Annotated in this window: 41 protein-coding genes and 1 pseudogene; 25 read left to right on the forward strand and 17 right to left on the reverse strand. The window is 73.8% G+C overall.

Features of this window, described 5'->3' with window-relative positions; translation table 11 throughout:
- The 4 genes from AB0F11_RS29325 to AB0F11_RS29340 form a co-directional block, all read right to left on the reverse strand.
- Positions 1-1164, reverse strand: a 1164-nt coding sequence (locus AB0F11_RS29325) for a sensor domain-containing protein (RefSeq protein ID WP_362179954.1), incomplete at its 3' end; no start/stop codon positions are given.
- 1 nt (position 1165) lies between these two features.
- Entirely contained in the window at positions 1166-1927 is a 762-nt protein-coding gene (locus AB0F11_RS29330) for a CPBP family intramembrane glutamic endopeptidase (protein WP_362179957.1), read from the reverse strand.
- Positions 1928-2199: 272 nt separating this feature from the next.
- On the reverse strand, positions 2200-2730 hold the full coding sequence (locus AB0F11_RS29335; RefSeq protein ID WP_362179959.1) for a GNAT family N-acetyltransferase: 531 nt from the start codon (positions 2728-2730) through the stop codon (positions 2200-2202).
- An 89-nt stretch (positions 2731-2819) separates the two neighbouring features.
- A complete protein-coding gene (locus AB0F11_RS29340) occupies positions 2820-3533 on the reverse strand; it encodes a hypothetical protein (protein ID WP_362179962.1) in 714 nt (237 codons plus the stop codon).
- Between the two features lie 358 nt (positions 3534-3891).
- On the opposite strand from AB0F11_RS29340, the pseudogene AB0F11_RS29345 reads away from it, so the two are divergent.
- Positions 3892-4013 (forward strand): annotated as a pseudogene (locus tag AB0F11_RS29345) (zinc-binding dehydrogenase); the annotation flags it as partial.
- Between the two features lie 65 nt (positions 4014-4078).
- Here AB0F11_RS29345 and AB0F11_RS29350 read toward each other — a convergent pair.
- Entirely contained in the window at positions 4079-6631 is a 2553-nt protein-coding gene (locus tag AB0F11_RS29350; RefSeq protein ID WP_362179963.1) for a discoidin domain-containing protein, read from the reverse strand.
- 122 nt (positions 6632-6753) lie between these two features.
- Positions 6754-7641, reverse strand: coding sequence for a DUF2268 domain-containing putative Zn-dependent protease (locus AB0F11_RS29355; RefSeq protein WP_362179966.1), 888 nt, complete (start codon positions 7639-7641; stop codon positions 6754-6756).
- Positions 7642-7948: 307 nt separating this feature from the next.
- Here AB0F11_RS29355 and AB0F11_RS29360 point away from each other — a divergent pair, with 307 nt between their 5' ends.
- Positions 7949-8233 (forward strand): hypothetical protein, encoded by a 285-nt coding sequence (locus AB0F11_RS29360; RefSeq protein WP_362179967.1) that lies wholly within the window; start codon positions 7949-7951, stop codon positions 8231-8233.
- A gap of 113 nt (positions 8234-8346) precedes the next feature.
- Here the strand turns inward: AB0F11_RS29360 and AB0F11_RS29365 are convergent, their stop codons facing one another.
- The 4 genes from AB0F11_RS29365 to AB0F11_RS29380 form a co-directional block, all read right to left on the reverse strand.
- On the reverse strand, positions 8347-10065 hold the full coding sequence (locus tag AB0F11_RS29365) for an acyl-CoA dehydrogenase family protein (protein WP_362179970.1): 1719 nt from the start codon (positions 10063-10065) through the stop codon (positions 8347-8349).
- A gap of 141 nt (positions 10066-10206) precedes the next feature.
- Positions 10207-10782 (reverse strand): PadR family transcriptional regulator, encoded by a 576-nt coding sequence (locus tag AB0F11_RS29370; RefSeq protein ID WP_362179972.1) that lies wholly within the window; start codon positions 10780-10782, stop codon positions 10207-10209.
- Positions 10783-10905: 123 nt separating this feature from the next.
- Positions 10906-11499 carry a DUF4232 domain-containing protein gene (locus AB0F11_RS29375; RefSeq protein ID WP_362179975.1) on the reverse strand — a complete coding sequence of 198 codons (594 nt, stop codon included), beginning with the start codon at positions 11497-11499 and terminating at the stop codon, positions 10906-10908.
- A gap of 152 nt (positions 11500-11651) precedes the next feature.
- Complete coding sequence (locus AB0F11_RS29380; RefSeq protein WP_362179977.1) at positions 11652-12077, reverse strand: subtilase-type protease inhibitor; 426 nt, start codon at positions 12075-12077, stop codon at positions 11652-11654.
- Between the two features lie 414 nt (positions 12078-12491).
- On the opposite strand from AB0F11_RS29380, the gene AB0F11_RS29385 reads away from it, so the two are divergent.
- The 4 genes from AB0F11_RS29385 to AB0F11_RS29400 all read left to right on the forward strand — a co-directional run bounded on the left by AB0F11_RS29385 (position 12492) and on the right by AB0F11_RS29400 (position 15415).
- Positions 12492-12986 (forward strand): hypothetical protein, encoded by a 495-nt coding sequence (locus tag AB0F11_RS29385; RefSeq protein ID WP_362179980.1) that lies wholly within the window; start codon positions 12492-12494, stop codon positions 12984-12986.
- 76 nt (positions 12987-13062) lie between these two features.
- Complete coding sequence (locus AB0F11_RS29390; protein WP_362179982.1) at positions 13063-13587, forward strand: metallophosphoesterase; 525 nt, start codon at positions 13063-13065, stop codon at positions 13585-13587.
- Positions 13588-13718: 131 nt separating this feature from the next.
- On the forward strand, positions 13719-14921 hold the full coding sequence (locus AB0F11_RS29395; RefSeq protein ID WP_362179984.1) for a cytochrome P450: 1203 nt from the start codon (positions 13719-13721) through the stop codon (positions 14919-14921).
- Between the two features lie 218 nt (positions 14922-15139).
- A complete protein-coding gene (locus AB0F11_RS29400; RefSeq protein WP_362179987.1) occupies positions 15140-15415 on the forward strand; it encodes a hypothetical protein in 276 nt (91 codons plus the stop codon).
- An 11-nt stretch (positions 15416-15426) separates the two neighbouring features.
- On the opposite strand, the gene AB0F11_RS29405 is transcribed toward AB0F11_RS29400, so the two are convergent.
- From AB0F11_RS29405 to AB0F11_RS29420, 4 genes are all read right to left on the reverse strand, one after another.
- Positions 15427-17256, reverse strand: coding sequence for a glycoside hydrolase family 15 protein (locus tag AB0F11_RS29405; RefSeq protein ID WP_362179990.1), 1830 nt, complete (start codon positions 17254-17256; stop codon positions 15427-15429).
- A 133-nt stretch (positions 17257-17389) separates the two neighbouring features.
- Complete coding sequence (locus AB0F11_RS29410) at positions 17390-18424, reverse strand: serine hydrolase domain-containing protein (protein ID WP_362179992.1); 1035 nt, start codon at positions 18422-18424, stop codon at positions 17390-17392.
- 94 nt (positions 18425-18518) lie between these two features.
- Positions 18519-19121 (reverse strand): hypothetical protein, encoded by a 603-nt coding sequence (locus tag AB0F11_RS29415; protein WP_362179995.1) that lies wholly within the window; start codon positions 19119-19121, stop codon positions 18519-18521.
- Positions 19122-19215: 94 nt separating this feature from the next.
- Complete coding sequence (locus AB0F11_RS29420; protein WP_362179998.1) at positions 19216-20301, reverse strand: ArsR family transcriptional regulator; 1086 nt, start codon at positions 20299-20301, stop codon at positions 19216-19218.
- Positions 20302-20356: 55 nt separating this feature from the next.
- Between AB0F11_RS29420 and AB0F11_RS29425 the strand changes: the two genes are divergently transcribed.
- From AB0F11_RS29425 to AB0F11_RS29435, 3 genes are all read left to right on the forward strand, one after another.
- Positions 20357-21649 carry an MFS transporter gene (locus AB0F11_RS29425; protein WP_362180001.1) on the forward strand — a complete coding sequence of 431 codons (1293 nt, stop codon included), beginning with the start codon at positions 20357-20359 and terminating at the stop codon, positions 21647-21649.
- The gene (gene legP, locus AB0F11_RS29430; RefSeq protein ID WP_362180004.1) at positions 21646-22833 is read left to right on the forward strand and encodes a Dot/Icm T4SS effector Zinc-dependent metalloprotease LegP; all 1188 of its coding nucleotides are present in this window, start codon (positions 21646-21648) and stop codon (positions 22831-22833) included. The genes AB0F11_RS29425 and legP overlap by 4 nt, the downstream gene beginning before the upstream one ends.
- Before the next feature lie 64 nt (positions 22834-22897).
- Entirely contained in the window at positions 22898-23242 is a 345-nt protein-coding gene (locus AB0F11_RS29435; protein WP_362180007.1) for a YbaY family lipoprotein, read from the forward strand.
- Between the two features lie 23 nt (positions 23243-23265).
- Here the strand turns inward: AB0F11_RS29435 and AB0F11_RS29440 are convergent, their stop codons facing one another.
- The 3 genes from AB0F11_RS29440 to AB0F11_RS29450 all read right to left on the reverse strand — a co-directional run bounded on the left by AB0F11_RS29440 (position 23266) and on the right by AB0F11_RS29450 (position 26819).
- Positions 23266-24276, reverse strand: coding sequence for a zinc-binding alcohol dehydrogenase family protein (locus tag AB0F11_RS29440; RefSeq protein WP_362180010.1), 1011 nt, complete (start codon positions 24274-24276; stop codon positions 23266-23268).
- Positions 24277-24441: 165 nt separating this feature from the next.
- Entirely contained in the window at positions 24442-25464 is a 1023-nt protein-coding gene (locus tag AB0F11_RS29445; RefSeq protein ID WP_362180013.1) for a hypothetical protein, read from the reverse strand.
- Positions 25461-26819 (reverse strand): FAD-dependent monooxygenase, encoded by a 1359-nt coding sequence (locus tag AB0F11_RS29450; RefSeq protein ID WP_362180016.1) that lies wholly within the window; start codon positions 26817-26819, stop codon positions 25461-25463. The genes AB0F11_RS29445 and AB0F11_RS29450 overlap by 4 nt, the downstream gene beginning before the upstream one ends.
- Positions 26820-27258: 439 nt before the next feature.
- On the opposite strand from AB0F11_RS29450, the gene AB0F11_RS29455 reads away from it, so the two are divergent.
- From AB0F11_RS29455 to AB0F11_RS29530, 16 genes are all read left to right on the forward strand, one after another.
- Entirely contained in the window at positions 27259-27792 is a 534-nt protein-coding gene (locus AB0F11_RS29455) for a hypothetical protein (protein ID WP_362180019.1), read from the forward strand.
- Positions 27793-27943: 151 nt separating this feature from the next.
- On the forward strand, positions 27944-28252 hold the full coding sequence (locus AB0F11_RS29460; protein ID WP_362180058.1) for a DUF6400 family protein: 309 nt from the start codon (positions 27944-27946) through the stop codon (positions 28250-28252).
- On the forward strand, positions 28239-28496 hold the full coding sequence (locus AB0F11_RS29465) for a hypothetical protein (protein WP_362180022.1): 258 nt from the start codon (positions 28239-28241) through the stop codon (positions 28494-28496). Before AB0F11_RS29460 ends, AB0F11_RS29465 begins: the two co-directional genes overlap by 14 nt.
- A 91-nt stretch (positions 28497-28587) precedes the next feature.
- Positions 28588-29223 carry a hypothetical protein gene (locus AB0F11_RS29470; protein ID WP_362180024.1) on the forward strand — a complete coding sequence of 212 codons (636 nt, stop codon included), beginning with the start codon at positions 28588-28590 and terminating at the stop codon, positions 29221-29223.
- Positions 29224-29534: 311 nt separating this feature from the next.
- Positions 29535-29741, forward strand: a complete 207-nt coding sequence (locus tag AB0F11_RS29475; protein ID WP_361908986.1) for a ferredoxin — start codon at positions 29535-29537, stop codon at positions 29739-29741.
- Positions 29734-31125 carry an FAD-dependent oxidoreductase gene (locus AB0F11_RS29480; protein WP_362180027.1) on the forward strand — a complete coding sequence of 464 codons (1392 nt, stop codon included), beginning with the start codon at positions 29734-29736 and terminating at the stop codon, positions 31123-31125. The genes AB0F11_RS29475 and AB0F11_RS29480 overlap by 8 nt, the downstream gene beginning before the upstream one ends.
- Before the next feature lie 34 nt (positions 31126-31159).
- Positions 31160-32416, forward strand: a complete 1257-nt coding sequence (locus tag AB0F11_RS29485; RefSeq protein ID WP_362180030.1) for a cytochrome P450 — start codon at positions 31160-31162, stop codon at positions 32414-32416.
- Positions 32417-32593: 177 nt separating this feature from the next.
- Positions 32594-33193: an acyltransferase gene (locus tag AB0F11_RS29490; RefSeq protein ID WP_362180033.1), complete on the forward strand. Its 600-nt coding sequence runs from the start codon at positions 32594-32596 to the stop codon at positions 33191-33193.
- A 470-nt stretch (positions 33194-33663) separates the two neighbouring features.
- Positions 33664-34839: a hypothetical protein gene (locus AB0F11_RS29495; protein WP_362180036.1), complete on the forward strand. Its 1176-nt coding sequence runs from the start codon at positions 33664-33666 to the stop codon at positions 34837-34839.
- An 8-nt stretch (positions 34840-34847) separates the two neighbouring features.
- On the forward strand, positions 34848-35606 hold the full coding sequence (locus AB0F11_RS29500; RefSeq protein ID WP_362180039.1) for a WecB/TagA/CpsF family glycosyltransferase: 759 nt from the start codon (positions 34848-34850) through the stop codon (positions 35604-35606).
- Entirely contained in the window at positions 35606-36862 is a 1257-nt protein-coding gene (locus AB0F11_RS29505; protein WP_362180042.1) for a nucleotide sugar dehydrogenase, read from the forward strand. The genes AB0F11_RS29500 and AB0F11_RS29505 overlap by 1 nt, the downstream gene beginning before the upstream one ends.
- A 4-nt stretch (positions 36863-36866) precedes the next feature.
- Positions 36867-37976 (forward strand): UDP-N-acetylglucosamine 2-epimerase (non-hydrolyzing), encoded by a 1110-nt coding sequence (wecB, locus tag AB0F11_RS29510; protein WP_362180045.1) that lies wholly within the window; start codon positions 36867-36869, stop codon positions 37974-37976.
- Positions 37977-38132: 156 nt separating this feature from the next.
- Positions 38133-38870 carry a chain length determinant protein gene (locus AB0F11_RS29515; RefSeq protein ID WP_362180047.1) on the forward strand — a complete coding sequence of 246 codons (738 nt, stop codon included), beginning with the start codon at positions 38133-38135 and terminating at the stop codon, positions 38868-38870.
- Entirely contained in the window at positions 38867-40393 is a 1527-nt protein-coding gene (locus AB0F11_RS29520; RefSeq protein ID WP_362180049.1) for an oligosaccharide flippase family protein, read from the forward strand. The genes AB0F11_RS29515 and AB0F11_RS29520 overlap by 4 nt, the downstream gene beginning before the upstream one ends.
- A 5-nt stretch (positions 40394-40398) precedes the next feature.
- Positions 40399-41514 (forward strand): hypothetical protein, encoded by a 1116-nt coding sequence (locus AB0F11_RS29525; RefSeq protein ID WP_362180052.1) that lies wholly within the window; start codon positions 40399-40401, stop codon positions 41512-41514.
- A gap of 16 nt (positions 41515-41530) precedes the next feature.
- Positions 41531-42337, forward strand: coding sequence for a glycosyltransferase (locus AB0F11_RS29530; protein ID WP_362180055.1), 807 nt, complete (start codon positions 41531-41533; stop codon positions 42335-42337).
- The last annotated feature ends 63 nt before the right edge of the window (positions 42338-42400 follow it).

The following is a 42400-nucleotide window of genomic DNA, read 5'->3' on the forward strand; positions in this document are numbered from 1 at the left end:
CGCCAGGCGGATGCGGACCTCGCGGGCGCCGGAGTGCTTGGCGGCGTTGGCGAGCAGTTCCGCGACGGCGAAGTAGCCCGCGGACTCCACGGGGGCGGGCAGGCGGTGGGGCAGCTCGGCCTCGACGTGCACGTCGAGGTGGCTGTCCAGGGCCAACGACCGTACGGCGTCGCCGAGTCCGCGGTCGGCCAGGATCGGCGGCAGGACCCCGTGCACCAGGTCGCGCAGGTCCTGCAGGGCCCGCTGCGCGGTGGCGCGCACCTCCTCCAGCCGCGCCCGCGCCGCCCGCGGGTCGGAGTCGAGGAGGCGGGTCGCCTCGTCCAGGGTCATGCCGAGGGCCACCAGCCGCGCCTGCGCCCCGTCGTGCAGGTCCCGCTCGATGCGTCGCAGTTCGGCGGCCTGTACGTCGAGGGCGTCGGCCCGGGTCTCGGCCAAGTGCTCGATGCGGCGTACGAGTTCGACCGTGTACGGCTCCGCGAGGAGGCGCCGGCTCCAGCGGGCGTGCAGCCGCAGCACCACGGGCGCGAGGCGCAGTCCGGCCGCCACGAAGCAGAGGCCGAGGAGGAGCGCGGCGAGCATGCGGGCGCGGGAGTCGACCGGAATGAAGGCGTACCAGTTGCCGTCGCCGACGAGCCGCCAGATGAACGGCTGCACGGCCGCGCCGAAGACCCCGTACTCGACGAGGGCCAGCGGCACCGCCACCAGCAGGCCGCCGATCCAGGGCTCCGCCCACGCCCAGCGCAGGTCGCGCCAGAAGCCCTCGTCGCCGAGTACGGCGGTGGCGCGCCTGCGCCGGTTTGCCGTGGCGTCGAGGGCGAGCGGGTCGGGCGGGTCGGGCGCGGTGATGTGGGTGCCCGTCCAGTGCTCGGCCCAGGTGCGGTAGCGGTCGGACAGGCGGCGCAGGACGGTTGCGGCGGCCGGCAGCAGCGGGAAGCCCGCCCCGACGGGCAGCAGGAGCAGTACGCCCACGACGAGCGCGCCGGCGGCGGAGACCGCGAAGGCGGTCAGCGAGAGCACCTGGCAGCGTCCGACGTCGGCCAGGGCTCGCCTGAGACCGAGCAGCCCGGCCCTGATGCCCGGCAGCCAGCCCCCGATCCCCGGCAGCCTGCCCCTGAGGCCCGGTCGCCCGCCCCGCCGTGCCATGACCACCCGTCGTTCCGCCACGTCAGCGCGCCCCGTGCGCCGCCACCGACGTGATCCTAACGGCGGCCCGGATCCAGGGGATCGACACGGCCAGGCAGGCACCGGCGAACAGCACCATGGGCAGCACGGCCCCGGTCTCCTCGTCCATGAACAGCAGCATCCCGAGGTTGACCAGGGTGTGGAAGCCACCCGCGAGCAGCAGCCGGTTCGTCCGTACGCGCTCCAGGGCGAGGCCGAGGACGACGGACATGGCGACCGTGGCCGTCAGGAACGCGGCCGCGTACGCCGGGGCCCGGACGAAGACCTGCACGTGCCACACCCCCCAGACCACGCCCACCAGCGCGGACGCGGTGAGCGGGCCGAAGCGGGTGCGCAGCAGGGGCTGCAGCAGGCAACGCCAGCCGATCTCCTCGCCGCAGGCGCCGACGAGTTGTGCCACGACGACCAGGAGGAACGGGTACGGCAGGGTCCGCGGATCGGTGACGGGGACGGAGCCCGCCACCACCGCGTACGCGCCCGCGCCCATCGCGGTGATCAGTACGGCGGTGAGCAGCAGCAGCGGCCCCCGGCCGGTGTCGGCCCGCTCCCCCGCCGCAGCCGCGCCCGCACCCGGCAGGGCTCCCGCGAGCCGGCGCCGGATCCGGCCGGGCCACAGGAGGGCCACCGCCGCGACGGCCGCGGCGGGCCCGAACTGGGTCAACTGCACCACCTCCGGCGGAATCCCGGTCGCGGGCTGCACGGCGCCGCACGCCCCCGCCGCCACGAACGCGACGGCCAGGAACACGCCCGCCTCCGCCTTCCACGCCCTCGACGCCGCCCTGGGCCCGCCCCGCCCGTCCCGTGCGTCTTGCCCGTCCCACGCGTCCCGCGCGTCGCGTTCCTTCAACTCCATCGGCTCCGGCATTCCGCCCGGCCCCCTGCCCGTCGATCGGTCCCGGCGCGTCCGTCGCGCCGCACCTCCGACTCTGCCGCCCGGCGCCCGCGCTGCACCTGCACGTAGCTGCCGGACGGGGTGTACCCAGGTACACCCCGTCGTCGCGGCCGCAGCCGCAGCCGCTACCGCTGCTCCCTGCCGAGCCGCCAGATGCGGAGTTCGCCGGAATCGGCCGAACGGCGCGGCTGTTCGGTGAAGCCGAGGCGGGCCGGGACGGCGCCGCTGGCGTGGTTGGCCGGGTCGTGGACGATCTCGACGTGGTCGACGCCGGGCAGGCGGAAGGCCTCGTCGACCAGGGCGCGGGCGGCCCGGGTCACCACCCCGCGGCCCGTGGCGGCGGGGTGCAGCCAGTAGCCGATCTCGATGCAGTCCGCAGGCGTGTCCTCGTGCCGGACCAGCGCGCAGGAGCCGACGATCGCCCCGTCCAGCACGATCGCGTAGCTGTACTCCTCGCCGCTCGCCCAGCGTTCGGGCCGGCCGGCCAGGAACTCGCGGGTCCTGGCCGGGCTGTGCTCGACGGCCCAGGGCATCCAGGGGCGCAGGTGCTCCAGCGACTCCTGGACGACGCGGAGGAACTCCGGCAGGTCCGCCTCGGCGTCGAAGGTGCGCAGCGTCAGGTCGTCCAGGTCTATGACCTGCTGGGGAAGGCTCATAGGGGGAGGATCGTATGCGGCCGCCACCGCAGGCAACCAGGATTCCGCGCGCACCCGACACCGGGCCGCAGGACGTCCCGGGCGGTGACTCAGGAGATGCCGTACCACTGGCTGGCCCAGCCGGTGTTGATGGTGCCGGTGGACTGCTCGGCGAGGTTCACGGTGGCCGGCAGGGAGGTCTGGCCGGTCAGGACGGTGCTGTAGCGCAGGTTCGGCGGGGTCAGGCCGGCGTTGACCGAGATGCCGGCGCCGGTGGCCTTGAGGGTGAGGGCGTTGGTGGCCCAGTTGCCGTTGAGGAGGAGGGCGATGAAGTAGGTGCCGGGGGCGGCGGTGAACGGCTTGGCGAGCGGGAGCGGCTTGGCGACGGCGTCGGTCATCAGCTGCGGTGAGATGTCCGCGGTGGACGCGCGCAGGGTGCCGCCGGCGTCGTACACGCCGAGGTAGCAGTCGGAGAGCTGGGCGTTGGGGTCGAGGCCGGCGAGCCCGAGCCAGATGTTGGACCAGGTGATCTGCTCGCGCAGCACGATCCGCACCAGGGTGACCCGGCCGCCGACTCCGGCCGCGGACTGGGCGGTCACGTGGCCCGCGTCGTTGGGGTCGCCGGTCCAGGCCAGGAGGTTCTGGTCCTGCGGGCGGGGGCCCTCGTACGCGGAGCCGCCTGCCGGTACGGGGGCGGGGGCGGCGGCCGTGCTGCCCGCGGCCGGTCGCGGGCTGCTGTCGGAGGCGGTGCAGCCGGTCAGGAGCAGCAGGGCCGTGAGCGCGGCGGCGAGGCCGGTGGAGACGGTGGTGGTACGGGTGCGCATGGTCCCCCCATGACGTGCGGATGTGCGAGGAGGCCATGGTCACACGCCGCGGCCGCTGCCCGGCGCGGGGCATCGGCCGGCCGGCCGATGCCCGGCCCGCGAACAACGCGAAGGCCCCGGCCTCCACAGGGAGGCCGGGGCCTTGATCGAGCGCTGGGCAGGCCTTGCACCTGCATCCCCCCACAGGAAGTGGGGTGCCTTTCCTTGGACCACCAACGCCGGGCCGGCTACCGCTTGTCGCGGCCGCGAGCTCGAGATTGATCTTAGCGCACGAACCGGCCCGCTGCACACCCACCGCGCTGGCCGGATCCTGACGGCCTGTGGCCGGACGGCGCGCACCGGGAGCCGGGCCGCCTCGGACGAGCCCGTCGACTACCGCACCCAGGACGTCGCCGAGACGGTCCGCGACGTCGACGTCGTCCTGGATGCGATCGGGGGTGCCAACGCGGCCCGCTCCCTGCGCACCTGCGCCCGGGCGGGCGATACGCCTCGGCGTCCGCCCCCGGCGGAAGAGCCGGTCGGGGACGGACGCCGAGGGCGTGCGTTCAGGAGACGGTGATGAACCGGGCGGTGCTCGGCACCCCTTGGGCGTCGAGGGCGAAGAGCATGTAGGTGCCCGGCAGGACCACGCCCTTGTCGGCCGGGAGGGACACGGTGTAGGTGCCGGTCCCGGTGGCCGTGGAGACCAGCGGGACCCGCCGCTGGTCGTTGTCGGTGGAGTGGGTCGCGGCCGCGGCCCGCATCAGGACGAAGGAGGCCACCGGCCCCTCGGTGGCGACGGTGAGCGTCGTACCGGCGGCGGCCCGGGGCGGTACTCCGCCGGTGATGACCGGGCGGGCCTTGGGCGAGCCGTCCGCGTTCAGCAGGTACGGCGGCGTGAACACGGCCCCGTCGGCATGGTTGGTGGCGCAGTCGCCGCACAGCCCGCCGCCGCCGGAGAAGATCCGCCCGTCGGGCAGCAGGTTCGCCACGCTGTGGTAGTTGCGCGGGATGGCCATGGTGGCGAGCGGGGTGAAGCTGCCGGTGGCCGGGTCCCAGAGCTCGGGGGTCAGCACGGACGTGGCGTCGCTGAAGGGCACAGGGTAGGCCTGCCCGCCGAACACGGCGACCTTGCCGTCGGGCAGGACGACGCTGTTGCCGAAGGCGCGGGCGTAGCCCATGTCGCCCGTGCGGGCGGCCTGGACCTGGCTCCCGTCGATGTTCACGGTGTACGCGCGCCGGGTGGCCGGCGTCTTCTCGTACGCGGGCGCGCCGCCCAGGGTGAGCAGCTTGCCGATGTCGTAGGCGACGGCGTTGCCGGTCATGGCGTCCTGGCTGTCGGCCCGGGTGCCGGCGGAGGTGATGCTGCCGTTCCCCCCGGTCGTGATCCAGTTCATCTGCTTGCTCGGGCCGAGCTGGAGCACCTTGCCGCCCGAGGTCGCGTGCAGCCACATGTGGTTGTCGGCGCGGTAGGCGCCGGCCGGGTCGGCCGTCAGGGCCGGGGCGGCGGGGACGCCGGGGAGCTTGCGCCAGGTGCGGGTGTCCGGGGACCAGACCTCGCCGGCCTTGTCGCCGGTGGCCCCGCTCCAGGATCCGCCGAGGACGAAGGCCTCGCCGGTGGAGAGCAGGGTCATCGCCTGGTAACCGCGGGCGATGTTCATGCTGGCGGTCGCGGACCAGGTGTCGGCGGCCGGGTCGTAGATGCTCGCCTTCTCGGCGTTGCTGCCGCCGGTGACGAGCACGCGGCCGTCGGCGAGCATCGCTATGCCCGGGCAGAACATGTCGTGGCCGGTGTTGTCGATGCGGCGCTGGGTGACCTTGCCGGTCTTCAGGTCGAGGATCGCGGTCTGCGTGTAGCCGTTGCTGCCGCCGAAGCGGTCGACCGCGTACGCCGACCAGGCCAGCAGCTTGTCGCCCGGCAGGACGGCGGTGGCCACCGGAACCAGCGGGAAGCCGGTGATCCGGTCCCAGGAGCCGTGGGCGGCGGGGTTGGCCGGTCCGCTCAGGCGTATCTCCGCGGCGGAGGTCCAGGGCCCGCGGTTGCCGGCCTCGCCGGTCACGGTCAGGCGTACGTAGCGGGCGTTCTCGGTGCGGGTGAAGGTGGCGGTCTTGACGGTGTCGTCGTCGCGCCAGGTGCCCGCTGCCACGGGTGCGCCGAAGGTGGTGCCGTCGGTGCTGGTGGTGATGGTGTACGCGCCTGCGCGCCCGTTGGGGCCGTCGTTGCGGGGCTGGTAGACGAGGGCGGAGACGGCCGCCGTGCGGTGCATGTCGATGGTGATGCTGTGCGGCAGCGGGGCCGGGGTCCCGGACCACCTGCTGTGCCAGATGGTGGCGGCGTCGCCGTCGAGGACGTTGGCGGCGCGGCCGTTCTCCCCGGTGGTCTCCTCGTCGCTCGCCGCGGCCGTCCATCCGGTCCGGGGCAGGTCGACGGTGGCGGCCGGGGTGCCGGGGTCGCCGAGCAGGTTGAGCTCCGCGGCGGAGGTCCACGGGCCGCGGTTGCCGGCCTCGGTGAGGGCGGTGAGCCGGACGAACCGGGCGCCCTGCGGGGCGAATCCGAGCGTCTTGGCGCTCGCGTCGTCCGCGAGGGTGCCGGTGGCGACCGGACTGCCCCAGTTCTGGCCGTCGGCGCTCACGCTGATGCTGTACTCCCCGACGCGTCCGTTCGGCCCGTCGGTGCGGGGCTGGTAGACGAGCGCGGAGACCACGGCCGTGCGGTGCATGTCGACGGTGATGCTGTGCGGCAGCGGGGCGGCCGTGGCGGTCCACTTGCTGTGCCAGATGGTGGCCGTGTTGCCGTCGAGGACGTTGGCCGCGCGGCCGTTCTCACCGGTGGTCTCCTCGTCGCTCGCCGTGGCGGTCCATCCGGTCCGGTCGAGGACGGGGGCCGACGGCTCCATGGCGTTCGCCGGGGCGACGCCGTGGTGCGGCGACTGCTTCGCCGTCTGCTGGTCGAAGGGCACCGGGGCGGGCCGGGGAGTCGGGCCGCGGCCGCCCGGCCCCGGGCTCGCCACACCGAGCCAGGGGGTGACCCCGACGAGCAGCGAGCCGAGGGCGAAGGCGATGAGCAGATGCGAACGGCGTAACGCTCGGGCAAGCGCGCGGATACCTCTGGGCTGCAATCGGACCTCCTGGGGCGAACCATGGACCGTGAACCGACACGGGCCCCTAGAACATAGGTCAGTGCAGCTCAACCAAGCTGTGCGAATAGCCGAGTTGGCGGGAATCCGCGCGCCGCTCCATCTCACGCCGTCGTCGGTACGCCCGCGTTGGCGAGGACCTCGCGCGCGGGCAGCGCCACGCTCTGGGCGGCGGTCAGGCCGGAGGCCGCCAGGTGCGCGTCCGCGATCCGCAGCCCGGCCGCATATCCGGCGAAGTCGGGCAGTCCCACGGGCTGCTGCCCCATGCGCTGCGCGGTGGCGTCTCCGTACACGTACGCGGGCAGGTTCTGCATCCCGGCCACGTCGATCGCGGCGACGATCCTCTCGTAGGCGGCGTCCGCGTCCGGGCCGGTCAGCGTGGTCGCCCAGGGGCCGATCGCCTGCTCGCCGGCCAGCTCGCGGACGAACGCCTCGGCCAGCCCTTCGGCCACGACCTGCTCGCCGACGGTGACGGCCGCCGGGTCCCAGACCACGTTGGCGTAGCGGACGTTGTGGTGGAGCTCGTGGGCGGCCGCGTAGCCGATCTTCGCCAGGCTGGTCGGGGTGGGCCACATCGTCAGCTGGATCGCCCCCGGGAAGCCGCCCATGCCGAGGTAGCCGGCGTTGCGGACCGTCAGCAGCTCGTCGTCGGGGTTGCCGAGGACCAGGACGACGTGCACGGTCTCGGCGCTCCCGACGCCGGGTGCCGCTTCGCGCAGCCGCTGCGCCGCCGCGGCGAGGCAGGTCTCGATGCGGTCCCACACCCGCGCCTCCTGCATCTGCCGCAGGGCCGCCCGATAGCGGGGGTCCTCCTGGTCGATCCGGAAGCCACTGCCCATCCGGTGCATCAGGACGGCGTCAACGCCGGCAACCGGGGACATCACGTTCTGCAGAGGGGCGAGCATCTCGCGCAGGGCGTCGGGCCGCTCCGCCATCGGGCGCTGGAGGAGGTCGAGCATGGCGGACGCCGTGTCATGAACAACGATCTTCATGCCCCGGACGCTAAGACCTCACGTTGCGGGAGGAGCAACCCCGGCATGCGGAGCAGTCCCCTCCGCGGGTTCCGGCGGTGGCGCGCCCCCTCCCTTCGAGTGGTGTCGCCCACATCCGCCATGTGCTGTTTCCAAGGCACCACGGCCGGGCGACACTTCGATCCCCAGGACGAAACGGGATACCGGCCTTGCGCCCTCAAGTCGGGGCGCTCCACGTGGAGTTGCCGGGCCCGAAATACGCGGGGCCGTTGTCGGAGGGGGGTGGCACCATCTGGGCCGGTGGTCCCATCAGCTACAGGGGGTAGGCATGGAGAGCACGCGTACGTACGCATGGCCGCGCGGGGCGGAGGCGGCGGACGGCGAGGCGCTGGAGCGCTGGCTGGCCGGCCACGGCTGGGAGGTCGACCCGACGGTGTTCATGGCCGGCGCGCTGGGTCTGGCGGTCCAGGTCCGGCGGATCGGGTCCGGGCCGGACGGCGAGGCCGGGCTGCTGATCCTGCCGGGCGAGACCGTGGAGTTCGCCGGGGACCGGATGCGGATCGCTCCCCGCACCCTGGCGGGCGCGTGCCCGGCAGCCCGGGCCTGCGCTTAGGGCCTGTCCGGCCCTGATCCGCCGGACAGGCCCTGGCTGACCCGGCCGGCCGGGAAGGCACGCACGGCCCGCCCCCGGTCGCACGACGGGGGCGGGCCGCTCGGCGGCTGCGGTTACTGCGCCATCTCGTACGCCCCGGCCAGGGCCTCGACCCGCTCCCAGACGCGCGCCGACCGCGCCTCGTCGACGACGGGGCGGCGGACCGCGTCGAGGGCCCAGCGCTGCTGCTCCTCGGTGGCGGAGTCCTTGCCGTGCAGTTCGACGGCGTGGCCGGAGAAGTCCCGTACGAGGACGGAGAAGAGCTCGTCGAGCACGGAGGCGTCCAGGTCCGTCAGGCGGGCCTGCTCCAGGATGAGCTGGCCGTGCACCACCAGCGCGAACAGCTGGCCGACGGAGAGGAGGAAGTCGAGGTCGCGGCTCTGCTCCTCGTCGGGGGCCATGGTGGCGACGAACTCGCAGAGGGCGTCGGCCTGCTCGCGGAACCGGGCCACGTTCGGGATCTCGGCGTAGGCGTCGAAGGCGGGGCGCCAGTCGTGGAAGCGCACGGAGCCCAGGCCGCGGGCCGGTCCCTGCCGGAAGAGGAAGTCGTCGTCCGCCGCGTCGAGGCGGGTCGGCACGGCGGGGTACTCGACCGGCTCCAGGAGGTGGTTGCGCATGAACTTGAGGATCAGCGCGAGGTTGACGTGGACCGTGCCCTCCAGCTTGGGCAGGCCCCGGATCTCGACGGCGGCCTGGGCGAAGTAGTTGTCCTTCTCGAAGCCCTTGGCTGCGATGACGTCCCACATCAGGTCGATGACCTTCTCGCCCTCCGTGGTCACCTTCATCTTCGTCATCGGGTTGAAGAGCAGGTAGCGGCGGTCCTCGGGGCCGGCCGAGCGGAAGTAGTCCACGGCGCGGTCGCTGAACAGCTTCATGCCGACGAGGCGGACGTAGGCGTCGGCGAGCTCGCGGCGCACGTGCGGGAAGGCGGTGACGGGGCGGCCGTAGAGGACGCGGCCCCGGGCGTGGGTGACGGCCTCGTACATCGCGTGCTCGCAGATGCCGATCGAGGCCGTGCAGAGGTTGAACTTGCCCACGTTGACGGTGTTGAGGGCGGCGTCGAAGGCGGCGCGGCCGGTGTGCAGGACGTCCTCCCCGGAGACCGGGTAGTTCTCCAGGCGGAACTCGCTGACGAACTTGGAGGACGGGACGACGTTCTTGACCAGGTGGTAGTCGGGGTGGCGGCTGTCGGCGGCGAAGAAGACGTACCCGTCCGGGCCCTCGACGTCGGTGCGGCGGCCGAAGACGGAGACGAGTCCGGCGGCATTGCCGTTGCCGATGTAGTACTTGGAGCCGGTGGCGCGGAAGCCGCCGTTGCCGTCGGGCTCCAGCAGCATGTCGGTGGAGTAGATGTCGGCGCCGTGCGTCTTCTCGGAGAGCCCGAACGCCATGACCTCGCCCTGGGTGAGGAGTTCGGCGGCGCGGGCGCGGGCGGCGGCGTTGTCGCTCTGCCAGACCGGGCCGAGGCCGAGGATGGTCACCTGCCAGGCGTACCAGTAGTCGAGGCCGTAGAACCCGAGGATCTCGTTGAGCGCGGCGATGCGGGCGGTGTCCCAGCGCTGGTCCGGCTGCCCGGCGGCGGAGGCCGGGGTGAGGAAGGTGGCGAACAGCCCTTCCTTGGCGGCGAAGGCGAGGAAGTCCGCCAGCCAGGCGCGGGAGTGGTAGTCCTCGATCAGCCGGCGCTTGCCGCGCTCCTCGAACCAGTCGACGGTGGCGCGCAGCAGCCTGCGGGTCTCGGGGTCGAAGTGCGCCGGGTCGTAGGTGTGCGGGTTGAACAGCAGGGCGTCGGCCATCGAGGGTCGCCTTCCGGGGTCGGGAGTTGAGGGGTGCGGAAGCGGATGCGGTGCGGTGGAGCGGGGGGTGCGGTGCGCTGGGCGCTCCGGCGGTGCGGCGGCGCTCCGGCGGTGCGGCGGCGCTCGGCGGTGCGGCGGCGTTCAGGCGGACGGCGGTGTCGCCCGGCCGCCGCCGAGCCGGTGGAGGGTGGCGAGGACGTCGTCGAGCCAGGCGATCGTCATCCGCTCGTACGCGATGCCGCCGCGCAGCACCACGTGCTGGAGCTCTTGGCCCGCGTCCAGCGGCGCCGGGGCGTCGGGGCCGGTGAAGTCGCGCAGCTCGCCGGCGAGGTAGTGCGCCAGCCGGTCGCTGTGCACCCGGTGGTGGCGTTCCACCTCGCGGACCAGGGCGGCCGGGTCGTCGAAGGCCGCGCCGCGGATCTTCACGGCGAGGTCGTGGCGCATGCTCTCGGGCTCGATCGGCTCGTGCAGCCACCGGGAGAGGACGGCGCGCCCGGGGTCGGCGACGGAGTACTCCTTCTTGTCCGGCCGGCCCTGCTGTGGCACCTCGCGCACGGCGAGGAGGCCTTCGTTCTCCATGCGCTTGAGCACGCGGTAGATCTGCTGGTGCGTGGCGGTCCAGAAGTAGCCGATGGACCGCTCGAAACGCCGGGCCAGCTCATAGCCGGAACCCGGCTTCTCCAGCAGGGAGACGAGGATCGCGTGGTCGAGCGCCATGCTCCGATCCTTCTATGCAACGAGTTGCATAGGCAAGGGCGGGCGGCCGGGTGAGACGCGGCTCACGCCCGCGGGGCCGGGAGGCCGGGACGCCGCGAGGCCGGGACGCCGGGAGGCCGGCGGTCAGGAGGAGGCGCTGAAGGCGGTGGCGCGCACGGTGTTCCCGCAGAGCGCGAAATCGCCGCCGTCGTCGGGGGCGAGCTGGAACCGGCCGCCTGCGATGCCCACGACCAGCGAGGGCGCGACGGTCGGGTGGGCGCCCGAGGCGCAGTACCCGTCGGCCTCGCCGAGGACCGGGATGAAGGAGACGCGGGTCTCGGCAGCGCCGCCGACCCGCAACTGGACCGGCCGTGCGGTGCCCTGGCGGTTGACAGTGAGGGCCTTGCTCCGGCCGGGCGCGCCCAGACCGGCGACGGCGAGGGTCGGGTGGCCGGTGAGGACGCACGGCCTCGGGCCCTCGTTGATGACGGTGATCCGCAGCTGGGTCGAGCCGAGCCGGGCGGCACTGTTCGCCACCAGCTGGGTGCCGCGGCATGCGGCTACGGGGGCGGCTGCACGTGCGGCGGCGGACACCGGCGTGCTGCCCGCGGGTGCGGCCGCGGCCGTGGCGGCAGTCGGCCCTGCGCCGGTGGCGAGCGCGCCGAACAAGGCGGCCGCTGCGAGGAGACCGCGGCACCGGCCACGGGCCGCGCCGCCGCCCTTTCCTGCCTGGGTCATGGCTGTTCTCCCTGAGGTGGCGGTTGGGGAGAGGGCGGGAGCGCCGGCCGTACGCGCCGCCCCCTCCCAGCCTGGCACCGTCCCGGTCGCCATGCCCGCCGGCCGGGCCGCCGCGGCAGGGCGGCGACCCCGGGGGGAGGGAGGGGGAGGGATCAGAACGCGAAGACGGCGTTGCCGTTCAGAGTGGCGTTCATGGCGCACGCGTTGCCGAAGGTGTGCTTCCAGGAGACGCGGCTGCCCTGCCAGATGCCGTCCGCGGTCACGGTGACGGGGTCGTAGTGCATCGGACAGGCCCGGTCCGGGCTCGGGGCGGCCAGCAGGCGGTCGAAGGCGCCGTCCGTGGAATTCAGGGCGGCGCAGGCGGCCTTGGGGTCGGGGTGCGTCCCCTGGGCGGTCGGCATGCAGCTGAGGGTGGACGCCCGGACCACGGTGGCCGTGGCGGCGTCGCCACCCTTGGCCACGGCGAAGACCATGGCGGACGGGGCGTACAGGCTGGCGGGCTTGGCCTCCGCCATCCCCGTGGCGCCCGCGAGGCAGAGGAGAGCGGCGGCGGAGACAGCAGCGAAGCGGTGGCGCACGACAAAACCAACTTTCGATTCAAAGGTTGAATGCGGAATTTACTTGCATTACCGCGATCTGGCGCTGCCGATTCTGTCGGATGCGAAGGACGGTCGCATATCGACGGCCGATTTACGGACACAGTGTTCGTATATCGGAGATCGATGAGGTGTTCGGGCAGGTCACGCCGGGTGCGAGCAGCCCGTGGTCGTGCGCGAACAGCATGTGACGGCGAGCGCGACGTGCTGCGTTGGGGCCGCTGACCTGCTCCGCGCCGATTCCGGTTCACCCAACGGACACTCAGCTTGGCCGGATCGGTGCGATGCCGGGGTCCCGGCGGCCTGCGGGTGCGGGGCTGACCCCGATAGGGGAAGCTGTCGGTAGCCGCAGCCCGCCCGTCGGCAGCGGCGGTAAGCGAGCACAAGGAGGGGCCCGTGGAAGCATCGAGAGGCCGTCTCGGCGCCGACGCCACCACCGCCACCACCACCGGCGCCCTGGTGGCCCGGGCGCGGGCCGCGGCCCTGGTCTTCCTGGCGGTGACGTTCGCCGCGGCGCCGGTCCCGGCCTCGGCGGCCCCCGCGCGGGACCCGTCGGTGGTCGTGGTCGTCGACTGCTTCGGTGGCGCGCACGTGCGGCCCGGCGAGTACCTCATCGCCTGCGGCGACGGCAACAGCCGCCTCGTGGGCCTCGACTGGAAGAGCTGGGGCACGCGGACCGCCACGGCGACCGGCACCAACCTGGTCAACGACTGCCAACCCTATTGCGCGGCCGGCAAGTTCCGCCCGTACCCGGTGCAGGTGACCCTCAGCCGCCCGGCGACGTGGCCGGCCCGCCCCGGCACCGACCGCTACACCTCGCTCCGCCTGGTGTACCCGGACACGGCGCCGCCCCCGCTGGCGCACGACGTCACCTACAAGCTGGTGTACTGACTGCACCCCACGGGAAGACCCGGCCCCGTGTCGCCGACAGAGCGGCGCGGGGCCGTGACGCGCTAGCGTCGGAGGGGTGGAGCTTCTGCTCATGTCCGACACGCACCTGCCGGTGCGCGCCAAGGCCCTGCCCGCCGAGCTGCTTGCGGCGGTGCCGCGTGCCGATGTCGTGGTGCACGCCGGGGACTGGGTCGACACGGCCACGCTGGACCTGCTGGAGGCCCGTGCGCGCCGGCTGGTCGGTGTGTTCGGCAACAACGACGGGCCCGCCCTGCGGGCGCGGCTGCCGGAAGTGGCGTACGCGGAGCTCGGCGGCCTGCGCTTCGGCGTCGTGCACGAGACCGGCCCCGTGCAGGGCCGCGAGCGGCGGTGCGCCGAGCGCTTCCCCGACCTGGACGTACTGGTCTTCGGCCACAGCCACATCCCCTGGGACTCCGTGGCCGACGGTCGGCTGCGGCTGCTCAATCCGGGTTCGCCGACCGACCGGCGGCGCCAGCCGTACTGCACGTACATGACGGTGCGGGTGGCGCAGGGGCGCCTCGCGGAGGTGCAGCTGCACCGGCTGCCCCTGCGGCCGGCCCGGGGGCGCCCGGGCGCCTGACGCGGGCCTGCGCGGACCGGCCCTGGGCGCTCTTCCGGGTCGCCGGGCCATCGGGCAGCATGGCCCGGCGCACCCGCAGCACCCCGACGGCGATCCGGAGGCCCGTGGTGGCATGGCAGCACGATCAGGCAGTGCGGGACGAGCTGTACCGCGACCCCTACGACCTGTACGCCCGGGCCCGCCGGGCCGAGGGGCTGCTGTACGTGCCGGAGCTCGATGCGTGGCTGGTGGCCCGCGACCGGGACGTACGGGAGGTGCTGCGGCGGGCGGAGGACTTCTCCTCCGCCAACGCCCTGCTGCCGGACATACCCCTGTCGGAGGCGGCGTTCGGCGTGCTGGCGGGCGGCTTCGGGCCGCGGCCCACGGTGCTCACCACCGACGGGGCCGCCCACCGCCGCCACCGCGCCCCGCTGAACCGGGGCCTGTCGGCCACGCGGACGGCCGAGCTCGTGCCGTACGCCCGCCGGTGTGCGCGCACGCTGGTGGAGGGCTTCGCCGGCGACGGCTGCGCAGAGCTGGTGGAGGCGTACGCCCGGCAGCTGCCCGGGCAGGTGGTGGGGCGGCTGATCGGCCTCGACCCGGCGGACGTGCCGGTGGCGGTGGCCGGCGGGTACCGGGCCGAGGAGCTGTTCTTCCGGCCGCTCTCCCCGCAGGAGCAGGTGGCCGCCGCCGAGGAGGTGGTGGCCCTCCAGCATCTGCTGGACGGTTACGTGCGCGAGCGGCGCGCCGAGCCCCGGGACGACCTGTGCTCGGACCTGGTGGCCGCCCTCGCCCCCGGGGAGGGGGAGCTGACCCTCGAACAGCGCCACGAGCTGGTGTCGAACCTGCAGAACCTGCTGATCGCCGGCTTCCTCACGACGAGCGCCCTCATCGCCACCACCCTGCTCCACCTGCTGGCCCACCCCGCGCAGTGGCGGGCGCTGTGCGCCGATCCCGGGCTGGTCCCGGCCGCGGTGGAGGAGGGTGCGCGCTTCGACACGGCCGTCCAGGCCTTCCGGCGGACCGTGACGCGGCCGCTGGAGCTCGCCGGGACGAAGCTGGCGGCCGGCGACGCGGTGCTCGTGGCCTACGCCTCCGCCAACCGCGACGAGCAGCGGTACGCGCGGGCCGGGGAGTTCGACATCCGGCGCGCCGGCAACGGGCACCACCTCGCCTTCGGCCACGGCCCCCACGCCTGCCCCGGCGCCCGGCTGGCCCGGCAGCAACTGCGCCTGACGCTGGAGCTGTTCACCCGTACCCTGCCGGACCTCCGCCTGGACGAGTCACGGCCCCGACCGCGGATGCGCCCCACCCTGATCGACCGCTCGCCCGCTGCCCTGCACGTGACGTGGTGACGGCCGGAAAACCGGACCGCTCGTCGTGCTGTAGAGTGGATCTCGAGCTCGCCGCCGTGGATCGTGGTGGCAGGCCCGGCGTTGGTGGTCCAAGGAAAGGCACCCCACTTCCTGTGGGGGGATGCAGGTGCAAGGCCTGCCCAGCGCTCGATCAAGGCCCCGGATTCCTCGTGGAGTCCGGGGCCTTCGTGCTGCCGTCCAGGGGAGGGATCCGCTCCATGGTGTGGAGTGAAGACGAGTACATGGAGAATCTGCTGGGCGAGCGCCGCTCCTATGCGTGGGTCATGCAGCGGTACGGGGGGATGGGCGCGGCCGAGGCCGAGCGGGCGGCCGTGGAGTGCTACCCGTACGAGCCGGCGGACGATGAGTACCGCGGTCTGGTCTTCCACGACGAGGCCTGGCACTGGGCGATGAAGGCGCTCTACGGCCACAACTACGTCAACGAGCGCCCCGAGCTCGTCTGGCCGCCGCCGGAGTACCGCGCGCTCCCGTGATCGGGTGAGTGTCAGGACTCGGCCCGGTCCAGTTCCTCGTCCAGGGCCATGGCCGCCGAGATCAGGGCCAGGTGGGTGAAGGCCTGGGGGAAGTTGCCCAGTTGTTCGCCCGTCGGGGCGATCTCCTCGGCGAACAGGCCGACGTGGTTGGCGTACGTGAGCATCTTGTCGAACGCGTAGCGGGCCATGTCGAGGCGGCCGGCGCGGGCGAGGGCGCTGACGTACAGGAAGGTGCACAGGGAGAAGGTGCCCTCGTCGCCGCCGAGGCCGTCCGGGGAGGCCTTCGGGTCGTAGCGGTGGACCAGGCTGTCGGAGACGAGGTCGGCCTCGATGGCGTCGAGGGTCGACAGCCAGCGGCGGTCCTTCGGGGAGAGGAAGCCGACGGTCGGCATCAGCAGCAGGGAGGCGTCGATGACGTCGCCGTCGAAGTGCTGGACGAAGGCCTTGCGGCGGTCGCTGTACCCGCGCTCCATGACCTGGTGGAAGACGGCGTCCCGGGCCGCGGTCCAGCTGGCCACATCCGCGGGACGGGCCAGTTCGGCGGCGAGCCGGATACCCCGGTCGAAGGCGGCCCAGCACATCAGGCGGCTGTAGGTGAAGTCGCGGCGGCCGCCGCGGGTCTCCCAGATGCCCTCGTCGGGCCGGTCCCATGAGCGGGCCAGCCAGTCGAGGAGGTCGCTGAGGCTCTTCCAGCCGTCGTACCCGGCCAGTTGGGCGAGGTCGGAGGTGTGGCTGAGGGCGAAGACGGCCTCGCCGTAGATGTCGAGCTGGAGCTGCCCGGCGGCGCCGTTGCCGAGCCGCACGGGTGCCGAGCCGCGGTATCCCTCCAGGTGGCCGAGGACCTCCTCGTCGAGGTGCGGGTCGCCGTCGACCCGGTACATGATCTGCAGCGGCTCCCCGGTCACGGTCCTGCTCTTGCCGACGCGCGCCCCGAGCCAGCGCCGGAACGCCTCCGCCTCGTCGCCCATTCCGAGGTCGAGCAGGGCCTTGACCGAGAGGGAGGCGTCGCGCACCCAGGTGTAGCGGTAGTCCCAGTTCCGCTCGCCGCCGATCCGTTCCGGCAGGCCCATGGTGACCGCGGCGACGGGGGCGCCCGTCGGCGCGTACGTCATCAGCTTCAGCGTGATCGCCGAGCGGTTGACCATCTGCTGCCACCGGCCCCGGTACCGGCTGCGGCGCAGCCAGCGGTGCCAGTAGTCGTACGTGGACAGGAACGCGCGGCGGACGTCCGGCGCGGCGAGCGGCTCCGGGGCCGCTGCGGCGGGGTCGTGGCAGACCGTCAGGACGGCCGCCGCCATGTCGCCCTGCGCCAGCTCCGCCTCGCCCTCCACGCCGGGGCCGTCCGCCTCCGCCAGCCGTACCGCGGGGCCCACCTGGAGGAAGGCCGTGAGCTCCGGGCCGGTGAAGCGGGCCGTGTCCGGGCCGAGCGCGAGGGCGTGCGGGGCGCGCCCGTAGTCGAACGCGGGCCGGCATTCGAGCCGGAAGCGGATGCTGCCGCGGGTGACGCGCATGACCCGGAAGATCCGGTGCCGGTCGCCGGGGGCCTCCGCCTCGCCCAGCGGCATGAAGTCGATGACCTCGCCGACGCCGTCCTCGGTCATGAAGCGGGTGACGAGGACGGCGGTGTCCGCCAGGTAGAGCTGGCGGGTGACGGTGCCGGGGGCCTCGACGGTGATGGCGAAGCGGCCGCCGCGGTCGTGGTCCAGGAGGGACGCGAAGAGGCTCGGCGAGTCGAAGCGGGGGGCGCAGAACCAGTCGAGCACGCCCTCCGAGGAGACCAGCGCGGCCGTCCGGAGGTCCCCGATCAGTCCGTGGTCCCCGATCGGCGGATATCGGCGCATCGCAGGTCGTCCCTTCGCAGGCAGGGCCCGTCCCGCCCCGTCGTCGTCCTGCTCTCACGCTACGGTCGCGGGCGCCGCCGGGCACCCGCTGTACGCGCCCCGGTGGCCGCAGCAGCCCCGGCAGCCGCAGCCCTTACGCCGCCTGGAGGGTGCGCAGGAGCTCGAAGGCCGGGGCGTCCACCGCACGCTGGGTGTTGCCCAGGGCTACGACGGCCACCTGCTTCTCCGGGTCGAACCCGACGAAGGAGGAAAAGCCGCCGGTGCCGCCGTTGTGCCAGATCTGGAGGTGGCCGCCCTGCCGGGCGTGGAGGCGGTGCGCCATCCAGCCGAGGTGGATCCACGCGAACGGGCTCGTGCGGTGCTCGACCTCGCGGCTGAGGCGGATCGCCTCGGCGAGTTCGGCCGGGCGGGTGTCCCACTGGGCCCGGAGGAAGGCCGCCAGGTCGGTGGCGGTGGAGCGCAGCCCTCCGGCGCCGGCCAGGTCGGCGAGGTGCCAGGGGCGGGCGGGGCGCCCGCGGCCGGTGTGGCCCTGGGCAAGGGCGGGCGAGCGGCTGCCGTCGACGGTGACGGCGGTGTCGGCCAGGCCGAGCGGGGCGCAGATCTCCCTGGTGACCAGGGCCTCGTAGTCCGTTCCGGCGCGGCGGGCGAGGGCCAGGCCCAGCAGGCCCGCCCCGAGGTTGGAGTAGCGGAACCGCTCCCCCGGCACCGCTCCGAGCCGGGTCCTGGCCAGGCCGGACAGCAAGACGTCGGCGGTGCAGCCGGCGTACGGGTCCGGCTTGGCGGGACGCAGCAGCGCGGGCAGCATCATGCCCTTGGGCAGGCGGGGCAGGCCGGAGGTGTGCGTGGCCAGGTGGCGCAGGGAGATCTCCCGGCCGCCGCGCGCCGGGACGACAGCGCCGGGCGGCAGCAGCGCGGCCAGCGGCTCGTCCAGGTCCACCGTGCCGGCCACCGCCAGGCGCGCCAGGACCAGGGCGGTGAACACCTTGGTCACCGACCCGATCTCGAACAGGGTGCCGGGGCCGGGGACACGGGAGCCGGGGCCGCCGGTGCGCCCGGCACCGCGGATCTCCACGTCGTCGCCTGCGACCGCGGCGACGACCGCGCCCACCTGCTGCTCGGCCAGCCGGTCGGCGGTCTGCTGGGCAAGGGTGGCGAGTTGTGGTGTCATGACCGCCATTCTTGGCCCGCCGGCCCGCCGACTCCTGCGCCCAGATGATGATTTCGGCCGCGTACGCCTCCCACCTGAGCAGTAGCCGGCCCCGCTAGACCGGCGCCGGAGCCGGCACCGCGAGCTGCTGCTGCCGGTCCAGGGGCGCGAGGGCCAGGAGCAGCAACAGCCCGCCCAGCGGCATGAGATCGAGGCTCGCGGCGGTGACGGCGATGCCGGCGACCACCACGAGCGGCCGCCAGGCCGCGATCCGCCGCATGGCCGCCAGCTGGGCGGTGAGCAGGACCATGCCGACGTAGAAGAGCAGCGGGAGGACGGTGTAGACGGCGGGCGTCACGCCCGGGTGGCTCCTGACGCTGTCGAACATGACGTTCATGGCCGCGCGGTCCGCGCAGAGGAACCCGACCACCAGGTCGATCGCGGCCTGCGCCGTCACCGCTGCCGCTCCGAGCAGGCCCGCGGCCGTCGCGGCGCCGGCGAGCGCGCGAACCGTCGGCCCCCGCCCGGCCGCCGCCCACCGCCGCATGCGCCACATCGCCGGGACGAAGGCCAAGACGGAGGCCAGCAGCGCCAGATGGCCGAGGCTCCAGGCGAAGCCGGGGTTGTGCGTGGGGTCGCTGAGGCGGATGAGTCCGTAGACCGTCAGGCAGAGCGGAGCGACGGTGAACCAGGGCCACCGGCGTGGTGTGTTCGACATGGAAGGATCATGCGTCCGGGGCTTAGTCCCGGTCCTCGGGGAAGGCCCTGACGCACCCCTGACGCGCCCCCGAGCCGGACAGTGGGGGACCGCCTCAGCCCCCCGCTGATCCCGGCACCCCGTTGACCAAGCCGGCACCACCGGCCCCACGCGTCCCGCCGCCCCCGCGTCCCGCTGTCAGACCGTCGCCGAGCGGGGTGCGCCGGTACAGGACCTGCCGCCCGTGGCGGGCCCGGGTGACGAGGCCGGCCGCGTACAGCACCCGCAGGTGCTGGGAGACGGCGCTCGGCGTGACCCGCAGCCGACGGGCGAGCTCCACCGTGGCCAGCGGCTCCGCCAGCATGCTCAGCAGCCGGGCCCGGGGGGCGCCGAGGAGCTGCACGAGGGCCGGACCCCCGCCTGCCGGGCCGGCGCCGGGACCGTCCTCGGGCACGGGCGCCCAGAGCGTCGCCACGCCGCGGCAGGGGTACAGCAGACCGGGCGGCTCCTGCGGGCCGACCGGCGGAGCGCACTTGTGGGCGAAGACGGAGGGCACCAGCAGCAGGCCCCGGCCGCAGGCCCTGGCGTGGTACCCGCCGATGGTCCGGTGGATCCGCAGGACGCCCCGGCCGCCCTCGTCCTCCCAGCGCAGCTGCGGGTGCATGTCGGCGAACAGCAGCCGGGCGCCGCCCCGGGCCAGCTGCCGCGCCCGGTAGGTCATGTCGGCCTCGGCCACCAGGCGGATCTGCGGCCAGAACGGCCGGACGGCGCTCTCCCAGTACCGCTGCAGGAGCGTGCAGACGGTATCGCGCAGTGCGCTGACGGGCCCGTCGCCGGCTTCGGTCGCCGCGTGCAGGGGCGCGGGGAGCGGTTCGCCGTCGTACGCGGCCAGCAGGTCGCGGCGTACCACGTGGGGCGGGGTGGCGCGGACGACGGCCAGTTCGTCCTCGAAGGCCGGCTCGAAGGCCGCGGGCCGGGGCGTCAGGAAGTCGGGGAGGGTGAGCAGGTCGGTCACCAGGGCCATCAGCAGGCCGGTGTCCAGGCCGGCCAGCCCGGGGCGGACCGATCTGAGCCACGGCAGGTGCAGTGCGGAGATGCCCGGATCGCGCAGCACCCGCAGGCTGAGCACGGTCTCGCCGAGGGGCGAGACGGCGAAACGGGTGTGCGCCAGGTCTTCGACACCGAGCTCGAAGCTGATCATTAAGCCGTACGCTACATCAGTTGGCAGGGCGCTCCGGGTGCCGTGGACTGCCTGCATGACATCCCCGACTCCCGCCGCGGGCCCGGCTCCTGCGCGCCCGCTGAGCCGCCGGCTGGTGCTGATCCTCTCCCTGACCTGCGCCGTCGCCGTGGGGAACCTCTACTTCCCCCAGGCCATCGGCCCGCTGATCGCCACCGGGCTGGACGTCCCGCCGGATGCGGCCTCCCTCGTGGTGACCGCCACCCAGATTGGCTACACCGCCGGGATGGTCCTGCTGGTGCCGCTCGGCGACCGGTTCCGCAACCGCCCGCTCCTGGTGGTCCTGCTCGCCCTCACCGGTCTGGCGCTGCTGGGTGCGGGCTGCGCCCCGGCCCTGGCTCCGCTGGTCGCGGCGAGCGGCCTGGTCGGGCTGACCACGGTGGCCGCGCAGGTCATCGGGCCGATGGCCGCCGGTATGGTGGCGCCGGAGCGCCAGGGGGCCGTGATCGGCACGCTGCTGAGCGGCTCGACCGCGGGCATGCTGCTGGCCCGTACGTTCAGCGGGGTGCTCGGCGAATGGCTGGGCTGGCGGGCCCCGTACCTGGTGGCCTCGGTGGTGGCCCTGCTGCTGGCGGCCGTCATGGCGTACGCGGTGCCGCAGACCACCCCCTCGGAGTCCGCGGTCCGCCGCCCGTACGCGGAGTTCCTCACCCAGCCGCTGCGGCTGCTGCTCGCCGAGCCGGAGCTGCGGCGCTCCTGCTTCTACCAGGCCGTCGTGTTCGGCGGGTTCTCGGCCGCGTGGACCAGCGTGGCCCTGCTGCTGACGGGGCCCGTGTACGGAAGGGGGGCGCAGGCCGTCGGGCTGCTCGCCCTGGTCGGCGGGGCCACCATCGTGTGCACCCCGTACGTCGGCCGACTGGTGGACCGGCACGGGCCCGCCCCGGTGAACCTGGTCTGCCTGCTGGGAGTCGTCGTCTCGGCCGGGGTCCTCGCCGTCGGCGGCCTGGGCGGCGCGGCGGGGCTGGCCGCGCTGACCGCGGGCATGCTGCTGCTGGACGTCGCCATGCAGGGCGGCATGGTCGCCAACAAGGCGCGGGTGTACGCCGTCCGGCCCGACGCCCGCAGCCGGCTCACCACCGCGTACATGACCTGCTCCTACCTGGGCGGTACCGCAGGGTCCTGGCTGGGCGTGCGCGCGTGCACCGCGTACGGCTGGCCGGCGGTCTGCGCCCTGATCGCCCTGCTCGCGGCGGCCGGTCTCGTGCGGCATCGGTTCGGACCAAATGGGGGCACCGCATGCATGGATGACGGGCGACACGTGGAACGCATGGCCGTGACCCACCACCCCCCGCACCGAGGTGAACGATGAACACACCCGCTCCGGAGCCGAAGCGCCGCACGAAGAAGACCGCCGCCGCGAAGACGGCGAAGACCGGGAAGGCCGAGAGGGCCGAGAGGGCCGAGAAGACCGCCGCCAAGGAGAAGGCACCGGCAGGCAAGAGAGCCGCGGCCGGACGGACCCGCAGTACCGGCGGGCGGACCGTCGGAAGCGGCGAACTCCGGTCCGGTCCCGCGGTGGGGACCGCGCTGGTCTCCGGCGAGACCTTCCGCGCCAAGGGCCTTCCGTACGCCGACGTCGACGGGCTGGCCATGTTCGAGGGCGACATCGTCCTCGGCACCGTGAAGGAACTGGAGAACCAGGCGGCAGCCGGCGACGCGCCGATGATCGAATCGATCGGGATCCCCGGTCAGCAGTTCCGCTGGCCGAACGCCACCGTCCCCTTCGAGATCGACCCCGCCCTGCCCAACGCGCAGCGCGTCACCGACGCGATCGGGCACTGGGAGGCGCACACCCGGATCCGGTTCGTGCAGCGCACGCCCGCGAACGCGGGCCTGTTCCCGGACTTCGTCCGGTTCGTCCCGGGCGAGGGCTGCTCGTCGATGGTCGGCCGGCAGGGCGGCCGGCAGCCGATCACCCTGGGCCCCAACTGCACCGCCGGCAACGCCATCCACGAGATCGGGCACACGGTGGGCCTGTGGCACGAGCAGAGCCGTGAGGACCGCGACCGGTTCATCAAGGTCGTCTTCTCGAACATCGACCCGTCGATGCAGTTCAACTTCCTCCAGCACATCGCCGACGGCGACGACCTGGGGCCCTACGACTACGGCTCGGTCATGCACTACCCGCCGACGGCGTTCGCGATCGACCCCTCCAAGCCCACCCTCGTGCCCCGGCAGCCGCTGCCCCCGGGCGTGGTGATGGGCCAGCGCACCGGGCTCTCGCAGGGCGACATCGACGGGGTCCACGCGCTGTACCCGGTGACGCGCGGGCTGCGGGCACCGGCCATGGAGGCCCCGGCCCTCGGCTTCGGCAGCCCGTTCGCCCTGGCCGGCCAGCACCGCGCGGCGGGCTTGGCCGACGGCCCGTCCGACGGACTCGCCGAGCAGGTGCGCCGGCTCACCCAGCTCGTGGGCGAGCTCCAGCTCAGCCACAGCAGCCTCGTGTCGCAGCTCGGTTCGCTGTTCGCCGGCCGCGCCGGACAGCAGCAGTGACCCCGGCCGTCCCGTACGGCAAGGCCCCGGCCGCCCCGGCGGCGGCCGGGGCCGGGCGGCCCGGGTGACGTCCGAGGTCACGGGATGGGTGCTGCTGCCCCCCGATGCGCCCGCGGCCGTGGCCGCCCGGGTCCTGGTGGAGGTCCGCGACGTCTCCCTGGCCGATGCGCCCTCGACCGTGGCGGGCTCGCAGCTCCGGACCGGCGTACGCCTCTCGCCGGGCGGGCGGATCCCGTTCGGCGTGCGGGTCGCGGACCTCGATCCCGCACGCTCGTACGGACTGCGCGTGCACATCGGCTTCTCAGCGGCGGGCGCGGTGGAACCGGGCGACCTGCTCACCACCCGGTCCCTGCCCGTGGTGCCGGGGTCCGCGGACGGGCTGCTCGCCCCCGTGGACCGGGTCGACTGACGCGACCGCCGGGCGGCAACGCGTCAGGCGCCGGCGGCGGAGGCCTCCGAGGCGGCCGAGGCACGCGCCCCGCCGCCGGACGGCACGAAGACGATCCGGGACCCGGAGGGCAGCGGGGACTGCCAGGCCGCCTCCACCTCGGACAGCGGCAGGGCGGTCACCTCCGACGTCGGCTCCAGGGACGGCAGGTGGGCGAGCAGCTCGCGCAGGGCGGCGGTGCGGCGGAAGCCCGGGATCGACCCGAGGCCGCTGCCGCAGATGCTCACGTCCGCCTTGCGCAGCCAGGCGGACGGCAGGGTCATGTCCGGACCGGCCGCCGAACCCACCTGCACCCACCGCAGCGGCCGGGCGAGGTCGGTGCGGCAGCGCAGGATGCCGTCGAGCGCCAGCTCCGCGGGCCGCTCCCACAGGTAGTCCAGGACGACGTCCGCGTCGGCGGCCGCGGAGCCGAAGGCGGCCGCGACCTCCTCGTCGGGCCCGTCCAGCGCCACCGTACGGTCGGCGCCGAGCCCGCTCACGGCCTGCAGCGCCCGTGGATCACGGCCGGCCGCCACGATCTCGGCGGCGCCCTGGTCGCGGGCCAGCCGGACGGCGGCCCGCCCGGCGTTCCCGGTGGCGCCGAGGACGAGGACGGACTCCCCCGGGCGCAGCCGGGCCCGCTCGCGCAGGGCGATCCAGGCGGAGGAGGCGGGGTTCATGGCGGCGGCGACCGCGACCGGGTCGAGCCCGTCCGGTACGGGCATCAGGGCATCGGCCGGTACGGCGATGCGCTCGGCCATCGTGCCGTGCGGGGGCTCGGTGGCCGGGACGTAGACGAGCGCACCGTCCGCGGTCCGGCCGACCCCGTCGAAGCCGGGGGTCAGGGGCAGGGCGTCGCCGCCCGTGTAGTGGCCGCCCGAGGCGAACGCGCGCACCAGCGGGTAGAGCGCCGCCGCCAGCATCTCGACGACCACCTCGCCGGGTTCGGGGACGGGCTCCGGCACGGACTCGTACCGGGGCGGCTGCCCCAGGGCGTGGACCACAGCTGCGTACATGAACCGGCCCCCAAAGGGTGTGAAAGGCGGTGAGGCGATCGGGCTCTTTTTGGGCGGTACCCGACGTTCCGATTGTGACGGCTGTCCGCGGCGAGGCCGTTGCGCCACGCGGGGACACCGGTGCGGTACGGGTGCGGCACCGGATGGGGTGCCGGGCCCGCGCCGTCAGTTGCCGGTGGCGAGGTCCTGCATACCGGGGGCGTGGACGAAGTCCGTGAGGGAGACGGTGTAGTCGCCGCGCTCGGGCCGGTAGGCGGTGCAGTACCGGGTGGGGTACCAGCCGGGGGCCTGCCAGGCCTTCGGCTGGGGCACCGGTTCGCAGGTGCGGTGCGGGGCGGGCGCGGTGCTGTGCTGCTCCAGGAACTCCTTGGTGAGCATGGGTTCCAGGAAGATGAGCCGGCCCGCGTAGGCGCCGTAGATGAAGGTCTGGCCACTGAGCGTGCCGGTGGTCGGGGGCCGGCTGTCGAGGTGTGCGCCCATGGCCCCTTCGGCGGTCTGCGGGCTGCTCGCGGGATAGCCCACCGGCAGGTAGGCGGCGGGGACGGGCTCGCCGGCCGCGTCCAGCTGGTCGCAGGCGATGAGCAGGGCGCAGCCGCCGGTTCTGATCGCTGCGCGGTCCTCCTGCGGGACCAGGTAGAAGTGCACGTCGAAGTGGGGGACGTCGTAGCGGCCGTGCGGGTTGTGGCCGTACGGGTTCCAGTTGAACAGCGCCCACCGGAACGGTATGTCGGCCGGGGAGGACGAAGAGGACGAAGAGGACCAGGAGGACGAGGGGGAGGGCGAGGAGGAGGGGACGGGCAGGGCGAGCTCCCGGCTGTGTCCGCCGACGCACTCGTGCATGGCGTCGATGTGGTCGTCGCCGTCCGCGTCGTAGCAGTGCCTGCCGTCGGTGGGGGCGGTGGGCAGTCCGGTGAGGGCGGCGGCGGTGAGGGAGACGCCCAGGGCGCGGGGTATCCCGTTCGCGTACTCCCCGTACGTCCTCACGGTGCCGTGGCCGAGTGCGGCGGCGGGGCCCCACCGGGTGCAGGTCGCACTGCCGGCCGTGGGGCCGCAGTCGGGGAACAGGGCGGGGGATCCGGCGGGCGGGCGGTTGGCCGGCGGCTGGAGGAGGGCGGGCACGAGCGCCGACAGCAGGGCGACGGAGGCCAGTGCTGCGGCGGCGGGGGGGCGTATGCGGAAGCCGTTCATACGAGGACGCTCCAGGAGGTGCGTGCGTTGAGCTCCGCGGCGTCCGTACCGGTGACCTGGCGGGTGCAGGACTTGATGCCGTCGAGCCGGTCAGCCGGCAGGACGTGGCGGATGTCGAGGAAGCCGTTCGGGGCGAGGGCCTCCACCTGACGGAGCAGCGGATCGGGTTCGAGGCGGCGGTGGGCCGCGAGCAGGCTCGTGGTGTGCGGCCGGCGGGCGGCCTCGTAGCGGGACAGGGCCTCGTCCACGTCGTGGCGGGCGAGTTCGTACGCCAGGACGCGGGCGTCGACGACGGCCTGCGAGGCACCGTTGGAGCCGGTCGGGTAGACGGGGTGCGCGGCGTCGCCGAGCAGGACGGCGCGGCCGTCGGTCCAGGAGGGCAGCGGGTCGCGGTCGATCATCGGGTAGAGGCCGATGCGGGGCGCGGCGGCGACGATGCCGTGGAGGTCGAGGAAGTCGCTGCGCCAGCCGTCGATGTGGGCGAGGACGTCCTCGGGGGGCACGGTGCGGTCCCAGTCGGCGCCGGCGGGCGGCTCGGCGGCGTACCGCTCGGCGTCCGAGCCGGTGCCGGGGGCGGTGCCGGATCCGGGGTCGGTCCCGGTGCCGAGGCCGGTTCCGGTGCGGCTCTCCACCACCCAGTTGAGCAGGGACCGCCCGGCGCGGTCCGGCCGGGAGACCGCGTAGACGACGGCCTTGACGCGGGAGTTGCAGCCGAGGATGACCATGGTGCGCCCGTCGAGGAAGGGCGGCCCCTGGGTCACCCCGCGCCACATGGAGATGCCGTTGTGCAGCGGTGGCCCTTCGTCGGGGTACATGGCGGCGCGCACGGTCGAGTTGATGCCGTCGGCGCCGATGAGCAGGTCGCAGCCGAAGGGCTCGGACTCCCCCGCCACGTACGCCCGCACCCGCGGGCCACCGGGTATCCGGTCCTGCTCGTAGCGGACCAGGCGGCGGCCGGTCAGCAGCACGTCGGGGCCGAGGCGTTGCCGTACCGCGGCCAGCAGCAGGTCCTGGAGGCGGGCGCGGTGCACCGAGTACTGGGGCCAGCGGTATCCGGCGGCCCGTCCGCGGGCCTCGGACCAGATGAGGCCGCCGTAGCGGTGGTGGTACTGGAGCCGGGTGGTGGCGACGGCGACCTCGTCGAGGGCCTGCGCCAGCCCGAGTTCGGTGAGTTCCCGCACGGCGGCCGGCTGCAGGTTGATTCCGGCGCCGACGGCGCGCATCTTCGGGCAGGATTCCAGGATCACCACATCGTCCAGGCCTGCCGCATGAAGACTCAAGGCGGTTGTGAGGCCGCCGATTCCGGCACCGGCGATCACGATACGCGGAGGTTTTCTTCTGCCGTAGCGCGACATTTCTCTCCACCTCCTGGGGAAGACCCTTCCGCCACAAGGTCCGTAGCCCGTAAGGGGGTCCGGCCGCAGCGCGGGAGAACTCAAAGGTGCGCAGGTCAACGACTTCCGATCACCCGTTCAGAGTAGGGCCGAATGCCGCCTGACGGGTGACATGGCTTTAATCAGGTGTCGGCAACAGAAAGGCTGCGACATGCATCCCGTGACGTTCGAACCGTGCGACGTCCAGCGGCTCCAGCATGCTGTTGACTACGCCCTCCATGCCTCCAACAAATCACTGGACGCTCTCCTCCCACCCTGGATACCGGGAGATCTCAAACGGGAAATCAAGAGCGGATGCGTTGTTTCGCATTGCGCAACGCTACTGTTCCCGGAAACGGTCGAATCCGCTCTCGAGTACTTCGAGGAAAACGGCTGGCGCGCCTCGACCACCATACCGAGCGTGCTGGTCAAGCGCCGTCTGGTGGAGCGCCATTGGCTGCCGGACGATGCGGACATACGGGTGACGCGGCTGCGCGTCACCACCGAACCGGCGCCGGAGGTGGAGGTCTTCCTCTTCCCTCGGTGCAGCCCCGGCTACAAGGACGACGTGAGCGCGCAGGAGCGCGTACACGGCTTCGAGAACCACGTCGGCCTGTTCATGGCCGAGGCCGAGGAGGCCCGCCTCACCCGCCTGGCGGACGGGCTGGAGACCACCGGCCGGATGGTCTACGAGGGTTCGGCCCACAACCCGCACGAGAACACCACCATGCTGTACTTCGCGCCCAGCGCCCCCGTGGCCAGGACCCGGCGCCGCTTCCCGCGCTGGGAGCTCCAGTGCGCGGGTGACCTGACGGCGTGCGCCGCCCGGCGGGAGGTCAGGGTCCGGGCGCTGTTCCAGGCGTACGAGGCGCTCAAGGCGAACCACGTCGACGGCGGCGTGATCCCGTCCGTCTCCGCGCGGCGGCGCGTGCCCGTATCGGTGCCGAAGGCCTGACCGGCCCGGCGACCGATCCCGGATCCCGGCGGCCGGGCGCGGCCGTCGATCGCGGCCGTCAGAGGCCCGGTGCGGGGGGCCACCGGGCCTCTGGCCTGCTGTGACTCTGCCCACCCTCCCTTGACCGGGGAAAGAAGGCATACCTAAGTTCCTGAGCATGGCCCCCCACGACCAGACTCCCCGCCCCCGCCCGGAAGACGGCTCCGCCGCCGGGACGCCGGACAGCGCCGCGCTGGTCGGCTTCGACGTCGACCTCACCGCGCAGGAGCTGCAGCGCCGCGCCCAGGTGCTGGCCGCCCTCGGGCCGGAGTGGGACCCCGTCGAGGTCCTCCGCGGCGAGGAGGTCGCCTACGACCTGCTGTACTCCGGCCTCGACGCGGACCAGCAGCGCATCTACGAGGACCTGGTCGCGGCCGGTGTCCTGCCCCGGCGCGAAGGCGGCGGCCGTGCTGCCGCTTGACCCGCAGGCCGACCCGGGCCGCCGCGCCTGGGTGGCCTGCCCGAACTGCGACGACCGGCAGGGCTGCGATCCGTGCGCGGCGCAGCGGAGCTGCTCGCGGCACTGGCGCTACCTGCTGACGAACACGGGCAGCCTGCTGCACCTGCAGTGCCCCTCGTGCACCCACGTCTGGGTGCACGAGAGCGGCTTCGGCGCGACCCGCTCCGTGTGGGAGCCCGTCCCCCGGTCAGGGCCCGGGCGCTGACCCGCGCGGCCGGGCCGGCGCAGGGTGCCGGGCGTCACCCGGGTGGGCGGTCCCGCTGGCCGGGGCCCGCGCGGGGCGGCTTGCTGGGGGCATGAGACAACGCGCGCCGGGTGGCTCCCGGACCATGGATCCGGCCACACCGAGGGCCGCCGGCCTCGCGGGCGTGGTCTTCGCCGTGCTGCTGGCGGCCTCGATCGTGCTGATCCGGATCTCCCTGCCGGCGGGCGCCGGCGCGGAGCAGGTCACCGTCGCCCCGGACCGCCGGGCCGCGCTGGACACGGCCGTCGAGCTCGTCCCGTTCGCCGGCATCGCCTTCCTGTGGTTCATGGGGGCGCTGCGCGAGCACACCGGGGACGCCGAGGACCGCTTCTTCGCCACCGTCTTCCTCGGCAGCGGGCTGGTCTTCGTCGCCTGCCTCTTCGGCGCGGCCGCCGCGGGCTGGACCGTGCTGACCGCCGACCAGCCGCAGGACTTCGGCCGCCACTTCGCGTACACGCTGCTGACGACGTACGGGATGCGGATGGGCGCCGTATTCGTCATCGCGGCCTCGACCATCGGGCACCGGCTCGGGGCCTTCCCGCGGGCGCTGAGCCTGGGCGGGTACATGGTCGGGCTGGTGCTGCTGGGCGTGAGCTCCTCCGTGCCGTGGTCGGAGCTGGTCTTCCCGGCCTGGGCCCTGGCCATCAGCCTGTACGTGCTCCGCACGTCCCGCCACCGCCGCGGGTAGCCGGTGGGCCCCGCGGGACCGCTCTGCGTTCCTGGGGCTCCGCCCCAGACCCCGCGCCTCAAACGCCGGCGAGGCTGATGTTGCACCCCCGGCTCGAAAGCGACGGCGCCTCCGTCCTTCGAGGCGGGGAGCCGGCAGATCCAGCCTCGCCGGCGTTTGAGTGCGGGTCCCCCGGACTGAGTCCGGGGGAGGGTCCGGGCGGGGCCCGGTGGCCGGCGGAGCCGGGTTCACTCCAACGGACCGGCAGACGGGCCGGGTGGGAACGGGGGCGGCACGCTGAGCCGGGGGGCCACGGAAAGGACCGCACCTTGCTGAGGCTTGTCGTCGATCTCAACCGATGCCAGGGGTACGCGCAGTGCGCCTTCCTGGCTCCCGACGTGTTCGCGATGCACGGGGACGAGGGGCTGCTGTACGACCCGGAGGCCGAGGCCGCCCAGCGCGAGCGGGTGGCCCAGGCCGCCGCGGCCTGCCCCGTACAGGCCATCCTCGTGGAGGAACTGGAGGCACGCGATGCCTGACCCGACGCTGGAGAGCCTGAAGAACAGCGGACGGATCGTCGTCGTCGGGGCCTCGCTCGCCGGCCTGAGGGCCGCCGAGACCCTCCGGGCGAAGGGCTTCAAGGGCTCGCTCACCATGATCGGCGACGAACCGCACGAGCCGTACGACCGGCCACCCCTGTCCAAGCAGGTGCTGCTCGGCAAGGCCCGCGCCGAGCACACCGCGCTGCCCCGCCGCCGCGCGGTCGACGCGCAGTGGCGGCTGGGCGTGGCGGCCAGCGGCCTGGACATGGCGGCCCGCCGGGTCAAGCTGGCCGACGGCGAGGAGGTCGCCTACGACCGGCTGCTGATCGCCACCGGCGTGCGGGCGCGGCCGTGGCCGAACGAGGCGGAGGGCGAGCTCGACGGCGTGTTCGTCCTGCGCACCTGCGACGACGGGGCGGCCCTGGCCCAGCGGCTGGACGCCGGGCCGCGCCGGGTGCTGGTCATCGGCGCCGGGTTCACCGGGTCGGAGATCGCCTCCGCCTGCCGCGAGCGCGGGCTCGACGTCACCGTCGCCGAGCGGGCCGACGCACCGCTGGTGGGCGCGCTCGGCGGGGTCGTCGGGGCGGTGGCCGGGCAGCTCCAGCGAGAGAACGGGGTGGACCTGCGCACCGGCATCATGGTGACCGCCCTGGAGGGCGACTCCACCGGACGGGTCCGGGCCGCGCACCTGTCGGACGGCACCACGCTGGAGTGCGACGTGGTGGTCGTCTCGCTGGGCGCGCAGCGCAACACCGAGTGGCTGGCCGGCTCCGGGCTGGGCGCGGGCCCCCGCGGCATCGCCTGCGACGCGGGCTGCCGGGCCTTCGACATCCGGGGCATCGTCACCGACGACGTCTACGTGGCCGGCGACGTCGCCCGCTCCCCGCACCCGCTGTTCGGCTACCAGTTCCTGTCGCTGGAGCACTGGGGCAACGCCGTCTCCCAGGCGGAGACCGCGGCCCACAACATGCTCAGCGACAGCACCGAGCGGCGTCCCCACATCTGGGTGCCGGCCTTCTGGTCGAGCCAGTTCGGCGTGAACATCAAGTCCGTCGGCGTGCCGTCGATGGGCACGGAGATCATGATCACGCAGGGTTCGCTGGGCGAGCGCCGCTTCACCGGGGTGTACGGGTACCAGGGTCGGGTCATCGGCGCGGTCACCTTCGACAACGCGCGCTGGCTGGAGTTCTACGAGCGGCAGATCGAGACGACCGCGCCGTTCCCGCCGCCGTTCGCCAATGTCGACCGGCGCGCCGAGGGGGCCCGGCCGGTGCCGGCGGACTTCCCCGACCCGTCGGTTCCCACGCACGGGCCGACCGTGACCCTCAGCGGATACTCGCCGACCGACCGGCGGTTGACGTTCACCCCCGCCGGGCGCTGACCGCCCCGCACGCCCGCTCCCGGAGGACCCGTCCATGAAGCAAGGCATCCTGACCCAGATCCTGGACCACGAGACCCGCGCGAACCCGTACCCGCTGTACGAGGAGCTCCGCAGGACGCCCGTCTACCACGACGGGGAGGGCCCGTACGTCGTCAGCACGTACTACGAGATCAAGAGCCTGCTGCACGACCCGCGGCTCAGCTCCGACGTCCGCAACCGCACCGCCTCCGGCGGCGACCCGCTGGGAGACGACGAGGAGGAGGGGGCGCTGCCGCCGAGCTTCCTGAAGCTGGACCCGCCCGAGCACGACCGGTTGCGCCGGATGACCAACCGGCCCTTCGGGCCGCCGCACTCCCCGCGCCGGATCGAGGGGATGCGCGGCGACCTCGAGCTCATCGTGAAGGGACTGATCGACGGTCTCGGGACCGGGGCCGACGGGAACACGGCCGGCACGGAGCGGATCGATCTGGTCGACCAGTTCTCCTACCCCTTCCCCGTGACCATGATCTGCCGGCTGCTCGGGGTGCCGAAGGAGGACGAGGCCCGCTTCCACGTGTGGGCCGACACCCTGGCGGCGAGCCTGGACCCCGATCCGGACGCGGACGCGGCCGAGCGGGAGAAGATCACGCACGACGCCCGCATGGAGCTGGGCATGTACCTGGCCGGGCTGATCGAGGAGAGGCGCAGGAACCCGGCCGACGACATGCTGTCGCAGCTGGCCGCCGGGCACGGCCCGGACGAGTCGATGTCCACGATGGAGCTGCTGAGCACCGCGGCGCTGCTGCTGATCGCCGGGCACGAGACCACCGTCAACCTGATCACGAACGGCATGCTGACGCTGCTGCGCAATCCGGACGTGCTGCGGCGGCTGCGGGCCGAGCCGGGGCTCGCGGTGCCGCTGGTGGAGGAGCTGCTGCGGTTCGAGCCGCCGGTGCAGATGCTCCCGCAGCGCACGCCGCTGGCCGACATCGAGGTGCGGGGCGTCACCATCCCCAAGGGGTCCTCGATGTGGCTGATGCTGGCCGCCGGCAACCGGGATCCGCAGCGGTTCGAGAACCCCGAACGCTTCGACCCGGACCGCAAGGACATCCAGCACCTGGGGCTCGGCAGCGGCATCCACAGCTGCTTCGGTGCGCCGCTGGCGCGGCTGGAGGCACAGCTCGCGCTGAGCGAGCTGGCGCGGCGGCTGGAGAACCCGCGGCTGCTGGAGGACCCGCCGCCGTACCGCCAGAACGCGGTGCTGCGCGGGCCGCGCCACCTGATGATCGCCTGCGACGGCATCCGGCCCTGAGCGGGCGGGGCAGGGCGGCGCGGCCCCCGCCGGTCAGGGCCCGGCCGGCCGCCGCCAAGTCCGGTCCGCGAACAGTCCGTTGATCCTGGGGGTGGGACTCGGCGGCGGCGCATATGCTCCGGGCGTGCGCCGCAGCGGCGTGCGTACGAACGCCTCGCGAGCCGTAAGGGGACCGCCGTGAGTGTCCGCATCCAGCCCTCCTCCCAGGTCGACGAGACCGCCGAACTCGGAGAGGGGACCACGATCTGGGATCTGGCGCAGATTCGGGAGGAGGCCCGGCTCGGGCGCGGCTGCATCGTCGGGCGCGGTGCGTACGTCGGTCCGGGCGTGCGCATCGGGGACCACGTGAAGCTGCAGAACTACGCGCTCGTGTACGAGCCGGCCGTCCTCGGCGACGGGGTGTTCATCGGGCCCGCCGCCGTGCTGACCAACGACTTCTACCCGCGGGCGGTCGACCCCGACGGCCGGCTCAAGCGCGGGGACGACTGGGAGGCCGCCGGCGTGGTGGTCGGCGAAGGCGCCTCGCTGGGGGCCCGGTCGGTGTGCGTGGCAGGGGTGCGCGTGGGGCGGTGGGCGCTGGTCGCGGCCGGTGCGGTCGTCTCCCGGGACGTGCCGGACTTCGCGCTCGTGGCAGGGGTGCCGGCCCGGCGGATCGGCTGGGTGGGCCGGGCCGGGGTGCGGCTGGTGGAGTGCGAGGGGCGGGCGGGCGTATGGGAGTGCCCGCGGACCGGGGCGCTGCACGAGGAGAAGGACGGAACGCTGGTCGAGCTGGCCTGACACCGGCCGGATGCCGAGCCGACACCGGCCCGGCACCGGCCCTGCACGGGCCCTGCACCGAGCTGACGGTGCGTCGGAATTTAGGTCACCGGCATTTCCTCAAAACCGCAATCAACGAACATCCTTGGGCATACCTTGTCCGTGTACACGGGATCTGAGCAGGCAACAGGCTTGGTTCAGTGGGGGGTTGTACACGACGGGGCATCGCTGGGGGGATCCAGTGGGCGGCCCCGGACGGCTCGTGCCGCAGGGGGATTCACACCGCCGGTACGTGCGCCGTCGTGCGCCGTGCGGCGCAGTCGTGTCGTGCACCGTCACGCGCAGGCGCAGTGGTGCCGCGCATGTCCCCCCTCAGGACGACGACCGCCCGGTCTGTCCCAGGAGCGATCAGAGGGGGTAGGTGTGTTGGAGCCGTACAGCTCGGACATACGGGGTGCGCGCAGCGCGCGGGAGGCCGGGGTGGGGGCCCGGTGACCGTGACCGCCGCACGATTAGGAGCACTGGCCCAGGAGGACCCGTCGCTGCACGCGCTCGCCGAGCGGCTGCTCGCGCTGGCCGAGGCGGGTCTGCCCGAGATGTACGTGCCGGGAGCCGACACCTTCGTCTTCACCAGGGCGGGCACGATCGCCCCGGACGGCAGGCCGCGGCTGGAGCGGCGCGGGACCAGCACCCGGTACGCGGCCATCACCGCGCTCGGGGCGCGGTTCCTGCCCGAGGACCGGCAGCGTGCCGTCCTGGGCGGGCATTCGGCCGAGGAGTTCACGGGGCTGCTGGTCGAGCGGCTGCCCGCGGTGCCGAACCTCGGCGACGCGGCGCTGATCGCCTGGGCGGCCGCCGAGACCGGCCATCCCAAGCTGGCCGACGCGCTCGCCCGGGTCGCCGCGCTGGACGTTCCCGACCGGCCGCAGTACACCGTCGAGGCGGCCTGGGTGCTCTCCGCCCTCGCCGCCGCGCGGAACTCGGCGGACGTGGAGTACCGCCTGGCGGCCGCGCGCGACCGCCTGCTGGCGGCCAGGACGCCCGGTGTCCCGCTGTTCGCGCACGCCACGGGCCCGGGACTGGTTCCCGGGTACCGCTCGCACGTGGCGTGCTTCGCCGACCAGACCTATCCCCTCCAGGCGCTGGCCCGGCTGCACGCCAGCGGCACGGACCCGGAGGCCCTGGAGGCCGCCGACGCCTGCGCCGCCCGGATCTGCGCCCTGCAGGGGGACGGCGGGCAGTGGTGGTGGCACTACGACTCCCGCACGGGCGGCGTGGTGGAGGGCTACCCGGTGTACAGCGTGCACCAGCACGCCATGGCTCCGACCGCCCTGTTCGACCTGGCCGAGGCCGGCGGCACCGACTTCGGGGCCCGGACCCGGCGCGGACTGGCCTGGATGGCTCAGGTGCCCGAGCTGCAGGGGCCCGACGGCACTCCGCGCGAGTCGATGATCCGCGAGGACCACGGCGTCACCTGGCGCAAGGTCCACCGCGGCGACCCGGCCAAGGCGGTACGGGCCGCCCGCGGGCTCACCACGCGGGTGGCCCCACAGGCCCGGCTGGCCCCGCTCGACCGGATCTTCCGGCCGCTCGCGGTGGACCGCGAGTGCCGACCCTACGAGTTCGGCTGGATGCTGCACGCCTGGCTCGGGGGGTTGGACAGATGAGCCGACGCGTGTCCTTGTTCGGGGTCACGCTCGACGCCCTGACCATGGACGAGACCGTGCAGCGCTGCCTGGAGGCGGTGCGGCGCGGGGAGCAGATCGAGATCGGCATGGTGAACGCCGCCAAGCTGGTCAACATGCGGCGCGACCCGCGGCTCGCCGCCGCTGTCGCCGGCTGCGACCTCGTCCTGGCCGACGGCCAGGCCGTGGTGTGGGCCGGCCGCGCCCTCGGCGTCCGGCTGCCCGAACGGGTGGCGGGCATCGACCTGTTCATGCGGCTGCTGGCCGCGGCCGAGACCGCGGGCATCCCCGTCTACCTGCTCGGCGCCCGCCAGGACGTCCTGGAGCTGATGCTCCGCCGGATCGCCGAGCGGTTCCCGGCGCTGCGCGTGGCCGGCAGCCGCAACGGCTACTTCGAGGACTCCGAGCAGGCACCGATCGCCGACGCGGTCGCGGACAGTGGCGCGCAGCTGCTGTTCCTCGGCATGACCTCGCCCAAGAAGGAGATCTTCACCGCCGGCCACGGCAAGCGCACCCGCGCCCACGTGGTGCACGGCGTCGGCGGCTCCTTCGACATCCTGGCCGGCATCACCAAACGGGCTCCGCTGGTCTGGCAGCGCATGGGGCTCGAATGGTTCTACCGCGCCCTGCAGGAGCCGCGCCGCCTCGGCAAGCGCTACCTCACCACCAACACCGCCTTCCTCCTCATGACCGTCCGGGAGCTCATCCACCGGACACCGTCTGCCGGTTCCGCGAACAGGAGTCACTGATGCGCGTCGTCGTCGTGGGACAGGGATACGTCGGCCTCCCGCTGGCCATCAGGGCCGCCGAGGTCGGACACCAAGTGATCGGGTACGACGTCGACGCGCGGCGGGTCAAGAGCCTCGCCGCCGGCGAGTCGTACGTGGAGGACGTCTCCTCCGAACGGCTGGCCCGCGCCCTGGAGCGCGGCACGTACCGGCCCAGTGAACTCGCCCGGGACTGCGGCGGTTTCGACGTCGCGGTCGTCACCGTGCCCACCCCGTTGCAGGACGGCGCCCCCGACCTGCGCTACATCGAGGAGTCGGCGCACACCCTGGCCCGGTTCCTGCGGCCGGGCGCGACGGTCGTCCTGGAGTCCACCACCTACCCGGGCACCACCGAGGAGCTGTTCGGCCCCATCCTGGAGGACGGCTCGGGCCTGACCGCCGGGTCCGACTTCCACCTCGGCTACAGCCCCGAGCGCATCGACCCCGGCAACACCGTGTGGGGCTTCCAGCAGACGCCGAAGGTCGTCTCGGGTGTCGACGCCGCCTCGCTGAAGGCGGTGGAGGCCTTCTACGGGGAGCTCGTCGACACGACGGTGCCGGTGCGCTCGCCCAAGGAGGCCGAGCTCGCGAAGCTGCTGGAGAACACCTTCCGGCACGTCAACATCGCCCTCGTCAACGAGATCGCCATGTTCGCCCGGCACCTCGACATCGACGTGTGGCAGTCCATCGAGGCGGCGTCCAGCAAGCCGTTCGGCTTCATGAAGTTCACCCCCGGCCCCGGCGTCGGCGGGCACTGCCTGCCCATCGACCCCTCGTACCTGTCGTGGCGGGTGCAGCGCGAACTCGGCCAGAACTTCCGCTTCGTGGAGCTGGCCAACGACATCAACAACCACATGCCCGAGTACGTCACGCGCCGCGTCGTCGACGCCCTCAACGCCAAGCGCCGCTCGGTCAACGGCTCCCGGATCCTGCTGCTGGGACTGGCGTACAAGAAGAACACCGGCGACGCCCGGGAGTCGCCGTCCATGCGGATCGCCCAGCTGCTCCTGGAGATGGGCGCCAAGGTGCGCGCCGCCGACCCCCACGTGGTGGAGAGCGTCGAGGTCGACGCGCGGCTCACCCGGGTCGAGCCGACCCGCAAGGAGCTGTCCGCCGCCGACGTGGTCGTCCTGCTCACCGACCACGACGCCTTCGACTATGCGATGGTCACCGAGCACGCCTCGCTCGTCCTCGACTGCCGCAACCGGATGTCCGGACCCACCGTGGAGGTGCTCTGACCCCATGCCCCGGATCGTGTGCGTGGCCGGAGCACGGCCCAACTACATGAAGATCAAACCGGTGATGGACGCCCTGGAGCGGCACGGCGCCGAGGTGGTGCTCGTCCACACCGGCCAGCACTACGACGCGTCCATGAACGACGTCTTCTTCCGCGACCTCGGCATCCGTCCCCCCGACCGGTACCTGGGCGCCGGCTCCGGCACCCACGCCCAGCAGACCGGCCGGGTGATGGCCGCCTTCGAGCCGCTCCTCGACGAACTGGCCCCGGACGCGGTCGTCGTGGTCGGCGACATCAACTCCACGCTGGCCTGCGCCCTGGTCACCGCGAAGGCCGGGCCGCTGCTGGCGCACGTCGAGGCGGGCCTGCGCAGCCGGGACTGGAGCATGCCGGAGGAGGTCAACCGCGTCGCGACCGACCGGGTCAGCGACTACCTGCTGGCCCCCTCCCCCGACGCGGCCGCGAACCTGCGGTCGGAGGGGTACCGGGAAGACCAGATCCACGTCGTCGGCAACGTCATGATCGACACGCTGCTGGCCAACCTCGACCGGGCCCGGGCCACCGACGCACTGGAGCGCCACGGGCTGGCCCGCGGCGGGTACGGCCTGGTCACCCTGCACCGGCCGGCCAACGTCGACGACCCCGACGCCCTGCGCGGGCTGCTGAAGGCCCTCGGTGAGGTCGCCGGGCGGTGCCCGCTGCTGTGGCCCGTGCACCCGCGGACCGCCGACCGGCTGGCCGAGGCCGGGGTGCCCGGCGGGATCCGGCCGGTGCCGGCCGCCGGGTACCTGGACTTCATCGCCCTGCAGGACGGCGCCCGGCTGGTGCTCACCGACTCCGGGGGCGTCCAGGAGGAGACCACCGCGCTGGGCGTGCCCTGCGTGACGCTGCGGGAGAACACCGAGCGGCCGATCACCGTCGAGGAGGGCACCAACGTCCTCGCGGGCACCGACCCGGAGCGCATCACCGCCACCGTGCACCGGGTGCTCGACGACCCGCCCGCGCCCCGCTGCCCCGAACTGTGGGACGGCCGGGCGAGCGAGCGCATCGCCCGGGTCCTGCTGGACGGCGGGAGCGAACGGACCCGGCTGCGGCCCACCGACCTGGCACCGTAGCGGCGCCGCACACCGTAAGTCCGTAGTACGACCCACACGACCGCAAGACCGCAAGACCGCAAAGCCGCACGACTGCACGACTGCAACACACCGCAAACACCGCAAAGACAGGGCGGCGGCGCTGCACCCCACGGCGCCGCCGCGAGGGGGAAGATCGTGGATCTCGCGGAGATCTGGCGGGTCATGCGCAGGCGCTGGTACGTCCTGCTGCCCGGGCTGCTGCTCACGGCCGGGCTCGTCGCCGGCGTGTACCTGCTGGTCCCGGTGGAGTACACCTCGCAGAGCACGGTGACGCTCCTGAACTCGAAGAAGGCCACGGTGGCCTTCGACGGCAACCCCTTCCTGAGCACGCAGTCCTCGCTCACCGGAATGGCCGACGGCCTGGCCCGCAACCTCAACTCCGACGACTCACGGGCCGACCTGAAGTCCCAGGGCGTCACCGGAACGTACGAGGCGAAGATCGCCGACAACGCCCAGGGACCCTTCATGTGGCTGAGCGTCACCGGCACCCGGCCGGCCGCCGTCCTGAAGTCGGACCAGCTCCTGACCGCCTACGCCGAGAAGCGGCTGAAGGAGTTCCAGGCCCAGCAGTCCGTGGCACCGGACGCCATGATCCGGATGGCGACGATCGTCCCGCCGCAGGAGCCGGAGCCGCAGACCAAGACCCGGATCCAGTACCTGGTCATGGCGGGGGCGCTGGGCTTCGTCCTCAGCCTGGTGGCCACCTTCTTCGTCGAGGCCCGCCGCCGCACCTCCGGCAAGCCGGGCCGGCACCGGCCCGCCCCGTCCGAGACGGCCCCGGACGAGGGAGTGTCCGAGCGCGAACCGTCCACCGCCGCGCCGCAGGAGCCCGTCCTGCCGGCCGCCGCGCACGGGCCTGCGGGATCGCCGTGACCGGCCCCGCCACCGGCACCGGAGCCGGTACGGACACCACGGCCGCGGCGGCGGCCACGTCCCCGGGCCCGTCCCTGGGGCGCAAGGTCGGCTCGGCCGCCCGCTGGAGCCTGGTCAACACCGTGGTCATGCGGCTCGGGAACTTCGTCACCGGGATCATCCTGGCCCGCTTCTTCCTCGGCCCCGAGGCCTGGGGCGTCTACGGGATCGCCCAGACGGTCCTGCTCGTCCTGCTCTCCGCGAACGAACTCGGCGTGTCGCTCGCCCTCGTGCGCTGGGAGGGCGACCCGCGCCGCTTCGCCCCGACCGTCCTCAGCCTGAGCGCCGCCTCCAGCTGCCTGCTGTACGCGGTGCTGTTCGCGTCGGCGCCCGCCGTGGCCCGGGTCCTGGGCTCGCCCGAGGCCGACGGGGTGCTGCGGGTGATGTGCGTGTGCGTGGTCCTCGACGGCCTGGCGCAGGTCCCCGCCGGCTTCCTCACCCGGGAGTTCGCGCAGGGCCGCCGGATGGCCATCGACGGCGTCAACTTCGTCCTGAGCACCGCGGTCACCCTGCTGCTGGCCGTGCAGGGCTGGGGCGCGATGAGCTTCGCGTGGGGCTCCGTCGCCGGGAACGCCGCCGCCCTCGCCGGCTGCTGCCTGGCCGCGCCGGGCACCCTGCGGTTCGGCTGGGACGCGGAGCAGGCCCGGGCGCTGCTGCGGTTCGGGCTGCCGCTCGCCGGTGCCAGCATGCTCGCGCTCGGCGTCGTCAACGTGGACACCATGGTGGTGGGCTCCGCGCTCGACCAGGCGGCCCTCGGGTTCTACGTGCTCGCCTTCAACATCTCGGGCTGGCCCGTGCGCATCATCTCCGAGGCCGCCCGGCGCGTCTCCTTCGCCGGGTTCTCCCGGCTGGCCGAGTCGCCGGGCGCGCTGGCCGCCGGGTTCGGGCGGGCCATGGGCGTGGTGATGACGGGCACCGTGCCGCTGTGCGTGCTGCTCGCCGTCCTCGCCGGGCCGGTGATCGGGCTCGTGTACGGGGAGCGCTGGCTGCCCGCGGCCGGCGCGCTGCCCTGGCTGATGGCGCTGGGCCTGGTCCGGATCGGCTGCGAGCTTGCGTACGACTGCCTGGTGGCCGTCGGGCAGCGCCGGTCCCTGATCGGGGTGCAGGGGCTGTGGCTGGTCGTCCTGGTCCCGGTGCTCGTGGCCGGCGCCGGGGCGGGCGGGATCGTGGGGGTGGCGCAGGGGCACGTGCTGGTGGCAGGGGCCGTCGTGGTGCCGGTGTTCCTGGTGGCCCTGCACCGCGGCGGGGTACGGGTGGGAACCGTGGCGCGCGCGTGTGCCTGGCCGTTCCTCGGCGGCGTCGTGATGGCGGGGGTGCTCCTCGGCCTGGACCGGCTGCTCGGCGACGGTGTGCTCGCGCTGCTCGCGACGGGGACCGCCGGCACGGTCTGCTACGTGGTGTGCGTGCTGCCCAGCCGCGGCTTCCTGCGCGGCTCCCCGCCGGGCGGAGCGCCCGCCGGTGCGACCGCGGCGGCCGGGGGGTAGCGGCCGTGGCACGCGACCGGAAGCGGCTTGCGGCCTGGCTGGCGGCCGGGCTCCTGCTGGCCGTCGTCATGACCCTGTACCAGGCGCAGCGGACCGGCAGGGGCGAGCCTTCGGCGGGGCCCTGCCCGGAGAGCGCCCTGGACTGCCCGGGACCCGGCGCGAGCGCCGCGTCCCCGCCCGCTCCCTCGCCGGACCCGGGCGCCACGGGCACGGCGGGCCCCTCCCCCGGTACGCCCTCGTCCTCGCCCTCCGCGGGCTCCCCCACGGGGTCGGGTGCGCCCGGGACCGGTCCGGCGGGGCCCTGCTCCTCGCCGGGCGCGTGCGGGTTCCCCGACGAGCGCACCACCGGACCGCGGACCGAGCTGGAGCGGCACGACACCGGCAACATGTCCGTGAAGACCGACGGCACGGTGATCCGCGGCTGGGACATCAAGGGCTCGCTGGACGTGTACGCCAACGACGTCACCGTCATCGACAGCCGGATCACCTCCACCAACTGGTGGGGCATCAACCTGCGCCCCGGCTACAGCGGCCTGAAGGTCCTGCACACGACGATCACCGCCGTCCCGGGCAAGGGGCCTGACAACGGGGGCGTCAACTACGCCGTGTCCAACATGGGCACCAGCTCGATCGAGGTCGGCTGGTGCGACATCTCGGTGTTCGGCAACGCCCTGTCCATGGGCCAGGGCGACCTGCACGACAACTACGTCCACGACATCGTCGCCTTCCGCAACCAGGGCGGCGAGTGGCAGCACACCGACGCCGTCATCAGCGGCGGCGGGAACAAGGGCCGCCTCAGCGTGCGCCACAACACCCTGCTGAACCCGGTCCGCGTCGACCAGGGCGCGACCGCCGCGATCGGGCTGTTCGCCGACACCGGCACCGTCTCCTCGGTGACCGTCGACCGCAACTGGCTGGCGGGCGGGGCGTACGCGCTCTACGCGGGCGGGCCCGGCGCGACGAACATCCAGATCACCGACAACGTGTTCTCCACCGAGTACCACGCGGCCGCGGGGGCCTACGGGCATGCCACCGCCTGGAACGCGGGCGGCGCGGGGAACGTGTGGCGCGGCAACCGCACGACCGGCGGTGTGCCCGTCGAACCCCCGCCCTCCTCCTGACGACCGGAAGGACCTCATGCGGCGCATCGTCCGGGCTCCCTGGGAGCTGCTCAAGCGGGCCTTCGGCTGGCTGGTGCTCTTCGAGGCCAGGAACAAGCTGCTGCTCGCGCCGTCCGCGGTGCGGCTGCGCCGCTTCGAGGACGCCGAGACGGCCCGGCTCGCCGCCCTCCTGGGCCGGCCGCCACAGGCCCTGGTGGCCACCGTGATCGCCACGCACCGGCGGCCGGAGGCGCTGCGCGCGGCGGTCCGCTCGGCGCTGGCGCAGACCGTGCAGGACCAAGTGGTCATCGTCGTCGACGACGGGGCCGGCCTGGGCGAACTCCCCGAGGATCCGCGGCTGTTCGTCGTGTCGCTGGCCCGGAACACGGGCACGGCCGGGGTCGTGCGCAACGTGGGGATCCGGCTGACCCGCTCGCGGTACGTGGCCTTCCTCGACGACGACAACCTGTGGGAGCCCGACCACCTCGCGCAGGCCCTGGCCGTGCTGGAGGCGCCGGGCGGGCCGGACGCCGTGTACACCGCCCTGCGCCGGGTGCTGCCCGACGGATCCGAGCGGGACCTGCTGTCGGTGCCCTTCGACCGGCGCCGGGCCGCGCACGAGGCGTTCCTCGACACCAACGCGTTCGTGGCGCGGCGCAGCCGGGCGCTGCACTTCAGCCGGCTGCGCCGCACGCCCGAGGTGCTGCCGCGGGAGGACTGGGAGCTCGTACGCCGCTACAGCCGCCGCCACGAGGTCCGCCATCTGCCGCGGCCGACGGTGCGGTACCTCGTCAATCCGGAGAGCTTCTACACCGCGTGGGACGGGCGGGCGCCCTCCGGGTGACCCCCGGCCTCGGACCGAAGGACCGAGGGCCGACGGGCCGACGGGCCGACGGGCGTGCGGGCG

The organism is Streptomyces sp. NPDC032472 (assembly GCF_040636955.1).
Classification (GTDB): Bacteria; Actinomycetota; Actinomycetes; order Streptomycetales; family Streptomycetaceae; genus Streptomyces.

What these genes read in the sequence shown, in the direction of transcription:
- AB0F11_RS29485 (WP_362180030.1), top strand. Translation starts at nt 31,160, where the DNA reads ATGAAGCAAGGCATCCTGACCCAGATCCTGGACCACGAGACCCGCGCG.
- AB0F11_RS29405 (WP_362179990.1), bottom strand. Translation starts at nt 17,256, where the DNA reads ATGCGCCGATATCCGCCGATCGGGGACCACGGACTGATCGGGGACCTC.
- wecB (WP_362180045.1), top strand. Translation starts at nt 36,867, where the DNA reads ATGCCCCGGATCGTGTGCGTGGCCGGAGCACGGCCCAACTACATGAAG.
- AB0F11_RS29530 (WP_362180055.1), top strand. Translation starts at nt 41,531, where the DNA reads ATGCGGCGCATCGTCCGGGCTCCCTGGGAGCTGCTCAAGCGGGCCTTC.
- AB0F11_RS29365 (WP_362179970.1), bottom strand. Translation starts at nt 10,065, where the DNA reads ATGGCCGACGCCCTGCTGTTCAACCCGCACACCTACGACCCGGCGCAC.
- AB0F11_RS29420 (WP_362179998.1), bottom strand. Translation starts at nt 20,301, where the DNA reads ATGATCAGCTTCGAGCTCGGTGTCGAAGACCTGGCGCACACCCGTTTC.
- AB0F11_RS29375 (WP_362179975.1), bottom strand. Translation starts at nt 11,499, where the DNA reads ATGACCCAGGCAGGAAAGGGCGGCGGCGCGGCCCGTGGCCGGTGCCGC.
- AB0F11_RS29370 (WP_362179972.1), bottom strand. Translation starts at nt 10,782, where the DNA reads ATGGCGCTCGACCACGCGATCCTCGTCTCCCTGCTGGAGAAGCCGGGT.
- legP (WP_362180004.1), top strand. Translation starts at nt 21,646, where the DNA reads ATGAACACACCCGCTCCGGAGCCGAAGCGCCGCACGAAGAAGACCGCC.
- AB0F11_RS29505 (WP_362180042.1), top strand. Translation starts at nt 35,606, where the DNA reads ATGCGCGTCGTCGTCGTGGGACAGGGATACGTCGGCCTCCCGCTGGCC.
- AB0F11_RS29340 (WP_362179962.1), bottom strand. Translation starts at nt 3,533, where the DNA reads ATGCGCACCCGTACCACCACCGTCTCCACCGGCCTCGCCGCCGCGCTC.
- AB0F11_RS29355 (WP_362179966.1), bottom strand. Translation starts at nt 7,641, where the DNA reads ATGAAGATCGTTGTTCATGACACGGCGTCCGCCATGCTCGACCTCCTC.
- AB0F11_RS29440 (WP_362180010.1), bottom strand. Translation starts at nt 24,276, where the DNA reads ATGTACGCAGCTGTGGTCCACGCCCTGGGGCAGCCGCCCCGGTACGAG.
- AB0F11_RS29470 (WP_362180024.1), top strand. Translation starts at nt 28,588, where the DNA reads ATGAGACAACGCGCGCCGGGTGGCTCCCGGACCATGGATCCGGCCACA.
- AB0F11_RS29410 (WP_362179992.1), bottom strand. Translation starts at nt 18,424, where the DNA reads ATGACACCACAACTCGCCACCCTTGCCCAGCAGACCGCCGACCGGCTG.
- AB0F11_RS29400 (WP_362179987.1), top strand. Translation starts at nt 15,140, where the DNA reads ATGGTGTGGAGTGAAGACGAGTACATGGAGAATCTGCTGGGCGAGCGC.
- AB0F11_RS29425 (WP_362180001.1), top strand. Translation starts at nt 20,357, where the DNA reads ATGACATCCCCGACTCCCGCCGCGGGCCCGGCTCCTGCGCGCCCGCTG.
- AB0F11_RS29450 (WP_362180016.1), bottom strand. Translation starts at nt 26,819, where the DNA reads ATGTCGCGCTACGGCAGAAGAAAACCTCCGCGTATCGTGATCGCCGGT.
- AB0F11_RS29335 (WP_362179959.1), bottom strand. Translation starts at nt 2,730, where the DNA reads ATGAGCCTTCCCCAGCAGGTCATAGACCTGGACGACCTGACGCTGCGC.
- AB0F11_RS29480 (WP_362180027.1), top strand. Translation starts at nt 29,734, where the DNA reads ATGCCTGACCCGACGCTGGAGAGCCTGAAGAACAGCGGACGGATCGTC.
- AB0F11_RS29415 (WP_362179995.1), bottom strand. Translation starts at nt 19,121, where the DNA reads ATGTCGAACACACCACGCCGGTGGCCCTGGTTCACCGTCGCTCCGCTC.
- AB0F11_RS29360 (WP_362179967.1), top strand. Translation starts at nt 7,949, where the DNA reads ATGGAGAGCACGCGTACGTACGCATGGCCGCGCGGGGCGGAGGCGGCG.
- AB0F11_RS29445 (WP_362180013.1), bottom strand. Translation starts at nt 25,464, where the DNA reads ATGAACGGCTTCCGCATACGCCCCCCCGCCGCCGCAGCACTGGCCTCC.